Genomic DNA, 51,682 nt, shown 5'->3' with positions numbered 1-51,682 from the left:
CCCCGTACGAAAGTGCGGGGCTTTTTGCTATGCGGAATTTAACTAAAAATTACATTTATCCACGCGCTGCATCACAAAAAACAACGCAAACGCAGGTAACTCGTCAACTTTCCTCTCTTCCTTATCCATTCGTTGCTTAACTCAATATTTCCTATCGATAAAAAATAGCCTTAACCACGCTTATAGCAGGAACTATTGGGAGAAAATAATATGAAGGATACTCTGGGATCTCAATCTGAGAATCATGATCAGCAAGATAAGAAGAAACGTATTTTTGCGATTGTGGGGGCATCTTCGGGAAATCTGGTCGAATGGTTTGACTTCTACGTCTATTCCTTTTGTTCGCTCTATTTTGCTTCTTCATTTTTCCCCAGCGGAAACAGTACAACCCAGTTATTACAAACTGCAGGCGTTTTTGCCGCAGGATTCTTTATGCGCCCTATTGGAGGATGGTTATTTGGTTATATCGCCGATAAACATGGGCGCAAAAACTCAATGATGATCTCGGTCTGCATGATGTGCTGCGGTTCGCTGGTGATCGCCTGTTTGCCAACCTACGCGACGATAGGCAGCTGGGCACCGGTATTATTACTGGTCGCCCGTCTATTCCAGGGGCTTTCTGTTGGTGGGGAATACGGAACAAGCGCAACTTATATGAGTGAAGTTGCGATTAAAGGACGTCGCGGTTTTTATGCTTCATTTCAGTATGTGACCTTGATCGGTGGGCAACTATTAGCACTTCTGGTTCTGGTTATACTGCAGCAGATATTCTCCAATGATGAGCTTAAATCCTGGGCGTGGCGGATCCCATTTGCCTTGGGCGCTGTGCTTGCTGTCGTGGCGTTGTTCCTGCGGCGTTCACTGAACGAAACATCAGATAAACAAACTCGTGAGCATAAAGATGCTGGTACCCTCTCGGGTTTATGGAAGCATAAAAAGGCATTTATGATGGTATTAGGGTTCACGGCGGCAGGTTCCCTGACCTTCTATACCTTCACCACTTATATGCAAAAATATCTGGTGAATACTGCCGGGATGGATACCAAAACAGCGAGTGCCTTAATGACCGTCGCCCTGTTTGTCTTTATGTGTTTGCAGCCTATTATTGGCGGGCTCTCGGATAAAATAGGTCGACGCAGTTCTATGTTGATATTCAGCGGCCTGGCGACTGTTTTCACCATCCCGATTTTGTATATTCTGCAAACCGTTACCAGTCCTTATATCGCCTTCGGACTTATTGTTTTGGCACTGCTGATTGTCAGTTTTTACACATCAATCAGCGGATTATTAAAGGCGGAAATGTTCCCGCCGGAAGTGAGGGCATTGGGTGTCGGATTATCTTATGCGGTTGCAAATGCTGTGTTTGGTGGTTCGGCAGAATATGTCGCCCTGACCTTTAAATCCTGGAATATAGAGGAAGTATTTTTCTGGTATGTCTGCGTAATGTGTTTGATCGCTTTGGTCGTATCGATGAAATTGCACCGCAAAGGAAAGGAAATACAGCTGTAATTCTTACGGAGAGAGTGCAGGGATGCACTTTTAATAATGGATAAGATGGTAAGCGCTGTAGCCAGCAGCTGCGCCTGCTATAAGCATAATGACAGGAAGCCTGAGAGCCAGGAGAATTTTTGCATCACAAAGTGGAATTCCAAATACAAAAAAGCCCGATCACGATGATCAGGCTTTCAGTATAGCCAATTACAGAATCCGGCTGATTAATCTGTCGATACGTATCCGGCGCAGACGGCGGATAAGCTTACGGACTTTCACCGGGTAATTAGGAATACTTTCCAGCTCCATATAATGCGAGACAACCTGCGTGTGCTGGCGTATTTCTTCCAGTTCTTTGTGTCGCGCGATCGCCAGCTCTTTATGCGGATCATGGATCAAAATGGCATTCTCCAAATCCAGACGCCAGGCGCGAGGATTCAGGTTATTACCGGTAATAAGTTGCCAGCGGTCATCCACCCACATTCCCTTCAGGTGATAGCTGTTATCACCGTCTTTCCACAGGCGGACAATCAACTGTCCGCTGTCCACGAAGCGTTGTAAACGGCTCAGGAAACGACGCAGATTAATTTCATACAAATACGGTAAGGCACCGATGATTTTGAATGGCTGATCCTGCGGAATATAAAAATCGTTTGCGGTTTTGTCACCCACGATAATTTCAACCTGCTTACCACGACGCAGCAGATGAATAATATTACGTGCCAGCATGGCAGGCATATTGAAATAAGGCGTACACAGCGTCAGCTTATGTTCCGTACTGGCCATGAGATGATGGATAGTTCGGTTAAGCTCATTTTGTTTGCCCAGACCGACGATAGGGGTCACTGCCAGCTCATCATTCCCTGCGCTGTCTTTGAAATGATAACCGCTGCTGCGCAGATTCTGACGGAACTGACGCGTTTCGTTTTTAATCTCAATGCTTTTCGGGCGATCTTCACGATCAAGACGCTGTACCGCTGCGGCTGTCAGGAGCGACTTCTTCATAAAGTCGATCATGGCATCTGCCAGCGGGGCGTTGGACAGTAACTGATAGCGATCGTAGCGGTATTTTTCATGACGATGCAGATAAACATCATTGAGGCTCGCGCCGCTGTAGATCACCTGATCGTCAATAACAAAGCCTTTGAGATGCAAAACACCTAACGCTTCACGGGTATTGACCGGAACGCCATACACCGGCACGGAAAGCTCAGGATGCTCTTTTGCCATGCGACAATACCAGTCAGCATTGGTGTTTGACGCTGCCGCGCCAATGCGACCACGCTGCGCGCGGTGCCAGTCAACCAGCACACAAATCTCCAGTTCAGGACGTTGCTGCTTGGCGGCATATAGCGCCGACAATACATCACGACCGCCATCATCGTTCTCTAAATAGAGCGCGACCAGATAAATCCGTTGGGTGGCGTTGGCAATGGCTTCGAGCAGCGTCTTACGGAAATCTGCAGGGCAGTAGAGTGTTTTTACAGCATCAACCGTTTGGGGGAGTTTGGGCAGCTGAGCAAGGTGTTGTTGATGTTTATTACGTTTAAATTTTGACAACATCACAGTGCGCTTCTTCTCTCTTCATGTAATGGCTTTAGCGGCACAAGCAGACAGTGGTAACCGCACAATCGGTCGATAATACCATTAGTCCTGCCCCATGTGCGCATCTTTTGCCTGTTCATGGCGCAGGCTCGCGGCTTTCTGCTGCGAAATCCGGGTCTTTTCCAGTGCCAGTGAGAGGTTCACAATGCCGTCCTGGATCTGAATATCGACGTCGAATTCGAGTTTTCTGGCCAGCGTGATCATGCCACGGTTATTGGGCATCGTAATGCCGGTCAGACGTTGCAGGCCGTGCTCTGCCGCGTAATGGATCATCTTATCAAGCAGCCGCCTTCCGAGCCCCAGACCTTTCAGATCCGACCGCACCAGTACCGAGAATTCAGCATCAATATTATCCGGATCCGAGACCGCCCGGGTGACGCCAATAATTTCACTTTCATCATTCACAGTACGAATGGCGACGAACGCCATTTCACGGTCGTAGTCGATCTGTGTCATGTTCGCTAAATCTTCATGGGTGAACTCATTGATCTCACTGAAGTAGCGGTAATACAGGTCTTCCTTAGTGACTTTCAGGATAAATGCTTTAAGCAGCGGCTCATCTTCCGGAAGGATTGGCCGGAACAATGCCGGTGATCCGTCTTTCAGTATAACGCGCTCTTCCAACTCGCGCGGATAAGGGCGAATCGCCAGTCGTGACGGTGCCTCTGCTCCCTGTGCACAAAGCTGCATGGACACATCCAGCAGGCTGAGCTCACTGCCGGAAATCAGCAGAGGATGGATATCCAGCCGTTCGATCTCCGGGCAGTCGATAATCAGGTTCGACACATTCACCAGCAACTGACTCAGCGCCGGTATATCAAGAGGATGCAGGGCATGGCGGCCACGAATTTTTCCACTCTTCAGCGCCTGAACTATCTGATAACGTGCAAGCGTCATGTTCAGCGGCGGCAGGGAAATCGCCGCCTGTCTTTCAGGTCGCCAGTCGGTACCGCCTTCGGCCAGCATGATCAGCGGGCCGAATACCGGATCCTGTTCGACCACCACGCGCAATTCTTGTGAGCCTGGCCGGTTGGCCATGGTTTGCACCAGCAGCCCCAGAATTCTCGCCTGCGGAAACGCCTGTCTGGCACGGTCAAAAATGGCATTCGCCGCCTGCGCGACTTCGCTGGCGGTACGCAGATATAACATCACGCCCTGTACTTCAGAATTATGCGGGATGTCAGGGGATCGTAATTTCAGCGCCACCGGATAACCCACCTGGCTGGCGATATTCACCGCTTCTGCGCTGTCGCTGGCAATCCACGTCGGCAGCACATTCATGCCGTACGCCTGCAAAATCGGGCGTACCTCATGTGTATCCAGCTGTGTCGTGCCTTCCGCCAGTGTGCGGGCGATCAACTGATGCGCCTGATCAGTGTTCTGCTCGAGGTCGGCCGGAAGTGCCGGTGTTTCTTTCAGCTGCTTTTGGTTCCGGCGATATTCCACCATATGCATAAACGCCGTCACCGTTCCTTCCGGTGTCCGGTAAGTCGGGATCCCGGCTTCGGTGAATAACTTGCGGGCTTCCTGCGAGGAAAACTCGCCGCACCAGTTGGTTAGCAGCGTGATGTATTTGCCACGCGAATGCTTATGCACAGCATCGATCAGATGGCTGGCGGTCACCGTACCGTGTGCGACGGCGCTGGGGGCGTGGATCACCAGCAGCGCATCGTAATCAGTGCTGTCCAGCAGGGTGGTCATCACAGCCTGATACAGCTGCGGTGTGGCGTCATCATGCAAATCCAGCGGATTCGAGACGGCAATATTGTCAGGCAGAATGGCACTCAGTTTTTGGCAGGTTTCATCGCTCAGTTTCGCCAGTTTGCCGTTACGCGAAAGCAACTGATCCAGCGCCATCGCGGCAGGAGCGGCACCGTTACTGATGATAAACAAACGCTCACCGCGTAACGGGCGCATATGGCTCAGCGTTTCAACGGCGGAAAACAGCTCGTGCGTATCCTGCACGCGCAGTAAACCGGCGCGCTGAATAGCCGCATCATAGGCGGCGTCGAGGCTAAGCGGGCTGTTGAGTAATTGCTGCGCCTGTCCGCTGCGACCACTTTTGATCACCAGAATCGGTTTATTGCGTGAGGCACTGCGTGAGGCAGAAAGAAAGCGCCGTGCATCGCTGATGTGTTCGAGATAGAGCAAAATAGCGCTGGTTTTACTGTCGCGGGCGAGGAAATCGAGCAGGTCATCGACATCAATATCCAGGCTGTCGCCCAGTGATACGAAATAGGAAAAGCCGACGGCACGCTGTTGCGCCCAGTCCAGAATCGTATTGGCGACCGCAGCCGATTGCGAAATAAACGCCAGCTTACCGGGCAGGATGGGCACCGGCGAAAAACTGGCGTTTAGTTTTTGCCACGGTGCAAGAATGCCCAGGCTGTTGGGTCCGAGCAGGCGCATCGAAAAGCGCTGGGCGCTGGTTTTGAGTTCAACGAATTGTTGTGGCTGTGAGGAAAGCACAATGACCGTCTTGCAGCCACGTTCGCCGAGCTGTTCGAGCAATGCAAGATTGCGGTCAGCGTGGGTACAGAGAATGGCGAGATCGGGCGACATCGGCAGGCTGGCGACATCCCGCCAGGTCAGTACGCCGCACACCGCGCGATAAGCGGGTGTAACCGGCAGCACCGGGCCATTGAATCCGCTGTCGAGCAGATTGCGCATCATCAGATATCCGGCCCGCCCCGGTTTATTGCTCGCGCCAATGACCGCGATAGATTCAGGTCGTAATAAGGCTTCCAGTCCGCGCTGACTCATAACGTCTCCGGTTCATCATGTTCCCATGATTCTAGAGGTTTTCTTCGTTCTTTGCTGTGAGCTGGTGCACCGGATGATGGGGTTTTCCGGCCAGATACTGGGTGCGGAAATGGGTAAAGTGGCGTGAGAGGCCCGCTGAAGCATCGAGATCACCGGCTTTTTCCAGCAGGGCGGCGGCCACTTCCACGGTGCAATGCAGTTCCGGGCGCGAGGCTTCCCGAAGGATATAGCCGGAGCTGGCGCTTACATCGAGAGAGAAAACCGGCAAATTATCCAGATACGGGCTTTTGCGGAACATTTTGCGCGCTTCGTTCCAGGTGCCGTCGAGCATAATGAATAAAGGCGGTTTGCTGCCCGCCGGAACTTCGGTAAACACCTGACGCGGCGGTTCGGCGAAAGAGGCGGGAAACACCACATAAGCCTGACGCTGCGGGTCCGCAATTGCTTCCAGCAGAGCCGGATCGGTTTGCGTGCGTGACCACAAAAACGCCTGCGTATCCGGCAACACGTCCGCGATTAAGCGACCCGTATTGCTCGGTTTCATCGGCTCCGTGTCAAACATCACCAGACAAAAACGGCTGGTGGCCTGATGAATTTCGCGCGTGGCGCAGATGCAGTGGCGTTTGGGCAACAGGCAGGTCTGACAGCGTATCGCCCGTGAACCACGCGCAAGAAAAGGACGGGTGGATCGGGCTAAACGCTGCTCACGCAGGCGAAGGACGGCATTGTCTGACATAGGCATTCCGGTATGCGAAAAACGGCTATTCTAATCGCCCGGTGGTGGCAGGCAAGTGGCTTGTGTTCGGAACAGAAAAAGGCCCGTGCGGTGACGGGCCTTCAGCAGGGCTTTATAGCGGCTTATGCGTTACAATGATTCATTAAGCCAGTTGTTGAACGGTGCTTTAGGCATTGCTCCACTCAACATATCGACCATTTTGCCTTCATTAAATACCATAATGGTCGGAATACTGCGGATACGGAACCGCGCGCTCAGTTCAGGTTCAGCTTCGGTATTAACCTTGATGAAGCGGATTTTACCGGCGCGTTCCTGTGCAACGTCTTCAAAAATCGGTGCAAAGTTAACACAAGGGCCACACCACGGTGCCCAGAAATCGACAACCACCGGCAGATCATCCTGCAGGTATTTGTCCAGCGTGGCGGCAGTCGCGTGAATGACATCGCCTTCAAAAAGTGCATGACCGCAACGGCCGCATTTTGCGCCGTCGTCGATACGATCCTCAGGCAGGCGGTTGGTGGCCTGACATGATGAACAAACCGTATTCATAAAATAGCCTCTACATTGCTTAACGTGAGAATGGTATCAACCACAACCCCGGTTTTATCCTTAAAAGCGGTAAAGAACACGGCTGATATGTTAATTATATGTTGTAAGTATGGGGTCGATACGTCACGTAAACAACGTGGTTTATTCAATGATTACGATAGTTTTTAGCTTTTGGTCCAAAGCCTGTGGCTTAGCTCACAGACATCAGGTAATCTTCGCGCCCTGCGCGTAGGTGGAGAGAAAAATGAACGATTCATTCAGTGGCAAGAACGGCAAAGTCAAAGTGATGTACGTCCGCAGTGACGACGACGGCGATAACCGCAATAACGATAAACGTCCTTCTAACAATAAAGGACGTCCGGGCGATAAACCTCGCCAGGGTTCCCGTCCAGACGATGCCCGCCGCAATGAGCGTCGCAGCAGCGATTCCCGTGGCGATTCCCGCGGACCGGCACCACGCCGTGGTGATGATCGCCCGCGTCGTCCGGCGCGTGACGACGACGGCCCGTACTCTTCGCCGTGGAAAACAGTTTCACGTCCGCCGGCAGATGAATCTGTTCCGGATCACGGCGGTATCAGCGGTAAAAGCTTTATCGATCCTGAACAACTGCGTCGTCAGCGTCAGGAAGAAACCCGTGTGTATGGCGAAAACGCCTGTCAGGCACTGTTTGCCAGCCGTCCGGACGCGATTGTGCGTGCATGGTTTGTGCAGTCCGTGACTCCGCGTTTCCGCGAAGCGCTGCGCTGGATGGCGGCGAACCGCAAAGCCTACCATGTGGTTGAAGATGACGAACTGGCGAAAGCCTCCGGCACCGAACACCACGGCGGCGTGTGCTTCCTGATCAAAAAACGTCAGGGTCTGGATGCAGAAACGTATCTGCAAACGGCTCCGGCGAAAGACTGTGTGCTGGCGCTGGAAAACGTCGGTAACCCGCACAACCTCGGCGGTATCATGCGTTCTTGTGCGCATTTTGGTATCAACGGGATGATGGTTCAGGATCCGGCCCAGCTGGAATCTGGCGCAGCAGTCCGTACCGCTGAAGGCGGCGCAGAACACGTTAAAGCCATCAGCGCGGATAACTTCCTTGAAGTGCTGGAAACCTTCCGTAAAGCGGGATACACCATCGTGACCACGTCGAGCCATAAAGGTACGGCGCTGGGCAAAGCGCAGTTACCGGCCAAAATGGTGCTGGTGCTGGGCGAAGAAAGTGATGGTTTATCTGACAGCGCATGGCAGCAGGGCGACCTGAGCGTGTCTATCGGCGGTACCGGTAAAGTGGAAAGCCTCAACGTTTCCGTGGCATCCGGTATTTTGCTGGCAGAATGGTGGCGTCAGAACCAGGCGTAATCGCCCGGTTTCAGCCATAAAAAACGGACGCATAAGGCGTCCGTTTTGCTTTCTGACATTCAGGGTTTATCTGAATCAGTGCGCACCACCCGCGCCACCGCCACTGGTGAATGGCGGTCGGGCGAACCAGATTAAAATCAGCAACACCAGGAACGCCCCGCCGGATAACCAGAAAATCTCGTTGGCAGAGATAATTAATCCCTGATTGGTGATCTCCCGCGCTATCCATCCTGAAGCCTGCTGGTGGCTCATACCGAGACCTTCGAGCTGCTGATAAGTCTGCGTCGCCGCCGGATTATACGGCGTGATGTTTTCCGTTAACTGGGCGTGATGCAGCGATTCACGGTTCGACCATAACGTGGTGGTGATTGACGTACCAATCGACCCCGCCAGTGTACGGATAAAGTTCGACAGACTCGATGCCGCCGCCATCCGTTCCGGCGGTAATCCCGACAGAATAATGGTGGTCAGCGGCATGAAGAAGCAACCCACCGCGAAGCCCTGAATAAACTGCGGCCAGGCGGATGCGCCAAAATCCATCCCCGGTTCGAACGTATACGCACGCCAGAAGAAGCAGTAGGCATACATGATAAAGCTGAAGGTCACCAGCTTTCGCATATCCAGACGGTGCGCGAAACGCCCGATAATCGGCGACATCAGTACCGGCAAAATACCCACCGGCGCGGACGCCAGACCGGCCCAGGTGGCGGTATACCCGTAAACCTCCTGCAACAGCTGCGGCAGCAACACAATCGCGCCGAAGTAGAGCATGTAGGCCAGGCTGATACACAGCACGCCGATGGTAAAGTTTCGCGATTTAAACAGTGACAAGTCGACGATCGGATGGTCGTCGGTCAGTTCCCAGACCACAAGGAAACAGAGCGCGACCACCGCCACGACCGCCAGCACGATAATTTCCGTCGAGTTAAACCAGTCGAGTTCTTTACCCCGGTCGAGCATCACCTGCAAGGCACCGATACCCAGCACCAGCAGCACTAATCCCACACTGTCGATCGGACGGATCTGCGTGGCGGTTTCGCGTCCCTTCAGCGTTCTGAGCGTCAGGAACACCACGGCCAGACCAATCGGCACGTTAATAAAGAAGATCCATCCCCAGTGATAGTTATCACTGATATACCCGCCGAGGATCGGCCCGCAAATCGGGGCGACGATCACCGTCATCGACCAGAGCGCGAGCGCGGTACTCCGCTTGGCCGGTGGATAGTTATTCAGTAACAGACTTTGTGATAACGGGATCAGCGGACCTGCCACCACGCCCTGCAACACACGGAAGAAGATCAGCATTTCCAGACTGTTGGACATCCCGCACAACCATGAAGCGAGGGCAAACAGTACTGTGGACCACAGGAACAGTTTGACCTCACCGATGCGTTTTGCCAGCCAGCCGGTGATCGGGATCGAGATGGCATTCGCCACCCCGAATGAGGTGATAACCCAGGTACCCTGTGAGTTCGAGGCACCCAGATTCCCGGCGATGGTCGGGATCGCCACGTTGGCGATCGTCGAGTCCAGCACCTGCATAAAGGTGGCCATAGACAAAGCCACCGTCATCCAGGCCAGCGGGGCGCCTACCAGCGGTTTATTTGCCACAGAGGCCTCCGGATGTTTTAGCCTGCATTGGCATGAATAACGTCAGCAATAATGGCGTTAACCGGTGCCAGATCCAGCGTCAGTGCTGAAGTCTGATACAACGGTTCGGTACGGACTTTATCGGCCAGCACCAGGCCATCGCGATTCTGAGTATCAACCGTTACCAGTGTCGATAAACCGATACGCAGCGGATGTTCAGCCACTTCCTGATCGTTAAGTTCGATACGAACCGGCAGACGCTGAACCACTTTGATCCAGTTGCCGGTGGCATTTTGCGCAGGTAACAGCGAGAACGCGCCGCCGGTGCCCATGTCCATACCGACGACTTTGCCGTGGTATTTCACGTCATCGCCATACATATCGCTGACCACGGTTGCCACCTGACCAATACGCATATTCGCCAGCTGGGTTTCTTTAAAGTTGGCATCAACCCAGATGTGATGCGCTGGCACCACGGCCATCAGGGACGTTGTCGGGCTGATCTGCTGGCCGATTTGTACGGCACGGCGTGAAACGAAACCGTCAACAGGGCTGCGCACTTTAGTACGTTGCAGGGCAAGCCATGCGTCACGAACCTGCGCGGCGGCCTGCAGAACTTGCGGCTGTTTATCGACCGGCGTATCCAGAATCATCGCCTGATTGGCGTTGTACTGCTGAACAGCGACATCGTATTGCGCTTTCGCGGTATCGACGGCGTCACGGGCGTGTTGCAGTTCTTCGCGGCCAATGGCATCGACATTACCCAGCACAATGCGGCGCTTAAGGTCAGTCTGTGCCTGTTGCAGTTGGGTCTGACGCAGCGCGATATTGGCCTGATATTGCTTGCCGTTGATGATCAACTGATGCGTCTGACGCACGCTGTTTGCCAGCGCCGTTTTAGAGCGCTCGAAAGCCTGCTCTGCATCGGTCGGATCGAGGGTCACCAGCACGTCGCCTTTTTTCACAAAGTCGGTGCTGTCGAAGTTGACGTCGGTCACGCTGCCCGACACCTGCGCCATAATCTGTACCTGATTACCGGCCACGTAAGCATCGTCGGTAGACTGGAAATGACGTAATACCAGCAGCCAGTAGAACAGGTAGGCGATGGCAATAATAATGAAAATTCCGGTTAACAAGAGCATCGCGACTTTGCGCGTCTTTTTCTTATTTTTCGGAGCTTGCGGCGTTGCCTGAGTGTCGGCATTTGCGCTCATGGTCTTCTCCACACTGAGTCTTTTATTATGATTTTTGGTCCGCGGCAGGGGCCTGATAGCCACCCCCAAGCGCACGGATGAGACTGATTTTTGCCTGCATCAACTGACTGCTGGCAGTGAGTTGCGCCTGCTGTTGTTGCAGGAGTGCTGACTGGCTGGTTAACAGCTCATCCCGTCCGATGACGCCAGCGTTGTATCTTGCATCTGAAACGCGATACACCTCTTCCAGCGATTTAGCGGCAGAAGACGCCTGCTGCAATTGTTCAACGCTGCTTTTCGAGACAGTAATGGCATCCGCAGTTTGCTGGATGGCGTTCAGGATGGTCTGGTTATACGACTCAACAGACTGGTCATATAACGCGGACTCTTCGCCCAGTTTGGAGCGCAGCGCACCGGCGTGGAAAATTGGCAGCGAAATGGCGGGCGCGATATTCCAGGCTTTACTGGCTGCTTCAAAAAGATTCGGGCTGGTGCCGCCGTAGTTGGTGGTTGTCAGACCGCCGAAGGCACTGATGGAAAGGCTTGGATAAAATTCTTTTTTCGCGGCACTGACCCGCAGGGAATAGGACTCCACCAGATCACGTTGTGCAGCGATGTCCGGGCGTTTGCCGAGTAAATCCAGCGTCAGTTCACCTTTCGGTGCCAGCGCGTCAGGCGACGGCAATGCCACGGCGTGCAGCCCGTTCATGGCATCCGGACCACGTCCGGCCAGCGCGGAAAGCTGATGTCTTAGCTGTTCGGTTTGCGCTTTCAGATTGATGATTTGCTGTTTGGCACTGTCGGCCTGAGCCTGGGTTTGTTGCGGAATTTCAACACCGTACACGCCTGCCTGATATTGCGCTTTACGCAAATCAGCCAGATGCTGATTATTGTCCACTTCGTGTTGCAGAACATCCTGCAAGGCAAGATCTGCCTGCAACTGATAATAGGCTGACGCCACCGAACTGGTCAGCGTCAGAGCGGCTTCAGCCTGTTCAGCACGGGCGGAATCCACCTGTGCTTTCGCGGCATTCACCTGATTGCGGTATTTCCCCCACCAGTCAAACTCATAGCTCAGATTCAGCCCGAGGCTGTTGCTGCTGTCGTAAATTGGCGCTTCGGGATAACTGGTCAAAAACGGCGGGATCGTGTTTTTTGCGACACGTTCACGACGCGTTGAACCGTTCAAATCCAGATAAGGGCCATTGGCGGCATCAGCTTCTCCCATCACACTTTGCGCTTCGCGCACGCGGGCGGCTGCCTGACGTAATGATGGCGAGTTTTGCAACGTCGTAGTCATCAGATTATCGAGTTGCGGGTCATTAAGACTGCGCCACCACTGAGGACCGATGGTCAGGGAACTGACTTTTTCCTGCTGCAGATGAAGCTGTTGCGTATCCAGCAGCGACGACTGAGGAGCAATATTATTACTGGAGGCGCAGCCGGCCAACGTCAAAACGGCAAACAGCGGCGTAAGCCTCCAGCGAGCTTGGAGTGACATGTGTGGTTTACCTGAACAGAAATCTAGAATTGTTGTGGTGCTGTCGCATCCATCTGATCAAGGCGAGTTAACAGTTTGCGCGTCAGGGTTTCTAACTGCTTCTGTTCATCTGCGTCTAATGTCGACCAGAGAAAATGCAGGCTCTTATGTTGAGGCGGCAGTAACTTCTGAATAAAGGCTTCACCGTCAGCCGTCAGGTGCAAATGCAGACACCGGCGGTCGTTATCGCTTTCACGGCGTTCGATCCATCCGCGTTTTTCCAACTCATCCGCAATACGGGTGGCGTTGGTACGGGATGAACCTAGCGCAGAGCTTAGCTCCGAAGGCTGAATACTGTGACTTTCCTGCGCATCAAGGGTGAGTAACGCCATAAACAGCGTTTCATTAATTCCTTGTGCTTTCAGCATCTTATTACGGTTTTCAAGCAATTTACTTTGCATGTGCATACACAGGCGGGTCAGCAGAATTTCCTGATAAGGGAAATCTTTTTGCTTTTTAGCCCGGAAATTCAACATGTTTTCAATTGGCGCGAACGAACTGTCCATATGAGAAGCCTCATTAGTTACGAATGACATAGTAACGATGGTAATTAATAATATCAATGTCATGAATCACCAATTCTTTAGCAATTAGTGTTATTCATAACTCCGGTGAATTATTCGATGTTTAATGTATCAGGCAGACTTTGCCCGGGTGTTGCCTTACGGTAAAAATGGTCCTCAGCTTGCCAGCAGCATCACCTTGAACACCAGTCCGTACACTACGGCACCGGTCAGGGTGGCAATAATGATGCTTTTGGTGCGCCAGAAAATCAGTGCGAGCAGAACGAAACCGGCCAGTGACGGCAGCAGCTTTTGTTGATCGCGCAGAATTTCAGGGGTGCCTGAAACCACCAGCAGCGCGCAAATTGACGCGATACCAATGCTGTCGAGCACGCGGGAGAGCGGGCCATTTTTCAGTCCCGATTTCTGCCGCGAACCCAGGCGCAGAGGCAGATACCGGAACAGGTAATTGACGGTGCCGACGAGCAGACAAACCAGAATGACATCAGTGCTCATCTGAGGTTATCTCCGTGGCAGAAGGGGATTGAGGACGTTGCAGCAGGGCGGCAAGGCACCCTGCGCCCAGACCACCGCCTATGGCAGCGGGGATCGACCAGAACAACAGCCCGCCCAGCGCACCGGCCAGCGAGGCGACAAACACTATGCTCTGCTGGCGCTTAAAAGCAGCGAGCAGGAAACTCAGAAACAGCGCCGGTAACATAAATCCCAGCGCGGCTTCGACGGCCGGGAAATTTTCCAGCGGACCATTACCAAACAGTGCACCCACGGCGGTGCCCGATACCCACGACAGCCACGATGACAGCGCAATGCCGCACATCCAGTTTTCACTCCAGCTGCGTTTATCACGGATCAGCCTGGCGGTGGCGGCAGCGAACACTTCGTCCGTCAGGCCGAATGCCCAGAGCGCCGTTTTTTTACCATTGAGCTTTCCCGCCAGGCGATTGCGCAGCGACGGGCCGTACAGCACGTGCCGGACATCCATCGCCATCACGGTCAGGGCGGAAACCCACAACGACATTCCTGCACTGAGCAGCGCGGTGATCACAAACTGGCTGGCGCCAGCGTAGATAAGAATGGAAAACAGCAGACTTTCAGCGGGAGTGAAACCTAGTTTGACCGCGCTGAGCCCGAATGCAAAAGCAATGGGCAGATAACCAATCACGATAGGAAGGCTATCGGTAATACCTTGTGCGAAAGTGGAAACGCGGACGGGGTCAGGTGCTTCGAGATCTGGATTGGTTTGCATGGATATTTGAAACATTGTGAAACCGGATGGTTGCCAGCGAATAATTCATGGCGTAAACATTACCAGACTGTAAGTATTGTTGACACCCTTTGGTTCAAATAAATTTCCCAAATGACTATTCGCAAGCTAATCAGGAGGGGTGATGATTCCCGCCTGATGTAGTTTCGTACGTTATCAGGCCAGTGTGTACTTATGACCCTTCCACCAGACCAGTAAATTCAGTATACACATGACGATGCCTGCTGCTGAGACCCCGTACCAGCCTGCCGCCTGATAGGCTGAAGCCGACACCAGTGAACCTGCCGCACCCCCGATAAAGTACGTCGTCATGTAACCCGCCGTCAGGCGGTTACGCGCTTCCGGCATCGTTTTATAGATAACACTTTGGTTGGTGATGTGTACGCCCTGAACCGAAAGGTCCAAAACGATGATACCGATAATCAGCGAAATCACCGAGTGTTGTCCCAGGGCAATCGCAGCCCATGACAGTAACAGCAGCACCAGCCCGGCGGTCGTGGTCAGATGCGCTTTGCCTTTATCCGCCAGATTCCCTGCACGGGTGGCCGCCAGTGCCCCCGCCGCCCCCACCAGACCAAACAGGCCGATTACCCCTTCGGAATAGTGATACGCCGGGCCAGCCAGCAGGAACGCCATCGACGTCCACAAAATGCTGAAGTTGGCGAAGCAGAACATGCCGATCAGCGCGCGGGTACGTAACACCGGCGTGTGGATGAACAGCGTAAAAATGGATTTCAGCAGTTGCGGATAATTCAGATCCGTTTTTTGCTGATGTTTCGGCAGCTTGCGCCACAGCACCAGCGCCATCACGATCATCAGCGCACTGGCAACCCAGTACACCGTCCGCCAGCCGCCCAGCGACGCCAGCGCACCAGCGACGGTTCGCGCCAGCAGAATACCCAGCAGCAAGCCAGACATAATCAGTCCGACCACTTTACCGCGACGCTCCGGTTCCGCCAGTGTGGCGGCCAGCGGCACCAGAATCTGCGCCACGACCGAGAACAGTCCTGTCAGCGCCGTCCCGACCAGCATGACGGTCAGCGTGGGCGCCATGGCGGTGATCAGCAGTCCGGCGGCGGAAAGCAGCGTCATCAGCACGATTAAACCGCGACGCTCAAACATATCGCCCAGCGGCACGATAAACATCAACCCACAGGCGTAACCGAGCTGCGCCACCGTCACAATAAACCCGGCCTGATTGACGGAAAGATTAAAAGCGCGGGCGATGGTTTCCAGCAACGGTTGCGGATAATAGTTACTGGCGACGGCAAGCCCGGTGGCCACCGCCATCAGAATAATCAGTGCCGGGCTGAGTGGGGAATGTGTGGTCGTTTTTTTCATAATGAGATTTAACAGATCTTATTGAAGAATCAGGGGAAATTCGGATGATGATTATCGTTTTGGTTGAAATATTAAACCAATGAATAGTTTTAATGGCAACTATTTGGTTTTGTAATAGACACAGTGGCAAGGGAGTCGCCAGCAGGAGGGTTTCCTGCTGTCAGATTGTCAGGTCAGCAATTCTTTACGTGCGGCCATCGCCAGAAAATGGCTGCGGTCGCGATATGACGGATGATTTTTAACTTTATTATCAATGCGTTTGATCAGGGTGTCAGGCAGCGAAATATTGATTCGATGCGCTTTCCCTTCGAATTCCGAGAGATCAATATCAATCAAAAACCAGGTATCGAAGTCGGCATATTCGGGATTAGCGGCATACACCAAATGGCCTGCATCAAAAATATCGTCAACAACAAAGCGTTCGCTTTCGATCAAATCTTCTACTGTCATCAGGATGGCTTCGCGAACCATAGGGGCGATTTCTTCACGGGTATCCGCTGCAGAGAAGCATCCGTAATCAAACGCGGTAAATGCAGGTACCACCATACCGTAAGCGGTTTTGTCATCTTTTGGTGTTTCAAGACCGACTGAAAAGAACATATTCAACCTCCAGTTGCAGGATCATATCCCTGCCATTTTTCTAATGGATTTGAGAGTTCCCACAGGTAAATCATTTTTGGGGTGGGGAACGGGAAAGGTTTTGTTGGTGACAGGTGACCACCAAATTTGATGACTTCCTCCCCGGTGACGCTTGAGTTCACAACCCGCTGCAAGCAGCGCTTTAATCAATTCCGTTGATTTCATGGGCTCTCCTTGGTGATGGATGATTATACACACCAATACACACACCAGCAATCACCCACAAAAAAACGGGCGGAGATCTCTCTCCGCCCGCTGGCCTTACTGAGTCTGTGACTGCGTTATTTCGCCGCAGCAGCCGCTTCTTTTACCCAGCCATCAAATTCTTCCTGATGGGCTTTGATCCAGCCGTCGGTCTGTGCAGCGATATCCGCATCTGAATTTTTACCCGCGTGCATCGCGGCGTTCTGCGCATTGATGTCTTTCAGAGGCAGTTTCATGATGGCAAACAGTTTTGCTGCCGCCGGGTTTTTCTCAGCCCAGGCTTTGTTCGCCACGATGTGCATAGTGCTCACCGGGAAACCGTAGTTTTTGCCATTTGGCAGTTTGGTATCGGCGTTTTTATCCCCTGGCACCACGGAGAACGGTACCTGCATCCACAGCACGTCTTTGCCCGGGATCAGCACATTGCTCACCCAGTACGGCGTCCAGGTGTAATAGAAGATCGGTTTACCTTCTTTGTAACGCGTGATGGTGTCAGCGATCATCGCAGAGTAGTTACCCTGATTGTGCGTCACGGTCGGTTCAAGACCATAGGCTTTCAGCTGTTCATTCAGCGCCGCTTCGCAGCCCCAGCCCGGTGTACAACCGGTCAGATCGGCTTTGCCGTCGCCGTTGGTATCAAACAGTTTGGCCAGTTTCGGGTCTTTCAGCTGTTCGATATTAGTGATGTGGTATTTCTCAGCGGTTTTCTTATCGATCAGCCAGCCCTGTGCCGCGCCGGTCACGTAAGTCCCTTCACGGTAAAACACTTTGTCGCCACCGGCGGCTTTGTACATTTCATCATGCAGTGGCGACCAGTTGACGGCGGTGAAAGTGGCATCACCGGCAGCCAGGGTGGTGTAGCCGACGTTGTAATCGACCTCGCGGGTTGGCTGAACGTCATAGCCCAGTTTCTCCAGCGCCTTGCTGACCAGTTCTGTCTGAAAAGACTCTTCGCTGATGGTGCTCTGAACGGGTGTCACGCTGATGCCTTTACCCGGCAGATCGGCGGCGAATGTGGTGGCTGTTGCAAATGTGGTGAGGGCGGCAACTGCCCAGATTCCTGTCTTTTTCATAAATTCCTCGATTTTTATAATGCGTTATTTTGCTGCGGCGGCAGCTTCTTTGATCCAGCCATCGAAGGTCGCCTGATGCGCCTTGATCCAGCCATCAACATGCTGCTGGATATCTTCTGATGAGGATTCACCTTCATGCATCCGCAGGTTCTGCGCATTCACGTCGGCCAGTGGCAGTTTCATGATGGCGAACAGTTTCGCGGCCGCCGGGTTTTTCTCAGCCCAGGCTTTGTTCGCCACGATGTGTTCGTTATTGACCGGGAAACCGTAGTTCTTGCCGTTCGGCAGCGTGGTATCGAGATCTTTCTGCGAACCCGGATTGGCCGAGAACGGCACAGTCAGCCAGACCACGTCTTTGCCCGGTTTCATCTCGTTGCTGACCCAGTACGGCGTCCAGGTGAAGTACAACACCGGCTTACCGGATTTAAACCGGGTGAGGGTGTCAGCGATAATCGCCGAATAGTTGCCCTCGTTTTGCGTCACGGTATTGCTCAGACCGTAGGCTTTGATTTGGGTATTGATCACCTGGCCGCAGACCCAGCCCGGATTACAACCCGCCATATCCGCTTTGCCGTCGCCGTCAGCATCAAAGAGTTTGGCGATCTTCGGATCTTTCAGCTGTGACAAATCGTGGATGTGATATTTGTCGGCGGTTTTTTTATCGATCAGATAACCCTGCGCCGCGCCGCTGATGTAGGTGCCCTGACGGTAGAATTTCTGGTCGCCACCGGCTGTGTTATACATGTCTTTTTGCAGCGGCTCCCAGTTCACCGCCATGTAGGTAGAATCGCCGCTGGCGATGGCGGTATACGCCACGTTGTAATCCACTTCGCCGGTTTGCTGAACGTCATAGCCCAGTTTTTCCAGCGCGCGGTTAACCAGTTCTGTCTGGAAGGCTTCTTCCGCGATGGTACTTTGCAACGGTTTGACGACCACGCCTTTGCCCGGTAAATCGGCAGCGAAAGCAGCGGGAGTTGCCATGGATACTGCGAGGATGAGTGCTTTGATCTGTGTTTTATTCTGAGTTGTGCGCATGGTGAACCCTTATTCTTGCTGTTGAATACGTAAGAGTGGACTGCGTTTTTTTAGCTTTTTGAGAGTTCCCGGCAGCGAGCCGCCGGGAAAAATGCAGTGTGTGAATCAGGCTTTCTTCGTGAAAGGCTTCATCACCAGACCGACAGGACCGCGGGTGAACCAGCGGTGACCGCCTTTACTGCGGCTGTCGCGTCCCATCGACTGGGTGAGACGGTCGAGGATAATGGCGAGAATAACGATACCCGCACCACCGACTGACGCCAGACCCATATCCAGACGACCAATACCGCGCAGTACCATCTGACCCAGACCACCGACGGCGATCATCGAGGCGATAACCACCATCGACAGCGCCAGCATCAGCGTCTGGTTAATACCGGCCATGATGGTCGGCATCGCCAGCGGCAACTGAACTTTAAACAGCAACTGACGCGGGCTGGAACCAAAGGATTTCGCGGCTTCGATCAAGTCTTCCGGCACCTGATTGATACCCAGAATGGTCAGACGCACCACCGGCGGCAGGGCGAAGATAATCGTTACCACTACGCCCGGCACGTTACCGATACCAAACAGCATCACGATCGGCACCAGATAGACGAACGCAGGTGTGGTTTGCATGGCATCAAGCAGCGGCCTGATAATTTTCGCCGCTCTCTGACTGCGCGCCAGCCATATCCCGAGCGGCAGGCCGATCAGGATACAGAAGAACAGCGAGGTCAGAACCAGCGCCAGCGTCACCATCGCCTGTGACCAGGCACCGATCGCACCGATCAGCACCAGCGAAACCAGCGTGGCAGCACCCATGCCGAAACCGGCCATCTGCCAGGCGAGCAGGGCGAAGACCAGGATCGCAATCGGCGCTGGCAGGGATTCCAGACCATGCTGGAAACCGCTCAGGACGAAATCGACCGGAACACGGATCCCCTGAAATACCGGGCGGAAGTTACCGACCAGCCAGTCGATCCCCTCAGTCACCCAGCGGTCGAGCGGGATCAGCGTGCTGTGAAACGGATCGAGAATATTAAAATGCTGATGCTGTTCCGGCGCGACACTCAGCCAGTCGTTGGTCTGGGCGGCGGCATGGTGCGTCGCGTCTGGTGTGCTGGTTGCGGCATCGCTGCTGCCGCCCCACGGATCACTGCTGCCTGCATCGGCTGGCGCGGCATGGGTGGCGGCGTCAGCTTGTGGCGCGACACCGCCACTGGCGTTATCGGCACTCCACGGATCCACGGAAGGATCGAGAGCCTGGGCCTGAGCGGCCTGCGCGTGCTGTGTAATGGTGTTCGTTATGGTTGAAGTGCTCATTCGTTACCCCCTTCTTTGTCCAGAGCCTGAAGCAGCATGGCTTTGGAAATAATGCCGATATAGTTATTGTCCTCATTGACGACCGGCACAGCGCAAGGCGCGGCGGCGACATGGGAAATCAGTTCGCTGAGCGGCATGTCTGCCTGCACGGCTGCCGGAGATTCCAGCAAGGCGCTTTCCAGCGACTGATTGGTTTTGAGCGCGGTTTTCAGGGATTCAATCGACACCACGCCAATGAATTTCTGTCCACGTTCAAGTACATAACCATATTCGCGGTCTTCATCTTCGAGCAGCTTGAGAGCGGCACGTGGACCAAAACCGGGGGTTTTACGAATAAGCGCGGCCACGGCGGCGGGCAATGTCTTTGGCACTGAAGACCTGACTGATATCCACACCACGGAAGAACGTGCGCACATAGTCGTTGGCCGGATTATTAAGAATGTCTTCCGGCGTGCCGACCTGTACCACTTCGCCGCCCTGCATAATGGCGATGCGGTCGCCAATACGCATGGCTTCGTCCAGATCATGAGAAATGAACACAATGGTGCGCTGATGCTGAGCCTGCAGCTTCACCAGTTCATCCTGCATTTCGGTACGAATTAACGGGTCAAGTGCAGAGAAGGCTTCATCCATGAGCAGAATGTCAGGGTTGTTGGCCATAGCACGCGCTAAACCGACACGCTGGCGCATCCCGCCTGACAATTCATCCGGATAAGAGTTGGCATAGTTTTCCAGCCCGACCTGACGCAGCGCGTCAAGCGCTTTGGTATTGCGCTCTTCGACCGGCACACCAGCCAGCTCCATACCAAACGCGGTGTTATTCAACACGGTCAGGTGTGGCATCAGCGCAAAGGACTGAAATACCATACTGATTTTACTGCGGCGCACCTGGCGCAATTTTGCTTCTGAGATTTTGGCGATGTCTTCGCCGTCGATCAGGACTTCGCCACGGGTGGGCTCTATCAGACGATTGAGAAGGCGTACCATGGTGGATTTACCGGAACCGGATAACCCCATGATGACGAAAATCTCGCCTTCTTCAATGGCCAGACTGGCATTCTTAACGCCAAGTGAAAGACCGGTTTTCTCAAAAATCTCTTCTTTACCCTTGCCTGCATCAATCATCTTGAAAGCGCGATCCGGGTTTTCGCCAAATACCTTATAAAGATTCTTTACTTCGATTTTAATTGCCATGCAATGTGCATTCCTTGGATATAAATAGCCGTATCGGCTCGATGTCTAATTTTTGTGTTGGACCGTATAGGATTTTGCCTGTAACGAAATAGTGAACGCGTTATACCCTAACACATCGAAATTCTGAGACAAGTCTCAATGTTTCCGATGAATATTCATGATTGGGTTTCTGGTTACGTATTTATCTGTATTTGCGGTGTTTAATTTCGGTAAATTCAAACTGACAATTAATGACAATTTATCCCGCCAGAGCACTTTGGGTTTTTGCCTAATTTCACGACGGATGCTTTCGCTAAAAATATAAGTAATTTATTGATTTTATGGGATTTGTTGTCTTTTTTATTTGTGTGATTTTAGAACGGAGTTATTGAGGTATTTCCCTGAAGTTAATGCGTTTTATGAGGAGGGGATTTGCAAGGGTAAATAGAGATTTGAGCTTTGCGTGAAAGCCGTGAATTTACCGCTTGTCTGAAAGATGACTACGTAATGAAATAATCACCTGAACAGGCGGGGTATGCGGGAAATTCGCCGGTGATGACACCGGCAGGGAGGGGGAAGTTCTTCACGCAAAACGGCCGAAATTCGGCCTCAGGATACGGATTTTTCTTCGTCTGCTATTTTGCGATACAGACGTCTCGGATGACCGATATTTCCGTACTGCATCTCGACGCCGATAAAGCCAATTTCCACGCAATATTCCAGATAGCGGCGACCGGTCGTTTTGCTGATCCCAACCTCTTCAACCACCTGTTCCACCGACCAGCTGACGTCGGGTTTCGCCGTGAAAACCCGCTGAACCAGTTCGAGCGTATTCGGCTCGATGCCTTTGGCAGAAGGGGCTGCCGGTGTATCGCTGGCGGGCAGATTGAACAACTTATCCAGGGCCCGCTGATCGACCACTTTCACATTACGCAGCGTTTGCACCAGTTGCATAAAGCGCTCGAGTGAACTGCGCAGACGATGGAACGACACCGGCTTGATGATGTAATCGAACGCGCCGCTGCGCATGGCCTGGCTACAGGTTTGCATATCGCTGGCAGCGGTAATGAAAATCACCGAGCAATCGAAGCTTTTCAGCAACGGGCTGTCGATCAGATCGACACCCTGACCATCCGGCAAATAGTTATCGAGTAAGATCAGACGCGGCTGATGCAGGCGCAGCAGAGAACGCGTCTGCTCCAGTGTGGCCGCAATGCCGACGACGCGCAGGTTGAAATTTTGCTCGATAAAATCACGATGCAGACCAGCCAGATGTGGCTCATCTTCCACAATCACGACATCGAGTGCGCTGCTGTTATTCATGGTTCTGTCCTGTTAACGCTTCTGCCGGATACGGGATAAAGACTGAAAATATTGTACCTTGCGGCGTGTTGTCTGAGATTTCGATGCTGCCACCCGCCTGACGGACATAACCGGCCACCAGATACAGGCCGATACCGTGTTCTGCACCCGTGGCGTCCTGCCCGCTGGAGGGCTTGCTGGTGACGCCTTGTTCAAACAGGTGCGGCTTGAGTGCATCTTCCACGCCGCTGCCCTGATCGGCGACTTCAATCAGCAGTTCCCGGTTCCGGTCGGAAATATACAATTCGACCGTGCCGGGGGCGTCAGTGCTTTCAGTGTGGCGTCCACGGCGTTATCCAGCAAATTACCAATCACTGACATCAGTTCGGTTTCACTGATGGCTGCCGGTATGCGGGTGAGCTGACAGGCGGGATCGAAACTCAGCTCGACACCTTTTTCGCGTGCACTGACGTATTTCCCCAGCAGCAGGCCACAAAGTGCTGGCGAGGTAAAGCGTGCTGAGACGAAATCCAGCACGGCCTGCGCGCCTTCCGACTGTGCCTGAATATAGCGCATTGCATCGTCGTAACGCTGCATTTGCAGCAAGCCCGCCAGCGTCGCAGTCCAGTTCAGTTGTTCATGGCGCATAATGCGAAGGTTATCGGCGTAGCGCTTCACCTGACTCAGCTGGCTGCTCAGCGTATTAATGTCATTTTTATCGCGGAAACTGAATACCCAGCCACTTTCTGCACCGGGTTCAAGTTCGATGGGTACGCGGTTGACGATCACCTGTCTCTGATTGAGTACCGTAATCTGATCATGCTGACTGTTGTTTTCACTGACACCACGTTGCGTAAAGAACGTGGGCGGCGTCTGAAGCACCTCCGCCAGCGGTTTACCCAGTAGCTCGTTTTCGGGCTGGCGGATATCCAGTAACTCGCGTGCGGCCCGGTTAATTGAAATCAGTTGCCTTTCGGCGTTGATCGCAAATACGCCCTCATACATGGCTTCCAGCAACGCTTTTTGCTGGCGGACCAGCAGGGTAATATCTTTGGGTTCCAGCCAGAACATCTGTTTTTTAACGTTGCGGGTGAACATCCATGAAAAAATAAACAGCAGTAATAAAAGCAGTAAACCGTATAAACCGGCCTGCGCCAGACGGCGGCCATTAATATTATCGATGTAAGAGGTGAGATAACCGACCGAGACAATGCCGATCACCTGATTACTGGCATCCAGAATCGGGGCTTTGCTGCGCAATGAAACGCCGATGCCGCCCTGACGTACGGAAATAATGGTTTTACCGGCCAGCACACCGGCGTTATCACCGCCAATCATCGGCAGGTCTATGCGCTCCGGGGATTCGGAATGATAAAGATGCAGCTCGCGGGTATCGCCGATAACGATATAACTGGCGTCACTTTTATCGCGTAATGGCTGGATTAGTTTCGCGATGCCGGGGATATCGCGGGCCTGCACCTTTTGCGCCAGCCCCGGCATCAGAGCGATCTCGCTGGCCTGAACCCGTGCACGCTGGCCCAGATCATGATGTAACTGACGGTCAATAATATGAAATAAAATAGCCCCCAGCAGTGCCAGCAACACGCAGGAAAATACCACCAGAGATAAAAAGAGTTTTACCTGAAAAGGTAACCTGAATTTCATACGACCTGCAGCATGGCGAACCTGAGATATACATTCAATAAGCCTATCACGGCGAAATGTGAGTCGTAATCGCAGAGAAGCGGAGTTGTGAACAGAAGATTAAAATAATGATTATTTCACACAGTAATAACAGGGTTAATAGCGGGATTTACTACTAATCTTATAATCCTTATAAATCAGGGTGCATTAACACCATAAACACCATAACAACCTTTATCCCTGCGGTTTTAATTTGAACAACCTCACACCCGGCTGACCGCCTGTTTTCATATGCTCAGACCATCAATAAGAAAAGTCTTCAGAAGAAAGAGGCAATGTCATGAGCACAACCGACGATTCCTACATCGCTGTCAAAGAAACGAAAACCTCCGGCCTCTCGGCCAGACAAAAATGGTGGCACATTCTTGATCACTACAAGATAGGCATTATCCCGCTGCCCTTTTTCCTGCTGGCGGGCGTGCTGATCCTGCTCGATTGCCTGAATGGCAAGTTGCCGAGTGACATCGTGGTGATGGTCGCCACGCTGGCCTTCTTCGGTTTTGCCTGTGGCGAGTTGGGTAAACGCTTACCTGTGGTGGGTAAACTGGGGGCCGCGGCGATTTGTGCCACTTTTATTCCTTCGGCGATGGTGCATTACGGCCTGCTGCCGGATGTTGTTGTTGATTCCACGGTCAAATTCTATAAATCCACCAATATTCTCTACCTTTATATCTGCTGCATTATTGTCGGCAGCATCATGAGCATGAACCGTCAGGTGCTGATCCAGGGCTTTATGCGTATTTTCGTACCGATGCTGTGCGGCGAAGTGGTCGGCATGATTGCCGGTATGGCGATGGGCACTGTTTTAGGTTTACCGCCAATGCAAACCTTCTTCTTCCTGATCCTGCCGATCATGGCTGGCGGTGTCGGGGAAGGTGCGATCCCGCTGTCGATGGGTTACGCGACCATCCTGCATATGGAGCAGGGCGTGGCGCTTGGGCGCATTCTGCCGATTGTTATGCTCGGTGGCCTGACGGCCATTGTGCTGGCGGGCGTGCTGAACCAGCTTGGTAAACGTTATCCGCATCTTACCGGCGAAGGCCAACTGATGCCGTCGAAAAAAGGCCAGATGGGCAGTGGCACCGATGAATTTGAGGGCAATCCGGGCGTCAACGCGCTGGCCTGTGGTGCGCTGCTGGCCATCCTGCTGTACATGGTCGGGATGCTCGGCCAGAAATGGATCGGCCTGCCAGCGCCGGTCGGCATGCTGTTTGCGGCGGTGCTGGTGAAACTGGCGAACGGTGTTTCGCCGACTATTCAGCACGGCTCGATGACGGTGTATAAATTCTTTCGTACGGCGGTAACTTATCCGGTGTTGTTCGCGGTGGGTGTCGCGATCACGCCCTGGCAGGAACTGATCAACGCTTTCACCCTTCAGAACCTGCTGGTGATTGTGACCACAGTGCTGGCGCTGGTCGGCACCGGTTTTTATGTGGGTAAGAAAATTGGCATGCACCCTATCGATGTGGCGATTGTTTCCTGCTGCCAGAGCGGGCAGGGCGGCACGGGCGACGTGGCGATTCTGACCTCCGGCAACCGCATGACGCTGATGCCTTTCGCGCAAATCGCTACCCGTATCGGGGGAGCTATCAACGTTTCTGTCGGCCTGTTTGTTCTGGCGAAGTTCTTCTCATAACACCTTCACCCACCCCTTCAGCCTAAGGGGTGGGTTTTCCTGAGAAAAAATCCCCAGTCCAATTTTGGACTCAATTCAACCTGCTTATTTATTGTCCGGCGGTTATTATTTGCGCACTCAGAGACGAGTCACCCGCCCCGTGAGCAGGTTCCCACGTAAGGAAGAGCACTATTTTTTGACGAAAGAATCCACGCATGTTCCGTATTAAATCGCTTGTTTCTGCCTTACTGCTGCTCGTTACCGGTTTGTTTAGCATCCACTCCTTTGCTTTTGATATGCCTAAAGAATTTGAGTCGATGGACACCTACAAATTTTTCCATAGCGAACTTTTTAATGGAAAAGGGTCCACCGTGACTGCGGTCAATACGGGCAACTCAGACAATATTAAAAGCGCCCTGCTGGCGGAATATCCGCGCTGGAAGGGGACGCATTACCGCTGGGGGGGCACCACCCACAAAGGCGTGGACTGCTCGTCGCTGATGCAGCATCTGTTTAATGATTCCCTGCAAACACGCCTGCCAAGAACCACCTTTCAGCAAATCAGGAACGGCAGAAAAGTGAGTAAAAATAATCTGAAACCGGGAGATTTAGTGTTTTTCAAAACGTCGCCGGGCGATCGTCATGTCGGCGTGTATGTCGGGGATCATCAGTTCATTCATGCCTCGAAAATTGAAGGCGTCACTATTTCATCACTGGATAATCAGTATTGGGTTGATCATTACGAAACCGCACGTCGTTTAGAACTGATGAGCTAAAAAAAAGGCGGATCCTTTCAGGAGATCCGCCCGTTTGTTTTGGATGGTTATTTATCTGACGAAGCCTGCCAAAGATTCAACTGACCATCCGCCACATGCTTATCAATCGCTGTCAGTTCTTCAGCGGTGAAGCGCAGATTATCCAGCGCTTTCACGTTTTCATCCAGTTGCTCAGGGCGGCTGGCACCAATCAGCACCGACGTCACGCGATCGTCTTTCAGCAGCCAGCTCAGCGCCATCTGCGCCATGGTCTGTCCGCGCTGCTGCGCCATCTCATTGAGCAACCGCAGGCTGTTCAGGTTATCTTCTGACAGCATTTGGGCGTTCAGCCCGCGCACCTTATTCCCTTCCACCTGCATGCGCGAGCCGTCAGGGATGCCGTTGAGATACTTGCCGGTCAGCAACCCCTGCGCCAGCGGCGTAAAGGCGATGCAACCTGCGCCATTTTGGTCCAGCGTATCCAGCAAACCACTCTTATCCACCCAGCGGTTCAGCAGATTGTATGACGGCTGATGGATCAGCAGCGGTACTTTCAGCTCACGCAGTAACTCCGCCATGATCTGGGTACGTTCCGGCGAGTAAGAGGAGATCCCGACATACAATGCCTTACCGCTTTGCACCGCATAAGCCAGCGCCGCTGCGGTTTCTTCCATCGGCGTTTCTTCATCCACCCGGTGCGAATAGAAGATATCGACGTAATCCAGCCCCATGCGTTGCAGGCTCTGATCGAGGCTGGCCAGCAGATATTTGCGCGAGCCGCCGGAACCGTACGGTCCTGGCCACATGTCGTAACCGGCTTTGGTGGAGATGATCAGTTCATCGCGATATGGCGCGAAATCCTGCTTCAGCAAACGGCCAAAATTTTCTTCCGCAGAGCCCGGAGGCGGGCCGTAGTTATTCGCCAGATCAAAATGGGTGATGCCTAAATCGAAGGCTTTTTGCAGCAATGCACGCTGGGATTCCAGCGGACTGACATGGCCGAAGCTGTGCCACAGGCCAAGAGAAAGGGCAGGGAGTTGTAAACCGCTCTGACCGCAACGGCGGAATTGCATGGTTTCGTAACGGGAGGATGAGGCTTGATAGGGCGTCATGATGTTTCCTTTTTCTGATCGCGTAGGGTTTTGAAACACTGTTTCTATACTAACGCTGAGAAAAATAACGGCAACATCCGTTTTCCTCCTTCCCCTCTCACGAGGGGAAGGAGCTGTTTAGAAATCCCAGTCCTCGTCTTCGGTGTTGACGGCTTTGCCGATCACATATGACGAACCGGATCCGGAGAAGAAGTCATGGTTTTCGTCGGCGTTTGGCGATAATGCGGAAAGGATCGCCGGATTCACATCCGCCATGCTGGCCGGGAACAGGGCTTCGTAGCCGAGATTCATCAGCGCTTTGTTGGCGTTGTAATGCAGGAATTTCTTCACGTCTTCGCTCCAGCCTACACCGTCGTACAGTTCTTCGGTGTAGCGGATCTCGTTATCGTACAAATCCTGAATCAGATCAAACGCCTGCTCCTTGATCTGACGCTGACGCTCTTCGCTTTCCAGCGCCAGCGCTTTCTGGAATTTATAGCCGATGTAGTAACCGTGAACCGCTTCATCGCGGATGATCAGACGGATCAGATCGGCGGTGTTGGTCAGCTTGGCGCGGCTCGACCAGTACATCGGCAGATAGAAACCGGAATAGAACAGGAACGATTCGAGGAACACGCTGGCGACTTTCTTCATCAGCGGGTCTTCGCCGTCGTAATACGACAAAATGATTGCGGCTTTGTTTTGCAGCGCGACGTTTTCCTCGCTCCAGCGGTAGGCTTCATCCACGTCCACGGTGGCGCACAGCGTCGAGAAAATCGAACTGTAAGAACGCGCATGCACCGCTTCCATAAAGCAGATATTCGAGTAAACCGCTTCTTCGTGCGGTGTCACCGCGTCCTTCATTAGCGTCGGTGCGCCGACCACGTTTTGCACGGTATCCAGCAGCGTCAGGCCAGTAAACACGCGGATCGTCAGCTGTTTCTCTTTTGCGCTGAGCGTCGCCCAGGACGGAATATCGTTCGACAACGGCACCTTTTCCGGCAACCAGAAGTTCGACGTCAGGCGGTTCCACACTTCCAGATCTTTATCGTCCTGGATTTTGTTCCAGTTAATGGCTTTGCTGACCGGCTGTGGCACTAACAATTGTTTTACTGCGCTCATCTTTTAAATCCTTTCAGTCGGTTACAGCGTGCAGGAAACGCAGCCCTGAACTTCGGTGCCTTCCAGCGCCATCTGGCGCAGACGGATGTAATAAATGGTTTTGATGCCTTTGCGCCAGGCGTAAATCTGCGCTTTATTGATGTCGCGCGTGGTGGCGGTATCGCGGAAAAACAGCGTCAGCGACAGCCCCTGATCGACGTGCTGCGTGGCTTCGGCGTAGGTATCAATAATTTTTTCCGGGCCGATTTCATAGGCATCCTGGTAGTAATCCAGATTGTCGTTGGTCATAAACGCCGCCGGATAATACACACGGCCAATTTTGCCCTCTTTGCGGATTTCTACGCGGGACACAATCGGATGAATACTCGACGTCGAATTATTGATGTAGGAAATAGAACCGGTGGGCGGCACCGCCTGTAAATTCTGGTTATACAGGCCATGCTGCATCACGGAGGCTTTCAGCGCCGCCCAGTCTGCGGTGGTCGGAATGGCAATACCGGCATCTGCAAACAGTTCGCGCACGCGCTCTGTTTTCGGCTGCCATTTCGCCGCCAGTGCGTCATCGACATATTTGTCGAAATACGCGCCGCTGGCGTAAGTGGAATCGCTGAAGCCTTTAAACGACTGCTGGCGCTCGATGGCGATCTGGTTCGATGCGCGGATCGCGTGGAAAGCCACGGTGCAGAAATAGATATTGGTGAAATCCAGACCTTCTTCCGAACCGTAGTAAATACGCTCGCGGCACAGGTAACCGTGCAAATTCATCTGGCCGAGGCCGATGGCGTGCGAATCCTGATTCCCCTGATCAATAGATGGCACTGAGCGGATGTGGCTCATGTCAGACACCGCCGTCAGCGCACGAACCGCCATTTCGACAGTATTGCCGAAATCCGGTGAATCCATCGCCGAAGCGATATTCAGCGAACCGAGGTTACAGGAAATGTCTTTGCCAATTTCCTGATAAGACAGGTCTTCGCCGTAGATCGTCGGCGAATTCACCTGCAAAATCTCCGAACACAGGTTGCTCATATTGATGCGACCTTTGATCGGATTGGCGCGGTTAACCGTGTCTTCAAACATCATGTACGGGTAGCCGGATTCGAACTGAATTTCCGCCAGCACCTGGAAGAATTCACGCGCGTTGATTTTGCTTTTATGAATGCGCTTGTCATTCACCATCTCGCGATATTTCTCGCTGATGCTGATTTCAGACATCGGCACGCCGTACACTTTCTCCACGTGATACGGCGAGAACAGGTACATATCTTCATTATTTTTCGCCAGTTCGAACGTGATATCCGGAATAACCACACCCAGCGACAGTGTTTTAATCCGGATTTTTTCGTCGGCGTTTTCGCGTTTGGTATCGAGGAAACGCAGAATATCCGGGTGATGAGCGTTCAGATAGACCGCCCCCGCGCCCTGACGCGCACCGAGCTGGTTGGCGTAAGAGAAGGCATCTTCCAGCATCTTCATGATCGGAATAACGCCGGAAGACTGATTTTCGATGCGCTTAATCGGCGCGCCCACTTCACGAATGTTGGTCAGCATAAACGCCACACCGCCGCCGCGTTTGGAAAGCTGCAGCGCCGAGTTGACCGAGCGCCCGATGGATTCCATGTTGTCTTCAATGCGCAGCAGGAAGCACGACACCAGCTCACCGCGCTGTTTTTTGCCGCAGTTAAGGAACGTCGGCGTGGCAGGCTGGAAACGGCCGGAAATGATCTCATCAACAAAATGGCCAGCGAGCTGGATATCGCCACGAGCCAGCGTCAATGCCACCATGCACACGCGATCTTCATAACGTTCAAGGTAGCGTTTGCCGTCGAAGGTTTTCAGCGTGTAGCTGGTGTAATACTTGAACGCGCCCAGAAACGTCTGGAAGCGGAATTTTTTGGCGTAAGCCTGTTTGAATAACGCTTTAATATCGTCAAAAGCGTACTGATCCAGCACGCTGGCTTCGTAATAGCCTTCTTCCACCAGATAACGCAGTTTCTCCGCCAGATTGTGGAAAAACACCGTGTTCTGATTGACGTGTTGCAGGAAGTATTGGCGCGCGGCCAGGCGGTCTTTATCAAACTGGATCTGGCCGTTAGCATCGAACAGATTCAGCATCGCATTAAGCGCGTGATAGTCCGGGCCGCGGGTGCCGGGGTCGGTGATTGCTAGTTCTGTCGCTGCCAAAATTCTGTTACTCCCTGTCTGACCTTTGCAACGTCTTCCGGCGTTCCCAGCAACTCAAAACGGTACAGGTAAGGCACCTGACATTTTTGGGAAATAATATCGCCGGCAATACAATACGCTGCGCCGAAGTTGGTGTTTCCGGCGGCGATAACGCCGCGGATGAGTGAACGGTTATGTTCGTCGTTCAGAAAACGGATCACTTGTGTCGGCACCGCGCCTTTGGCCGAACCGCCGCCGTAGCTCGGCACCACCAGAATATACGGTAAGTCCACACGCAATTTTTCAGGCTGACGATCTACCGGGATACGGATCGCCGGCAATCCTGTTCTGCCGACGAAACGATGGGTGTTTTCTGAACTGCTGGAAAAATAGACCAACGGATTCATCCGCCAGCCCTCAGAACGCGTTCTGGAGCTGGCGCAGGGCGCTGATTTTGTCCGGACGGAAACCAGACCAGTGATCGTCACCGGCCACAATCACCGGAACCTGCTGATAGCCCATCGCACGAACCTGGCCGAGCGCCTGCTCATCCTGAGTCAAATCCACAACTTCGTAAGCGATGCCTTGTTTATCTAATGCACGGTAGGTCGCGTTGCACTGGACACAGTCTGGTTTACTGTAAATAATAATGCTCATGATTCGTATTTCCATCTTGTAAGAAATCAGAGACAATTTTTGCCTTCCCGTTGTGCGGCTGCTTCAGCCGGGGGAAAGGCGCGAGAGTCGGTGCCATCGTGGCGTCCCGATGAACCGAATACTAGATGTAGTGATTTGGATTTTCAACCACACAATATGTAGATTTTCTAAATTTGCTTATTGCAAAAGCGGCAAAGCCCGCAGGAAGCGGGCTGGCGAGGAAAAACTTTTTTCAGTTCGTTTTTTAAGCGGTCAAATTACTGGCGCATACCCACCGCGAGGCGGTTAAACGCATTCATCAGACCGATGGCGAAGGTCAGTTCCGAGATTTCCACGTCGCTGAATTGCGCTTTCAGCGGCTCAAAGGCGTTGTCCGGTGCGCCGGTAGCGGCAACGAATGTCAGTGATTCGGCCCACGCCAGTGCGGCACGTTCACGCTCAGAATACACGTGGCTGACCTGCCAGCCCGCCAGCTGATCCAGTTTGGTCTGCGCGACTTCCATTTTACGCAACGCTTTGGAATGCATATCCAGGCAATAGGCGCAGCCGTTAATTTGTGACACACGCAGGAACGCCAGCTCGATAATCACGTTATCCAGCGGACCGTTTTCCAGTGCGCCGAGCGCGGCTTTCATCGGTTCCATCACCGAAGAAGACAGGGAATAGTAAGGCAGGCGAAGTGCAGTCATGATGATTTCCTCTGGGCGTTTCGGGCTAAACAGCGACGCAGGGTGCGTCTCAATGACCGCTACTTTACGCTGCATATGGTCTATACTACAGGGCCATAAAATGTCTCTTTAAGCAGGTCATGAATGAACCGCTTCGACCTTGCCTTTCATCTCGATCCCCGACACAAAGCACCGCTTTACCGGCAGATTTATCAGCGGGTGAAACAGGCGATCATGGCAGGACAGCTTAAACGCGGCAGCCGTGTGCCGTCGGTGCGGGCGCTGGCCAGCGAACTCGGCGTGGCACGCGCCACGGTTGAAAATGCCTATGGCTTGCTGATGGCGGAAGGCTTTCTGCAAAGCCGCGCACAGGCCGGAACGGTAGTCAGCGCGCCGGAAAGTTTATCCGCCCCCGCACCCTCGCCGGTCAGAGAAGATGCCGGGCGTAAACCCGTCAACCCGATGTTACCTTCCGTTTCTTCCCTGCCTTTCCAGCTCGGGCTTCCGGCACTGGATGCGTTCCCGCGTGCGATCTGGTCGCGCATTGTTTCACGGCAAATTCGTCACACCAGCATGAATGATTTAGGCCATCCGCCGCTGGCAGGGACGGACGTTTTACGCCACGCCGTCGCCCGTTATCTGCAACTTTCCCGCGGATTTACCTGCCGTCCTGAACAGATATTTATTTGCGGCGGCTATGCGCCGGTGCTGGATTTGATCATCGGCAGCCTGCTGCAACCGGGCGACGGCGTCTGGCTGGAAGACCCGGGTTATCCGGTCACGCAGGCATTTTTCCGTGCCGCCGGCGCCACGCCGATGGCGGTGAATGTTGATGATGAAGGCATGAATGTTCCGCAGGCGGTGGCGCAGTTTGCGAACGCACGATTTGCCGTGGTGACGCCAGCTCATCAAAGTCCGACCGGTGTGACCATGAGTTTAGCGCGGCGTATGGCCTTGCTGGATTGGGCAGCGCAGCAACAGGCGTGGATTATCGAAGATGATTACGACAGCGAGTTCCGCTATCACGGCCAGCCTTTGCCTTCGCTGAAAAGCCTCGATACGCAGGGAAGGGTGATTTACGCGGGAACATTCAGCAAAGTGATGTTTCCGGCGCTTCGCTGTGGATATGTCGTGGTGCCGGACAGCCTGGTGGAAAAAATCGAAGCGTATTGCCCGCTGCGAATTTGCGGAACGCCGCCTCTGGTGCAAAGCAGTATCGCGGAATTTATCGAGCAGGGGCATTTCTACCGGCATCTGAAACGGATGCGTCAGCTTTATGCTGAGCGGCGCGGCTATCTGGAAAAGGCGCTGACGGCGGCGTTTCCGGCGGACATATTACGTGTGAGCCAGCAGGTCGGCGGGATCCAGCTTTGCACCACACTGAATGCCACACTGGACGATGCGCTGATCGCCACAAATGCCCGTGAACAGGGGCTGGCAGTGCAGGCGCTGTCCGACTGGCAGGTTGAGCGCCACGTGAGGGGCGAGGCTTTACGTCCGAACGGCCTGCTGATGGGATTTGTGAATATCAGTTCGCAGCAACAGGCGGACGGGCTGGTGCAGCGGCTGGCGGCAGTGCTTGAAAACAGCCGCTGATCAGTGCGGCATTCGCCGCTATCAGCAGGTACTGGAGCTGGAAAACGGCTCGGATGATGGCGATGAATATGACTATTCTCCGGCGCGCGATGAGTGGCTGCTCACGTCTGGCAACCTGATGGCCGGAGTCAGCTATCAGCATCAGCCGTGGCAAAGTACCGCGACCATTTCTCTGACAATGCCGCTGCCGCGTACGCTGGAAGATCGCGCAATGCGAACACTCAACAGTGAAATCCCCGTGATCATCAACGTGACGCTGGCAAAGAACAGCCGCCGGATTGAGATCGAAATAGCGCTGGCAAACCACGCTGAAGATCACCGCCTGCGGGTGCTGATCCCCACGCCATTTGCCAGCCAGACGGTGGTGGCTGACAATCAGTTTGGTTGTATCACCCGTCCGGTAAGGGATCCGGCGATGGAAAACTGGCAAGCAGAAGGCTGGAAAGAAGCGCCGGTGCCTGTGTGGCAACTGATGAATTTCGCGGCGTTACAGGACGGTCATCAGGGGCTGGCGCTGTTTACCGAAGGGTTACGCGAGTTTGAAGTGGTGGGGGAGCGGCACGATACCTTTGCGCTGACACTGTTCCGTGCCGTTGGTGTTTTGGGTAAGGAAAATCTGTTGCTGCGTCCGGGACGTCCTTCCGGCATTAAAATGCCGACACCCGATTCCCAGATGCCCGGCAAACAGGTTTATCGTTTTGCACTGTTTGGTTTCAGCGGCGACCACATTCAGGCCAGCGTGATGCAACATGCGCGTGATTACCTGACGCCGGTGCGTACTTACAACAAAATCCCGTATGACGCGATGAAGTTAAACCTGACGAATAACAAGACGCCATCCCGCTTCAGTCTGATGCAGAAATGCATTTCGGGTTCGGTGCTCAGTGCGCTGAAAAAAGCCGAAGATGAAGAGGCGCTGATTGTGCGGGTTTATAACCCGTCGGAAACGCAAAGTCTGCAAGACAGCCTGCAGGTGAACGCTGTCGTCACCGGATGGCAGGAAGTGCGCATGGATGAAATAGCGGTGAACACCGAAAATGGTTGCGGGAAAATGGGCGAATTTAAACCCTGCCAGGCGAAATCTTTCCGTATTCGTTTTTAATACGAAAAAATTGAAGAAGGAAACAGGGACGTTTCCTTCTTCTCAATATAATTTAATGCTGAATTATTCATAATCTAAATAATTGTATTTATTTTCTTTTTTATTATATTAAATCTTCCTGTCTGGAGGGTGATATATGCAATATGAAATGCCGGGTGAATTTAAGAAAATAAAAGAAGGTGGGCTCAGGCGCCTGACCTTAGGAGAAATACAACTTTCAATAACGCTATTTAGTTATAGTATTCGATACCATGAAGTCTGGATCCATCGCGATAGTTATCTTCCTTTTGGTATGCAAAATAATTCCACTGCCATGACACCCAATGGTGAAATGTGGTTTGAGAAAACTGTTTATAGTCATGACTTTTCAATGGCTGGAACAATCTTGCAGCATATGTTTCTTCACGAAATGATGCATGTCTATCAGCATCAACAGGGAATGTTTGTCAGGACCAGAGGTTTATTTTCCTGGGCAGTTAATTATCAATATCGTCTGAATAAAGAAAAACTCAGCGATTACTCGATGGAGCAGCAGGCAAGTATTGTTTCTGATTATTGGTTGTTAAAGTATTATGGCTTCTTTGGAACAGGTGTTGAAATCAACTATCAGGACTATGATCCAGCTAAAGATGAAATGGAATTAAAGGAACAATATAAAAAAATATTAAAAGGATTTTTGTCATGAAAATTATGATGACTTTTACCTTATGTTTTTTTCTTAATGGATGTTGGATGGGGGATAGATTTCCGTATACACAAGAAGGTGCGGCAGATATTTACGGTAATACAATTTGCATTTACTCTACTTATGGGGATGTATTGCAATATTACAATCTGACCTTTTCGGAAGATAAGTATAAAACACGTTTACTGGATTCAGGTTTTGAACCGATCCATCTTGAATATCCTGATTTATGTTTAAAAGCACCCTTAAAAAAGGGCTACCGATATTCTCTTCTATACAAGCTTAACAACGAAACCTTTCGGCTGGAATTCAATATTGACCTGAACGGTAACGTAACTTTTGGAGGTTATTAAATGTCATTACCCGCTTATCTATTTTTATACGATGAAAATGGTGTTCAGGTTAAGGGTGAATGTCTGGCTGCAGGCAGGGAAGGGGCGATAGAGATCATGAGCAGTAGTCATGCCGTGAATCAGGGGGTGGATGCCCACACCGGGAGCCTGACGGGATCCAGAATGCATAGCCCGTACATTTTGCATAAACAAACAGATAAAACATCACCTTACCTGGCTGTTGCCGTTTGTGAAGGCAGAAGGCTTAAGCGCGCTGAAATCAGGTTTTACGATATAAACAGCGCCGGGATGGAGTACGAAATTTATAGAGTGGTTATGGAAGGTGTGGTGGTGATGTCTGCCGCAACTTCACATGCATATATCCCCGGCTCGCCAACGCCGAATATGCTTGAGATTATCGGATTGAGATTTAAAAGCATTCAGTGGCATTCCATCGCTGGAAACATCCAGTACAGCGATTCATGGGAGAAAGAACATGAAGCTTCAAAAGAGAACCAATAGAAAACGGAGCCCGAAGGCTCGTCGTCTTTTCTTAGCAATCGCGCGGCAATGAGGGAGCCACGCGGATGTTTCAGGTTTTTAAGCCATATTCCCGACACAGGAGTGAAACATCGCAAATTGCCTTTTACGTTAGCGGCGTCCCAAAAGAACACCGATAACAATACCGATTGCAGCACCTGCACCGACGCCATACCACGGATTATCTTTCACATAATCATTGGCAGTGGCCGCCGCATCGCGTGCCTGCTGACTTAATTTTTCGCTGTTGAAACGCGCACGGGTTTCACGCAATACACCCTGTGCTTTGCTGCGGATTTTATCCAATTCATCCTTGGATTTATCACCTGCAGACTGAAGCACTTCATCCAGCGTGTCCGCCAGCAGGGTTACGTCCTGATCGATATTTTTTTCTACTTTATCTGTTCTCTTAAACATTCCGTCTCTCCTTGTGTGACTGTTGTATTAAGCATAGACCATAATGTTGTACCGGATGGTTCTTTAAGGACAAATGTCTATGATTTTGGACCTTTTCAGGCCATGGCACTGTGTCAGAAGTCAGGCGGGACGAGGGCTGGCGTGATGCGGCTCAGATTTCTCTGCAAAACAAAATCCGCGTTACAGCCGATAACATTTTTAGCCCGTTTTGAAGGCCAAACCTGTTTATACTGTTTATTCCACTCTCAGTGATCTCATTTTCGGGTCCGCCCATGTCTTTAAGTACATTGCGTTCTAACGCTCTGCTCAACAAACGCATTTTGTCGTTCATGCTGTTCACTTTCGTTGTTTATCTGACCATTGGTTTGCCGCTCGCGGTGTTGCCGGGCTTTGTGCATAACACGCTGGGATATAACTCGGTGCTGGCGGGGCTGGTGATCAGTGTTCAGTATTTCTCGACGCTCATCAGCCGGCCGCACGCTGGGCGATATGCCGATCTCCTTGGCCCGAAACGGGTGGTCATTTTTGGCCTTATTTGCTGCGGGATCAGCGGTATTTTTTACGCGATGGCGTTTTGGTTTTCGGCGTTTCCGCTGGCGAGTCTGCTGATGCTCTGTGTTGGCCGCATCTTTCTGGGTGTCGGTGAAAGCTTCGGCAGCACCGGAACCACGCTGTGGGGAATTGGTGCGGTAGGCGCGAAACATACCGCACGCGTGATTTCCTGGAATGGTGTGGCGACTTACGGCGCAATGGCCGTCGGTGCGCCGCTCGGCGTGTTACTCAACCATGCTTACGGGCTGATGGGGGTGGCGGTACTGATTATCGTCGCTGCCGCGTTTGCCGCCATACTGGCCAGCATGAAAGCCGCGATTTCCGTCACCGCCGGTAAGCGGATTGCATTCAAAGCGGTGGTCGGGCGCATCTGGCTGTATGGCCTCGGGCTGGGATTCGGCACCATCGGGTTCGGCGTTATCGCCACCTTTATTACCCTTTACTACGCTGATAAAGGCTGGAGCGGGGCGGCATTCACGCTCACCTTATTCAGCCTCGGATTTGTCGGCGCGCGCCTCGTCTTCGGCAACATGATTAACCGGTTCGGCGGCCTGCGGGTCTCACTGGTGTCCTTTGTGTTTGAAGTCGCAGGGTTACTGATGATCTGGCTGGGACACGATCCGTTGTCGGTGCAACTGGGCGCCTTTCTTACCGGTTCCGGCTTCTCGCTGATTTTCCCTGCGCTGGGTGTGGAAGCGGTAAAACAGGTACCGCCACAAAATCAGGGCACGGCGCTGGGGCTGTATTCCGCCTTTCTGGATCTCGGGCTCGGTATTACCGGACCGGTAGCCGGGCTGATTATTTCGCATTTTGGGACGCCGTCTATTTATCTTGCGGCGGCATTTATGGTGGTGATTGCCTGGCTGCTGACCCTCAGATTATGGGTAAATACTTCGCGGCAATCTCCTGCTGATTAACCCTTCAAATTTCAGGGTTAAGGCATTTAGATAAATCCTAAATACGCCGAAATCGGGGATAAACGCATTGTCTGGCAGAGTTATTGCGGTAAGGTCGCCTTGCGGTTAAAGAAGCGAGGAGCAACCATGTATTTACGGCCAGATGAAGTGGCACGTGTTTTAGAAACCTCAGGGTTTGAACGTGATTTTATTGATGATAAAGCTTACGGTTACCGCCGGGGCGAGCATTATGTGTATGTAAACCGGGAAGCGCGGTTTGGCCGGACTGCCCTGGTAATACACCCGGCGCTGAAAGAGCGCAGTGAGCGTTTTGCTGAACCCACAGCATCGTTTCGCAGCAGTGAAGCCTACAAGAATTTCCCGCTGGATGTCTCCAGCGACAATGAAACTTACTATGGCATTTGCCATGGTTTCAGTTCACGCCAGATCCTGGCGAGCTATCTGGACAACGTGTTCAGATAATCCGGCGACGGAACAGAAACAGACAGCGCTGATTTCACCAGCGCTGTTTCCTCAGGTTTTTATCTCATTTCAGCGGCAACAAAATATCGGTTTGCTGCGCATGCTCCGGTAATTCCTGATCAAGATGCAGGTAGCGGAAATAAACCGGAAAATCCCGTAATTCCTCTCCGCTGTGCGGCAACCATTCGCGATAAAGATAATAAACACTGTCACTTATCCGGTCATACGCTCCGACGTGTCGAACCACCGCGCAACGTCCACCCGGCAGCGTTTTGCCGATCACTCCCTGCGGATTTTCCGGCACGGTGCCATTAGCCTGCGGGTTAAGTTCGCCGCAGACATCGAAGCGGAATTCCTCGCCCGGCGTGACCAGCGGATCGTTATACGGAATACCGTAAGTGCCGCGCTGTGTGTAATCCGAAAGCCCGGAAGCTTTGCGCCATTCGATAAACGTTGCGACCGTATTGCTCACCCGCATCGGATCCCCGAGATGTTCCAGCACCGCGACCTGCATGGGTTCCACTTCAATGATTTTGACTTCCATATTTTCCAGCCTCTGCTGATTTTCCCTGCCGGGAAATTGAAAATGCACATGCCAGTCGACCCAGACAGGATTTTTGCGAAACTCGCTGGGGCTCAGGCCAAAAGTGTTCCTGAAGGCACGGGAAAACGACTCCGGATTTTCAAATCCGGCATCCAGCGCGATACCAATCACCTTCTCGTGCGGGTTTTGTACCAGCCGGAACGAGGCGCGTTTCAGGCGCATCAGCGTGATGTAGCGGCTGACGCTGACCCCACAGAACTGGCTGAACTGCCGATGAAAGTGAAAACGTGAGAAACAGGCGACTTCACTTAGTTGCTCCACGGTCATCGGACTGTCCAGATGCTGTTCTATATAGGTAAATACCTGCTGAAAACGTCGCTGATAAAGCTGGCTTTTGTCGTGATTCATTTCCTCTCCTTCATGGCGTTTACTTTGCCCGCCGTGTGAGGGGTTGTCCTGACTGAGATTGCTTTTTCAATGCAGCAGAAAAGAAAATGGCCCGGGTAAGGGCCATTTCTGAGGCGAACCGGAACGTTAAACCAGATGGATTTGGTTATAGGTTTCGTTGTAGTCGCGGCGAAACTGCGCCAGCTCGAAGGGTTCGATATCCAGTTCGGCAAAATAGAACAGCGCCAGCTCGGCGTGTTCGCTGCTTAACTGTGGCGGCAGATGCGCGCGTACTAAAATGTTTCGCCAGCGGACGATATTCTCTTCCGAGGGATCTTTAATAAACGTCTGATAAATAAAAACAACATAAGCAGCTTTGCGGATTTCTTCAGCATAGCCACCGCTGATTGAGCGGATAAACATCTGGCTCTGACGTTTGCCCATTTCCAGCAACATGGAATCGATATAAACCGGCTTTATTTTCAACAGACTGGCGAGAGAATCATTCGCTTTACGGGTATCTGCTGTCATAAACCAATAACCCACAATAAAAACCACAACAATTGCAGCAAGCATAATCCATATCATTCTGGACTCTGGCCTCCGGCCTTTTCTGGCGTGATGTGAAAGGTGCATGCAACACCCGATGCTGCGAGTTTATCTGCTAATCAGGGTAAATACGTGAAGGAGTGACAAAGAATTTTCGCTTCGTGAAGGTGCTGAGCCTTCACGAAGCGGGGTTTGGCCCTAATGAGCCGGTGTTTGCTGGCACAGATACTGATAAATTTGCTGAGTATCTTTATCCGAGCACAGACGCGTACCGATATTGAGTGTTGCCGCGCTACCGGCGGCCACGCCAAAGCGAACCATGTCGAGTAAATCAGCCCCTTCGGCCAGTTTGAGGGTCATCGCGCCGACCATGCTGTCACCTGCGCCAACGGTACTCATTTTTTTCACCGGCGGCGGGACAACCTGGAATGAGCTGTTCGCGTCCACGGCCAGCGCACCCTGCGGCCCCAGTGAAACGACCACGCGTTCAGCACCACCGTCACGGATAATTTGCTGAGCTGCAGCCAGAACATCCCCCGGATTTTCCAGAGAATGCCCGACCAGCGCGGCCAGTTCATTCTGGTTCGGTTTTACCAGCGCCAGCCCGCCGAGCTTCAGACCCGCAGCCAGTGCATCACCCGAACTGTCAAGAATGCAGCGTAAACCGGCTTTCTGCGCTTTCCTGATTAACTCTGTCAGTGCCGTAATGTGCGTGCCCGGTGGCAAACTGCCGCTGATGACCAGTATTGAGCCGGCTGGGATCTTTTCGATTTTCGCGCTAAGGCCCGCAAATTCAGCCTCCGTAAGTCGCGCGCCCGGCATCACGAAACGATACTGTTCACCGGTATTTTCGGTGTGAACGTGCAGGTTCTGGCGGGTCCAGTCCTGGGTTTCCAGCGTGTCTGTGGTGATCCCCTCGTCGTGCAGCAACTGAACCAGATGTGCACCTGTCGGGCCTCCCGTCGGAAATAATGCGGTAGCCTGGCCGCCCAGATAAACAATGGCACGCGCTACATTAATACCGCCGCCGCCGGGTTCGAACACGGGGGCCGTACAACGCAATTTACCTTCCGGGTAAATCTTAGGGGTGAGAGTGGCACTGTCGAGCGAAGGTGCCAGTGTGAGTGTGACTATTTTGGTCATTATCGTTCCCTCAATTTTCCAAAAACTGAATTCAGGTTAGCATCCTGACCTGTTTTTGCAGCACCTGATTGGCGATTTAACGCGCGAGATCAAACTCCCTTGCGGTTCAACATAATGTCACTGTAAGGTCACTCCATGTTCATTGAATCAGTATAAAAACGCATGAACTTTTAAGGAGTGAAAGATGGCCAGAAACATTGAGATCAAAGCCAGGGTAGATGATTTCTCTGCGCTGTATGAAAAAATCGCGCTGCTTTCTGATGGATTGCCGGACATCATTGAGCAGGACGACACTTTTTTCGTGTGTCCGCACGGACGCCTGAAATTGCGCACATTAGCGCCCGATCGCGGCGAGCTGATTTTCTATCAGCGTCCTGACAAGGCGGGACCGAAAACCAGCTTCTACACACTTTCAGAAACGCATGATCCTGGCAGTCTGCGCGAAACCCTGACGCTGGCCTATGGCGCTGCCGGACGGGTCATCAAACAGAGGACTCTTTTTATGATCGGACAAACCCGTCTGCATCTCGACAGGGTAAAAGGGCTGGGCGATTATCTGGAATTCGAGGTTGTGCTTGCGGATGATGAAACGCCTGAGCAGGGCATTGTCATTGCAGAAGACTTACTGGAAAGGTTGGGGATTGACCGCCAGGAACTGGTGGATCAGGCGTATGTGGATTTGCTGAATGCGAAAGGCAAACACCTTCACGAGTAAATTTATAATCACCGCCTTCATATCAGGAAGGCGGCAATAGGTTGAAAGTTACTTCGTTTCTTCCAGCGAATACGGCAGCGGCTGAATGCTCAACTGGCTGGTCGCGTCATCGCGCACCCGCAGACTGGCATCGGCTTCCAGATCGTTATTCAGCACGGCCTGAACCCAAAGCGTGCCGTCGCTGAGCTGAACGGCTGCCAGAACGGTGCCGGTCCGGCGCCAGTTTTCACCCAGTTGCAGTTCGAGATCGTCCGCCGGGGCAGGCACTTTGCTCGCTTTGCCTGCCAGCCAGTACAATGCACGTTTGTTCGCACCGCGGTATTTTGCTCGCGCCACCATTTCCTGCCCGGCGTAGCAGCCTTTGGTAAAGCTGATGCCATCGAGCGCATGAATATTGGTGGCCTGCGGGATAAACTGCACGGCGTTGGCGGTATCAATCACCGGGAATCCGGCTTCGATATCCAGCGCCAGCCATTGCTGGCTGTCGTTGCGTTGTGCCTGTTCACCCAGTTCTTCCACCACCTGACGGGCTTTTTCCGGGCTGGTGACAATCAGATAACGTTCGGCTGGCAGGGAGAAATGCAGCAGTGTGGTTTCATCTTGTTGTACGACCTGCTGTTCAGCCGTTGGCAAGGTTGAAAAAAGCCCGGTCAGAGCAGCACTGGCCTGAAAACCTGCCACACCGAGTAACACCACATCATCATCGGCAGTGAACGTCACTTTAGAAAATACGGCGTACTTTTTGATTTCTGTAAGCTGTGTGTCGCGCAAATTGCGGCGTTCAATAAACGCCATACCATCGCCACGCTTGAACAGGCGCAAATTACTCCACATTTTCCCTTTCGCATCACAGTGCGCACAGAGAATATGCTGATCGGCGGCCAGCGCATCGACATCCGCAGTGACCTGGCCTTGCAGGTATTTCACGGTGTCTGCGCCGGTCATGGTCACCAGTGCCCAGTCTTCCAGTGAAATCAATGTCAGCGGAAGGTGCGAAGACGCTGAAGGTTTTTGCGGTGGAAAGGGAAATTCGTTAGCCATTTTCTAATCCCGGTCAATGAAATGTGACTGATGCCCCATGGTAAAAGAGCCCATCCGCTTTGAAAACAGTTATTGGTGCCTTTTCCAGGACGCCTTCCAGAGAATGTAAGACAAACGACAGGTTTGCATCAGGTTTTCCAGCACATCACAGAGATTGACAAAACAGGGCACTGAAAAGTTACGCCCCTGCGCAACGGGCTGTTAGAATCGCTTTCTATATAAAAGAATTCTCATTCTGTATCCTAAAAAAGAGTCTTGTTATGGAAAGCAAAAACCAACTGGATATTAATAATCGTTCCCGCGTTCACTGGGCCTGCCGTCGTGGCATGCGCGAGCTGGATATCTCCATCATGCCGTTCTTCGAATATGAATATGATTCGCTGAGCGAGACCGATAAAGAAGTATTTGTCCGCTTGCTGACCTGTGATGATCCGGATCTGTTCAACTGGCTGATGAATCACGGCGAACCGAAAGACACCGAATTGCAGCGTATGGTCGCCCTTATTCAGACTCGAAACAAAGCCCGTGGCCCTGTGGCGATGTGATCTCAGGGTGTCCTGGCGCAGTCAGCTTATTTCACTGGGATGTTACGGTGCAGTGATGTTGCTGATTTTGCTGGCACCCTGGCCTGCGGGTTACTGGCCGGTATGGATGACGTTGCTTTTGCTGGTGTTGTTTGAATGCATCCGCAGCCAGCGGCGTATTACAGCACGCACAGGTGAAATGATCCTGCTCGAGGATGACCGTCTTTTATGGCGCGGCCATGAATGGCAGATTAAACAGCCGGTATGGATGATAAGCCACGGCGTACTGCTCTCGCTTCGTCGCGAAAAACGTAAAGGCGGGCTGGCGCAGGCGATGCGCAGTTCAAGGCAGCGGTTATGGCTGGCGTCGGACAGCATGAGTCTGGAAGAGTGGCGGCGGTTGCGACAGATATTGCTCAGTGGCACTCCGCGTAGCCCGGTAAAACCGGGCTGAGAGGGGCATGTCCATGGAAGGCTGACGCCGTGTTCTTATGCTGCGTTAAAGCAGGGCGTCCATTTCCAGCAGGATCTGTTCGCACCATTGTTGCAGGCGCTCTTCGGTGAGATCGAACTGGTTCACATCATCCAGAGCCAGCCCGACGAAATGCTTGCCGTCCGCACTCAGCGGTTTCGGGCTGGTAAACTCAAAGCCTTCTGTCGGCCAGAAACCAATGAAATGCACGCCAAGGGGAACCAGCTGATGATAAAGCATGCCGAGCGCGTCAAGGAACCATTCGCCGTAGCCGAGTTGGTCGCCCATGCCGTACATGGCGACGATTTTGCCGCGTAGTTTCAGCGTTGGGAGTTGATTCCAGACCGCTTCCCAGTCTTCCTGGATTTCGCCAAAATCCCATGTCGGGATGCCCAGGATCAGGATGTTGTAATCTTCCATTCTGTCGGGATCAACATCTTTTATGTTATGCAAATCAACCAGTTCTTCGCCCAAAATATCGCGGATTTTTTCCGCTGCCATTTCGGTGTAACAGGTGCTGGAACCGTAGAAAAGTCCGATCTTCATACTTGCTGCCATAACGTTATCAGAATACGAATGGCAGCCAGTGTAGCAGATTTGGGCGCATGAAAGGCATAATGGCCGTCGTGAGTAAGAGGAGTCGGGATGCCAAAACAAGATAATGCGAATCCTCAGGATGTTACGCCTGAGCCGGTGACACCAGCGGTTAATGAGGCCGATCAGAGCCTGACTGAGCAGTTTCTGGATATGCTCTGGATCGAGCGCAATCTCGCGGAAAATACGCTGTCATCCTACCGTCAGGATCTGAAATCATTGCTGGGCTGGCTGCATCATAACAATACCGATCTCCTGCATGTCAGCGCCGAAGATTTACAGTTGTTCCTCTCCGAGCGCATTGAGGGCGGATACAAAGCCACCAGCTCAGCACGGTTGCTTAGCGCGATGCGTCGCCTCTTTCAGTACATGAACCGTGAGTCCGTGCGTCAGGATGACCCGACCGCGCTGTTGTCTTCGCCTAAATTACCGCAACGCCTGCCGAAAGATCTCAGTGAGGCGCAGGTAGACGCATTGCTGGCGTCACCGAGTGTCGATGTGCCTCTTGAACTGCGTGATAAAGCCATGCTGGAGCTGCTTTACGCCACCGGTTTGCGTGTTTCGGAACTGGTCGGGCTGACGCTCAGTGATCTGAGCCTGCGCCAGGGTGTAGTGCGGGTCATCGGTAAAGGCAACAAAGAGCGGCTTGTGCCGATGGGCGAAGAAGCCGTGTACTGGATCGAAAATTATTTCGAACACGGCAGGCCGTGGCTGCTGAACGGACAATCGCTGGATGTCGTGTTCCCCAGCAACCGGGCGCAGCAAATGACACGCCAGACGTTCTGGCATCGCATCAAACACTATGCGATTCTTGCGGGCATTGATGCGGAGCGGTTGTCTCCCCACGTTCTGCGCCACGCTTTCGCCACCCACTTATTGAATCACGGTGCGGATCTGCGCGTCGTGCAAATGTTGTTAGGTCACAGTGACTTATCGACCACACAAATCTATACCCATGTAGCGACTGAACGACTCAAACTGCTACATCAACAACATCATCCCCGTGCATAACAGGCCGGAGAAAAAGGACGACATGATGAAAAAAGGTTTAATGCTGCTGACACTTCTGGCTGCGTGTATGAGCTCCGCGGTCCATGCTGATGAAGCAGCAATCAAAGCCACGCTGGGCAAACTGGGCATGAGCCATGCCGACATCCAGCCTTCGCCGGTAACCGGCCTGAGTGCGGTTTCTACCGACAGCGGCACCCTTTACATTACCGACGACGGCAAACACGTTTTGCAAGGCCCGCTGTATGATGTCAGCGGCAGCCATCCGGTTAACGTCACCAACAAAGCGCTGGTGAAGAAGATGGATGCGTTACAAAACGAGATGATCATTTATAAAGCCAAAAACGAAAAGCATGTGATCACGGTGTTTACCGATATCACCTGCGGCTATTGCCACAAGCTGCACCAGCAGATACAGGACTATAACGATCTTGGCATAACCATCCGTTATCTGGCCTTCCCGCGTCAGGGGCTGAATTCCAAAACCGAGAAAGACATGCAATCTATCTGGTGTACAGGCAACCGCAAAACCAACTTTGATGCGGCAATGCGCGGCGATGACATCACGCCAGCAACCTGTAAAACCAGTGATATTGCGAAGCAATTTGAGCTGGGCGTTCAGTTCGGCGTAACAGGCACTCCGGCCATCGTGCTGGCAGACGGAACTTTGATCCCTGGTTATCAGCCGCCGAAAGAAATGGCTGCCATGCTCGACCAGCAGGATCCTTCACATAAAACCGGTGGTTGATTTTTCGTGACCTTGCAGACTCAACTTCGCCGTCGTGAGGCGGCGACTGGCGTGGATCTTCCCGCCGAACTCTCCCCGCTGTTACGCCGGCTGTATCTCGCCCGCGGTGTGACACAAAGCCAGGAGCTGGAGCGCGGCGTGCGCGGTATGCTGCCTTATCAGCAGCTTGATGGCATTGATACTGCCGTTGCCTTGCTGCAAAAAGCGCTGGCTGAGCGTCTGCGCATAATTATCGTTGGCGACTTCGATGCCGATGGCGCGACCAGTACGGCGCTGACGTTGCTTTCCTTGCGCAGCATGGGCTGCGGTAATCTGGATTATCTGGTGCCGAACCGTTTTGAAGACGGTTATGGTCTCAGCCCGGAAGTGGTTGAACAGGCGGCGTCGCGCGGTGCAGAGTTGATCCTCACCGTCGATAACGGCATTTCTTCTCACGCGGGCGTGACGCTCGCCCATGAAAAAGGCATTCAGGTGCTGATCACCGATCACCACTTGCCGGGCGAAATATTGCCGGATGCCGAAGCGATCATTAACCCGAATCTGGTCGGTTGCGAGTTTCCGTCCAAATCGCTGGCGGGTGTCGGTGTGGCGTTTTATCTGATGCTGGCGCTGCGCAGTGCATTACGCGAAAGTGGCTGGTTTGAACAAAACGGTCTGGCGATCCCCAATCTCGCGGAGCATCTGGATCTGGTGGCGCTCGGCACGGTAGCGGACGTCGTGCCGCTTGATACCAACAACCGCATCATGGTGTATCAGGGGCTGAACCGCATTCGTGCCGGAAAATGCCGTGCGGGGATCCGCGCGTTGCTGGAAGTGGCCGGGCGAGAAGCCCGTACGCTGTGCGCCAGTGATTTAGGTTTTGCGCTTGGACCACGGCTGAATGCCGCCGGACGTCTTGATGATATGTCGGTTGGCGTGGCGCTGTTACTCAGTGAAGACATCGGTCAGGCGCGTGCGCTGGCAAGCGATCTGGATGCGCTGAACCAGACCCGCCGTGAGATAGAGCAGGGCATGCAGGTCGAAGCGCTGGCGCTGTGTGACAAGCTGGAAAGCAGTACCGACGCGCTGCCGTTCGGGCTGGCGATGTATCATCCTGAGTGGCATCAGGGGGTGGTCGGCATTCTGGCATCACGTCTGAAAGAGCGTTTTAATCGCCCGGTGATTGCGTTCGCACCGGCGGGTGAAGGCATTCTGAAAGGGTCCGGTCGTTCGATTGCCGGATTGCATATGCGCGATGCGCTGGAACGTCTCGATACGCTTAATCCCGGTCTGATGATGAAATTCGGCGGACACGCGATGGCAGCCGGTTTGTCGCTGGAAGAGAGCAAGTTCGACGAATTTCGTGATCGTTTCGCTGCACTGGTCGGTGAATGGCTGGACCCTTCGCATCTGGAAGGTGTGGTCTGGTCGGATGGCGAGCTGTCGGCCCGTGAACTGACGATTGATACGGCTGAAATGCTGCGCGACGGCGGCCCGTGGGGACAGGCGTTCCCGGAACCGACCTTTGACGGCAGGTTCCGTATCCTGCAACAGAAACTGCTGAAAGAGCGTCATCTCAAGCTGATGATTGAACCCGTCGGCGGCGGTCCGTTGCTCGATGGTATTGCTTTTAATATCGATCCGACTTTCTGGCCGGACAGCAGCATCCGCGAAGTGCAACTGGCCTACCGGCTGGATATCAATGAATTTCGGGGAAATCGCAGCGTTCAGTTGATTATCGAACATTTATGGCCGAAATAAGCGATTTACGCCGGTAATAAACCCTGCAAAAAAACGGCTCCTTGCTATAAAAAGACCGCTAATTCCGTTAGAATCTGCGGTTCGAATGGCATTGGGCCAACTCCGAATCTAACGTAAGACGCGAAAAATCATGTTTGAAATTAATCCGGTTAAAAACCGCATTCAGGACCTGTCCGAGCGGACAGTCGTTCTTCGGGGGTATCTTTGACTATGATGCCAAGAAAGAACGCCTCGAAGAAGTAAACGCCGAGCTGGAACAGCCGGACGTCTGGAACGAGCCAGAACGCGCGCAGGCGCTGGGCAAAGAACGTTCCTCACTGGAAGCTATTGTTGAAACCATCGATGAGTTGTTGCAGGGCGCGGAAGATGTGACCGGCCTGCTGGAACTGGCGGTAGAAGCCGACGATGAAGACACTTTCAATGAAACGGTTGCCGAACTCGACGTACTGACCGCCAAACTGGAACAGCTTGAATTCCGCCGCATGTTCTCCGGTGAATACGACAGCGCGAGCTGCTATCTCGATATCCAGGCTGGTTCCGGTGGTACGGAAGCACAGGACTGGGCGAGCATGTTGCTGCGTATGTATTTGCGTTGGGCAGAAGCCAAAGGTTTCAAAACTGAAGTTATTGAAGAATCTGACGGTGAAGTCGCTGGCCTGAAATCCGCGACTATCAAGATCATCGGTGATTATGCGTTTGGCTGGCTGCGTACGGAAACCGGCGTTCATCGCCTGGTGCGTAAAAGCCCGTTTGATTCCGGCGGCCGCCGCCATACCTCGTTCAGTTCCGCGTTTGTGTATCCGGAAGTGGATGACGACATCGAAATCGAAATTAACCCTGCCGACCTGCGTATCGACGTATACCGTGCGTCCGGTGCGGGTGGTCAGCACGTCAACAAAACGGAATCTGCGGTACGTATTACCCACCTTCCGACCAACATTGTGACCCAGTGTCAGAACGACCGCTCCCAGCATAAAAACAAAGATCAGGCCATGAAGCAGATGCGTGCGAAGCTTTATGAGTATGAGATGCAAAAGAAAAATGCGGACAAGCAGCAGCTGGAAGACACCAAGTCTGACATCGGCTGGGGCAGCCAGATTCGTTCTTACGTGCTGGATGATTCCCGTATTAAAGATTTACGCACGGGCGTCGAAACGCGAAATACGCAGGCCGTACTGGATGGCGACCTGGATAAATTCATTGAGGCAAGTTTGAAAGCCGGGTTATGAGGAACCAAAATGTCTGAGCAACAACCAGCAGCGCAAAGCGCAGAAAACGTACCAGATCTTAACAACGAGCTGAAATCTCGTCGTGAGAAGCTGGCTTTACTGCGCGAATCCGGTATCGCTTTCCCTAACGATTTCCGTCGTGACAGCATCTCTGATGAATTGCATGCGAAATATGGCGAAAAGACCAACGAAGAACTGGAAGCATTAAACATCGAAGTCACCGTGGGTGGCCGTATGATGACCCGCCGTATTATGGGCAAGGCATCTTTCGTGACCCTGCAGGATGTCGGTGGCCGTATCCAGCTTTACGTTGCGCGTGATGACCTCGCAGAAGGCATCTACAACGAGCAATTCAAGAAATGGGATCTGGGCGATATCCTGGGTGCGACCGGTAAACTGTTCAAAACCAAGACCGGCGAACTGTCGATCCATTGTTCTGAACTGCGTCTGCTGACCAAAGCACTGCGTCCGTTGCCGGACAAATTCCACGGCTTGCAGGATCAGGAAGCGCGTTACCGTCAGCGTTATCTTGACCTGATCGCTAACGAAGATTCCCGTAAGACCTTCAAAATCCGTTCTCAGATCATGTCTGGTATCCGCAGCTTTATGGTGGAAAACGGCTTCATGGAAGTCGAAACCCCGATGATGCAGGTGATCCCTGGCGGCGCGGCAGCGCGTCCGTTCATCACTCACCACAATGCGCTCGATATCGACATGTACCTGCGTATCGCGCCGGAGCTGTATCTGAAGCGTCTGGTTGTCGGTGGCTTCGATCGCGTGTTCGAAATCAACCGTAACTTCCGTAACGAAGGCGTTTCTCCGCGTCACAACCCAGAGTTCACCATGATGGAACTCTACATGGCGTACGCGGATTACAAAGACCTGATTGTTCTGACCGAGACTCTGTTCCGCACCCTGACTGAATCTGTTCTGGGCAGCAGCGTTGTGCAGTACGGCGACCAGACTTTCGATTTCGGCAAGCCATTCGCCAAGCTGACCATGCGTGAAGCGATCTGCAAATACCGTCCGGAAACTAACGTGGCTGATCTCGACGATCTGGCAAAAGCGACCGCTATCGCAGAATCACTCGGTATCAAAATCGAGAAGAGCTGGGGTCTGGGCCGTATCGTGACCGAGATCTTCGAAGAAACCGCCGAAGCACAGCTGATCCAGCCAACCTTCATTACCGAGTACCCGGCAGAGGTTTCTCCGCTGGCGCGCCGTAATGACGTGAACCCTGAAATCACTGACCGTTTCGAGTTCTTCATCGGTGGCCGTGAAATCGGTAATGGTTTCTCTGAGCTGAACGACGCAGAAGACCAGGCACAGCGCTTTGCTGATCAGGTTTCTGCGAAAGATGCAGGCGACGACGAAGCGATGTTCTACGACGAAGACTACGTGACAGCGCTGGAACATGGCCTGCCACCGACTGCGGGTCTGGGTATTGGTATCGACCGTATGGTTATGCTGTTCACCAACAGCCACACCATCCGCGACGTTATCCTGTTCCCGGCAATGCGTCCGCAGACACAGAAATAAGTTTTCCTCAGAAACACCAGAAGGGCGCTCCGGCGCCCTTTTTCATGCCACAGATCACGGCATATGCTAACTGCTTAAAACTCCAGCGCTTATCCGCAATCACGTCTTGCTCCGCCGTCGTAACCGGTTATAATGCCAGTCGCACACCGATGCGGGTGTAGTTCAATGGTAGAACGAGAGCTTCCCAAGCTCTATACGAGGGTTCGATTCCCTTCACCCGCTCCAAAAGCTTCTTCCTCAAATCTGTTCAATACCCCAAAAAATTCACTACCCAATCCCGATTATTCGTATTTCCTGTACGTCGTTTCTGCATGTCTAAATTTTGAACTCAAAAGTTTAAAAATGATGCAAATCAGCTCCCTCCCCTGCGAAGGGGAGGGTTGGGGTGGGGTATTA

Annotated in this window: 48 protein-coding genes, 1 tRNA gene and 2 pseudogenes; 20 read left to right on the top strand and 31 right to left on the bottom strand. The window is 52.8% G+C overall.

What is annotated here, in order from left to right; translation table 11 throughout:
• Window positions 1-210 precede the first annotated feature (210 nt).
• The gene (locus UC14_RS15965) at window positions 211-1,509 is read left to right on the top strand and encodes an MFS family transporter (RefSeq protein WP_013574070.1); all 1,299 of its coding nucleotides are present in this window, start codon (window positions 211-213) and stop codon (window positions 1,507-1,509) included.
• A 189-nt stretch (window positions 1,510-1,698) separates the two neighbouring features.
• Here the strand turns inward: UC14_RS15965 and pssA are convergent, their stop codons facing one another.
• From pssA to trxC, 4 genes are all read right to left on the bottom strand, one after another.
• Window positions 1,699-3,054, bottom strand: a complete 1,356-nt coding sequence (pssA, locus tag UC14_RS15960; RefSeq protein WP_165497409.1) for a CDP-diacylglycerol--serine O-phosphatidyltransferase — start codon at window positions 3,052-3,054, stop codon at window positions 1,699-1,701.
• Window positions 3,055-3,138: 84 nt separating this feature from the next.
• Window positions 3,139-5,859 (bottom strand): bifunctional acetate--CoA ligase family protein/GNAT family N-acetyltransferase, encoded by a 2,721-nt coding sequence (locus UC14_RS15955; protein ID WP_112198038.1) that lies wholly within the window; start codon window positions 5,857-5,859, stop codon window positions 3,139-3,141.
• A 31-nt stretch (window positions 5,860-5,890) separates the two neighbouring features.
• Entirely contained in the window at window positions 5,891-6,595 is a 705-nt protein-coding gene (locus tag UC14_RS15950; protein ID WP_013574073.1) for a tRNA-uridine aminocarboxypropyltransferase, read from the bottom strand.
• Window positions 6,596-6,724: 129 nt separating this feature from the next.
• Window positions 6,725-7,144 carry a thioredoxin TrxC gene (trxC, locus tag UC14_RS15945; protein WP_013574074.1) on the bottom strand — a complete coding sequence of 140 codons (420 nt, stop codon included), beginning with the start codon at window positions 7,142-7,144 and terminating at the stop codon, window positions 6,725-6,727.
• Between the two features lie 244 nt (window positions 7,145-7,388).
• Between trxC and UC14_RS15940 the strand changes: the two genes are divergently transcribed.
• Window positions 7,389-8,492: a tRNA/rRNA methyltransferase gene (locus tag UC14_RS15940; protein WP_013574075.1), complete on the top strand. Its 1,104-nt coding sequence runs from the start codon at window positions 7,389-7,391 to the stop codon at window positions 8,490-8,492.
• Between the two features lie 75 nt (window positions 8,493-8,567).
• On the opposite strand, the gene emrB is transcribed toward UC14_RS15940, so the two are convergent.
• The 15 genes and pseudogenes from emrB to UC14_RS15865 all read right to left on the bottom strand — a co-directional run bounded on the left by emrB (window position 8,568) and on the right by UC14_RS15865 (window position 24,340).
• Window positions 8,568-10,103, bottom strand: a complete 1,536-nt coding sequence (gene emrB / locus UC14_RS15935) for a multidrug efflux MFS transporter permease subunit EmrB (protein ID WP_015689403.1) — start codon at window positions 10,101-10,103, stop codon at window positions 8,568-8,570.
• A gap of 17 nt (window positions 10,104-10,120) precedes the next feature.
• Complete coding sequence (gene emrA, locus UC14_RS15930) at window positions 10,121-11,296, bottom strand: multidrug efflux MFS transporter periplasmic adaptor subunit EmrA (protein ID WP_013574077.1); 1,176 nt, start codon at window positions 11,294-11,296, stop codon at window positions 10,121-10,123.
• Between the two features lie 25 nt (window positions 11,297-11,321).
• On the bottom strand, window positions 11,322-12,776 hold the full coding sequence (locus tag UC14_RS15925) for an efflux transporter outer membrane subunit (protein ID WP_112198037.1): 1,455 nt from the start codon (window positions 12,774-12,776) through the stop codon (window positions 11,322-11,324).
• A 23-nt stretch (window positions 12,777-12,799) separates the two neighbouring features.
• The gene (gene mprA / locus UC14_RS15920; protein WP_013574079.1) at window positions 12,800-13,321 is read right to left on the bottom strand and encodes a transcriptional repressor MprA; all 522 of its coding nucleotides are present in this window, start codon (window positions 13,319-13,321) and stop codon (window positions 12,800-12,802) included.
• A gap of 174 nt (window positions 13,322-13,495) precedes the next feature.
• The gene (gene ygaH, locus UC14_RS15915) at window positions 13,496-13,834 is read right to left on the bottom strand and encodes an L-valine transporter subunit YgaH (RefSeq protein ID WP_013574080.1); all 339 of its coding nucleotides are present in this window, start codon (window positions 13,832-13,834) and stop codon (window positions 13,496-13,498) included.
• The gene (locus UC14_RS15910; RefSeq protein ID WP_013574081.1) at window positions 13,824-14,585 is read right to left on the bottom strand and encodes an AzlC family ABC transporter permease; all 762 of its coding nucleotides are present in this window, start codon (window positions 14,583-14,585) and stop codon (window positions 13,824-13,826) included. The genes ygaH and UC14_RS15910 overlap by 11 nt, the downstream gene beginning before the upstream one ends.
• 174 nt (window positions 14,586-14,759) lie before the next feature.
• Complete coding sequence (locus tag UC14_RS15905; protein ID WP_013574082.1) at window positions 14,760-15,944, bottom strand: MFS transporter; 1,185 nt, start codon at window positions 15,942-15,944, stop codon at window positions 14,760-14,762.
• A gap of 168 nt (window positions 15,945-16,112) precedes the next feature.
• Complete coding sequence (locus UC14_RS15900) at window positions 16,113-16,544, bottom strand: type II toxin-antitoxin system HicB family antitoxin (protein ID WP_013574083.1); 432 nt, start codon at window positions 16,542-16,544, stop codon at window positions 16,113-16,115.
• A gap of 21 nt (window positions 16,545-16,565) precedes the next feature.
• Window positions 16,566-16,748, bottom strand: a complete 183-nt coding sequence (locus UC14_RS15895; protein ID WP_013574084.1) for a type II toxin-antitoxin system HicA family toxin — start codon at window positions 16,746-16,748, stop codon at window positions 16,566-16,568.
• Window positions 16,749-16,864: 116 nt separating this feature from the next.
• Entirely contained in the window at window positions 16,865-17,860 is a 996-nt protein-coding gene (gene proX, locus UC14_RS15890; RefSeq protein WP_013574085.1) for a glycine betaine/L-proline ABC transporter substrate-binding protein ProX, read from the bottom strand.
• A 24-nt stretch (window positions 17,861-17,884) separates the two neighbouring features.
• On the bottom strand, window positions 17,885-18,895 hold the full coding sequence (proX, locus tag UC14_RS15885; protein ID WP_112152327.1) for a glycine betaine/L-proline ABC transporter substrate-binding protein ProX: 1,011 nt from the start codon (window positions 18,893-18,895) through the stop codon (window positions 17,885-17,887).
• 105 nt (window positions 18,896-19,000) lie between these two features.
• Window positions 19,001-20,200: a glycine betaine/L-proline ABC transporter permease ProW gene (gene proW, locus UC14_RS15880; protein WP_013574087.1), complete on the bottom strand. Its 1,200-nt coding sequence runs from the start codon at window positions 20,198-20,200 to the stop codon at window positions 19,001-19,003.
• Window positions 20,197-21,394 (bottom strand): annotated as a pseudogene (proV, locus tag UC14_RS15875) (glycine betaine/L-proline ABC transporter ATP-binding protein ProV). Before proV ends, proW begins: the two are co-directional and overlap by 4 nt.
• Window positions 21,395-21,982: 588 nt before the next feature.
• Window positions 21,983-22,696: a response regulator gene (locus UC14_RS15870; protein ID WP_112152328.1), complete on the bottom strand. Its 714-nt coding sequence runs from the start codon at window positions 22,694-22,696 to the stop codon at window positions 21,983-21,985.
• Window positions 22,689-24,340: pseudogene (locus tag UC14_RS15865) on the bottom strand (ATP-binding protein). The gene UC14_RS15870 and the pseudogene UC14_RS15865 overlap by 8 nt, the downstream one beginning before the upstream one ends.
• A gap of 319 nt (window positions 24,341-24,659) precedes the next feature.
• On the opposite strand from UC14_RS15865, the gene UC14_RS15860 reads away from it, so the two are divergent.
• Window positions 24,660-26,015 (top strand): 2-hydroxycarboxylate transporter family protein, encoded by a 1,356-nt coding sequence (locus UC14_RS15860; RefSeq protein WP_013574091.1) that lies wholly within the window; start codon window positions 24,660-24,662, stop codon window positions 26,013-26,015.
• 194 nt (window positions 26,016-26,209) lie between these two features.
• A complete protein-coding gene (locus tag UC14_RS15855; RefSeq protein ID WP_013574092.1) occupies window positions 26,210-26,770 on the top strand; it encodes a C40 family peptidase in 561 nt (186 codons plus the stop codon).
• A gap of 47 nt (window positions 26,771-26,817) precedes the next feature.
• Here the strand turns inward: UC14_RS15855 and mgrA are convergent, their stop codons facing one another.
• The 6 genes from mgrA to UC14_RS15825 all read right to left on the bottom strand — a co-directional run bounded on the left by mgrA (window position 26,818) and on the right by UC14_RS15825 (window position 32,471).
• Window positions 26,818-27,861, bottom strand: a complete 1,044-nt coding sequence (mgrA, locus tag UC14_RS15850; protein ID WP_013574093.1) for an L-glyceraldehyde 3-phosphate reductase — start codon at window positions 27,859-27,861, stop codon at window positions 26,818-26,820.
• A 117-nt stretch (window positions 27,862-27,978) separates the two neighbouring features.
• Complete coding sequence (gene nrdF, locus UC14_RS15845; RefSeq protein ID WP_013574094.1) at window positions 27,979-28,962, bottom strand: class 1b ribonucleoside-diphosphate reductase subunit beta; 984 nt, start codon at window positions 28,960-28,962, stop codon at window positions 27,979-27,981.
• 21 nt (window positions 28,963-28,983) lie between these two features.
• A complete protein-coding gene (nrdE, locus tag UC14_RS15840) occupies window positions 28,984-31,146 on the bottom strand; it encodes a class 1b ribonucleoside-diphosphate reductase subunit alpha (protein WP_112198036.1) in 2,163 nt (720 codons plus the stop codon).
• A complete protein-coding gene (gene nrdI / locus UC14_RS15835) occupies window positions 31,128-31,532 on the bottom strand; it encodes a class Ib ribonucleoside-diphosphate reductase assembly flavoprotein NrdI (RefSeq protein WP_013574096.1) in 405 nt (134 codons plus the stop codon). Before nrdI ends, nrdE begins: the two co-directional genes overlap by 19 nt.
• A gap of 10 nt (window positions 31,533-31,542) precedes the next feature.
• A complete protein-coding gene (nrdH, locus tag UC14_RS15830) occupies window positions 31,543-31,782 on the bottom strand; it encodes a glutaredoxin-like protein NrdH (RefSeq protein ID WP_013574097.1) in 240 nt (79 codons plus the stop codon).
• A gap of 257 nt (window positions 31,783-32,039) precedes the next feature.
• The gene (locus UC14_RS15825; RefSeq protein ID WP_013574098.1) at window positions 32,040-32,471 is read right to left on the bottom strand and encodes a carboxymuconolactone decarboxylase family protein; all 432 of its coding nucleotides are present in this window, start codon (window positions 32,469-32,471) and stop codon (window positions 32,040-32,042) included.
• A gap of 123 nt (window positions 32,472-32,594) precedes the next feature.
• Between UC14_RS15825 and UC14_RS15820 the strand changes: the two genes are divergently transcribed.
• From UC14_RS15820 to UC14_RS15800, 5 genes are all read left to right on the top strand, one after another.
• Entirely contained in the window at window positions 32,595-34,046 is a 1,452-nt protein-coding gene (locus tag UC14_RS15820) for a PLP-dependent aminotransferase family protein (RefSeq protein WP_112198035.1), read from the top strand.
• Window positions 34,030-35,148, top strand: a complete 1,119-nt coding sequence (locus UC14_RS15815; RefSeq protein ID WP_232829696.1) for a glycoside hydrolase family 38 C-terminal domain-containing protein — start codon at window positions 34,030-34,032, stop codon at window positions 35,146-35,148. The genes UC14_RS15820 and UC14_RS15815 overlap by 17 nt, the downstream gene beginning before the upstream one ends.
• A 136-nt stretch (window positions 35,149-35,284) precedes the next feature.
• Window positions 35,285-35,833 (top strand): type IV secretion protein Rhs, encoded by a 549-nt coding sequence (locus UC14_RS15810; RefSeq protein ID WP_232829695.1) that lies wholly within the window; start codon window positions 35,285-35,287, stop codon window positions 35,831-35,833.
• The gene (locus UC14_RS15805) at window positions 35,830-36,186 is read left to right on the top strand and encodes a putative T6SS immunity periplasmic lipoprotein (protein ID WP_112198034.1); all 357 of its coding nucleotides are present in this window, start codon (window positions 35,830-35,832) and stop codon (window positions 36,184-36,186) included. The genes UC14_RS15810 and UC14_RS15805 overlap by 4 nt, the downstream gene beginning before the upstream one ends.
• Window positions 36,187-36,687, top strand: coding sequence for a type VI secretion system tube protein Hcp (locus UC14_RS15800; RefSeq protein ID WP_112198033.1), 501 nt, complete (start codon window positions 36,187-36,189; stop codon window positions 36,685-36,687).
• A 129-nt stretch (window positions 36,688-36,816) separates the two neighbouring features.
• On the opposite strand, the gene UC14_RS15795 is transcribed toward UC14_RS15800, so the two are convergent.
• Window positions 36,817-37,122, bottom strand: a complete 306-nt coding sequence (locus tag UC14_RS15795; protein WP_013574100.1) for a YqjD family protein — start codon at window positions 37,120-37,122, stop codon at window positions 36,817-36,819.
• A gap of 272 nt (window positions 37,123-37,394) precedes the next feature.
• Here UC14_RS15795 and UC14_RS15790 point away from each other — a divergent pair, with 272 nt between their 5' ends.
• The gene (locus UC14_RS15790; protein WP_013574101.1) at window positions 37,395-38,591 is read left to right on the top strand and encodes an MFS transporter; all 1,197 of its coding nucleotides are present in this window, start codon (window positions 37,395-37,397) and stop codon (window positions 38,589-38,591) included.
• A 126-nt stretch (window positions 38,592-38,717) separates the two neighbouring features.
• Window positions 38,718-39,053 carry a DUF2002 family protein gene (locus UC14_RS15785; protein ID WP_013574102.1) on the top strand — a complete coding sequence of 112 codons (336 nt, stop codon included), beginning with the start codon at window positions 38,718-38,720 and terminating at the stop codon, window positions 39,051-39,053.
• A gap of 64 nt (window positions 39,054-39,117) precedes the next feature.
• Here the strand turns inward: UC14_RS15785 and UC14_RS15780 are convergent, their stop codons facing one another.
• From UC14_RS15780 to pfkB, 3 genes are all read right to left on the bottom strand, one after another.
• Window positions 39,118-40,005, bottom strand: a complete 888-nt coding sequence (locus tag UC14_RS15780; protein WP_013574103.1) for a GyrI-like domain-containing protein — start codon at window positions 40,003-40,005, stop codon at window positions 39,118-39,120.
• A 126-nt stretch (window positions 40,006-40,131) separates the two neighbouring features.
• The gene (locus tag UC14_RS15775; RefSeq protein WP_013574104.1) at window positions 40,132-40,572 is read right to left on the bottom strand and encodes a DUF1198 domain-containing protein; all 441 of its coding nucleotides are present in this window, start codon (window positions 40,570-40,572) and stop codon (window positions 40,132-40,134) included.
• Window positions 40,573-40,731: 159 nt separating this feature from the next.
• Window positions 40,732-41,676, bottom strand: coding sequence for a 6-phosphofructokinase II (gene pfkB / locus UC14_RS15770; RefSeq protein WP_037035220.1), 945 nt, complete (start codon window positions 41,674-41,676; stop codon window positions 40,732-40,734).
• Between the two features lie 184 nt (window positions 41,677-41,860).
• On the opposite strand from pfkB, the gene UC14_RS15765 reads away from it, so the two are divergent.
• Window positions 41,861-42,391 carry a class IV adenylate cyclase gene (locus UC14_RS15765; RefSeq protein WP_112198032.1) on the top strand — a complete coding sequence of 177 codons (531 nt, stop codon included), beginning with the start codon at window positions 41,861-41,863 and terminating at the stop codon, window positions 42,389-42,391.
• 48 nt (window positions 42,392-42,439) lie between these two features.
• On the opposite strand, the gene ygfZ is transcribed toward UC14_RS15765, so the two are convergent.
• Window positions 42,440-43,432 (bottom strand): tRNA-modifying protein YgfZ, encoded by a 993-nt coding sequence (gene ygfZ, locus UC14_RS15760; protein WP_013574107.1) that lies wholly within the window; start codon window positions 43,430-43,432, stop codon window positions 42,440-42,442.
• A gap of 278 nt (window positions 43,433-43,710) precedes the next feature.
• Between ygfZ and sdhE the strand changes: the two genes are divergently transcribed.
• Both sdhE and UC14_RS15750 read left to right on the top strand, forming a co-directional pair.
• A complete protein-coding gene (gene sdhE / locus UC14_RS15755; protein ID WP_037035260.1) occupies window positions 43,711-43,977 on the top strand; it encodes an FAD assembly factor SdhE in 267 nt (88 codons plus the stop codon).
• A complete protein-coding gene (locus UC14_RS15750) occupies window positions 43,958-44,410 on the top strand; it encodes a protein YgfX (protein WP_112198031.1) in 453 nt (150 codons plus the stop codon). The genes sdhE and UC14_RS15750 overlap by 20 nt, the downstream gene beginning before the upstream one ends.
• A gap of 45 nt (window positions 44,411-44,455) precedes the next feature.
• Here the strand turns inward: UC14_RS15750 and fldB are convergent, their stop codons facing one another.
• On the bottom strand, window positions 44,456-44,974 hold the full coding sequence (gene fldB, locus UC14_RS15745) for a flavodoxin FldB (protein ID WP_013574110.1): 519 nt from the start codon (window positions 44,972-44,974) through the stop codon (window positions 44,456-44,458).
• Between the two features lie 99 nt (window positions 44,975-45,073).
• On the opposite strand from fldB, the gene xerD reads away from it, so the two are divergent.
• The 6 genes from xerD to UC14_RS15715 all read left to right on the top strand — a co-directional run bounded on the left by xerD (window position 45,074) and on the right by UC14_RS15715 (window position 51,511).
• A complete protein-coding gene (gene xerD, locus UC14_RS15740) occupies window positions 45,074-46,033 on the top strand; it encodes a site-specific tyrosine recombinase XerD (protein WP_013574111.1) in 960 nt (319 codons plus the stop codon).
• A gap of 25 nt (window positions 46,034-46,058) precedes the next feature.
• Window positions 46,059-46,778 carry a bifunctional protein-disulfide isomerase/oxidoreductase DsbC gene (gene dsbC / locus UC14_RS15735; RefSeq protein WP_013574112.1) on the top strand — a complete coding sequence of 240 codons (720 nt, stop codon included), beginning with the start codon at window positions 46,059-46,061 and terminating at the stop codon, window positions 46,776-46,778.
• A 6-nt stretch (window positions 46,779-46,784) separates the two neighbouring features.
• Complete coding sequence (recJ, locus tag UC14_RS15730) at window positions 46,785-48,518, top strand: single-stranded-DNA-specific exonuclease RecJ (protein WP_013574113.1); 1,734 nt, start codon at window positions 46,785-46,787, stop codon at window positions 48,516-48,518.
• Window positions 48,519-48,648: 130 nt separating this feature from the next.
• Window positions 48,649-49,747 (top strand): peptide chain release factor 2 gene (gene prfB / locus UC14_RS15725; RefSeq protein WP_013574114.1). Its coding sequence is split into 2 segments (ribosomal slippage): window positions 48,649-48,723 and window positions 48,725-49,747, totalling 1,098 coding nucleotides; the frame shifts between segments, so codons are not numbered across the junction.
• 9 nt (window positions 49,748-49,756) lie between these two features.
• A complete protein-coding gene (lysS, locus tag UC14_RS15720; protein ID WP_013574115.1) occupies window positions 49,757-51,286 on the top strand; it encodes a lysine--tRNA ligase in 1,530 nt (509 codons plus the stop codon).
• Window positions 51,287-51,437: 151 nt separating this feature from the next.
• Window positions 51,438-51,511, top strand: a tRNA-Gly gene (locus UC14_RS15715).
• Window positions 51,512-51,682: the final 171 nt, after the last annotated feature.

It is taken from the genome of Rahnella sp. NRRL B-41462 (assembly GCF_003263525.1).
GTDB lineage: Bacteria > Pseudomonadota > Gammaproteobacteria > Enterobacterales > Enterobacteriaceae > Rahnella > Rahnella aceris.
The sequence above is the reverse complement of the archived record's forward strand: the minus strand, read 5'-3'. Positions and strand labels throughout refer to the sequence as shown.

What these genes read in the sequence shown, in the direction of transcription:
- UC14_RS15965 (WP_013574070.1), top strand. Translation starts at nt 211, where the DNA reads ATGAAGGATACTCTGGGATCTCAATCTGAGAATCATGATCAGCAAGAT.
- pssA (WP_165497409.1), bottom strand. Translation starts at nt 3,054, where the DNA reads ATGTTGTCAAAATTTAAACGTAATAAACATCAACAACACCTTGCTCAG.
- UC14_RS15955 (WP_112198038.1), bottom strand. Translation starts at nt 5,859, where the DNA reads ATGAGTCAGCGCGGACTGGAAGCCTTATTACGACCTGAATCTATCGCG.
- UC14_RS15950 (WP_013574073.1), bottom strand. Translation starts at nt 6,595, where the DNA reads ATGTCAGACAATGCCGTCCTTCGCCTGCGTGAGCAGCGTTTAGCCCGA.
- trxC (WP_013574074.1), bottom strand. Translation starts at nt 7,144, where the DNA reads ATGAATACGGTTTGTTCATCATGTCAGGCCACCAACCGCCTGCCTGAG.
- UC14_RS15940 (WP_013574075.1), top strand. Translation starts at nt 7,389, where the DNA reads ATGAACGATTCATTCAGTGGCAAGAACGGCAAAGTCAAAGTGATGTAC.
- emrA (WP_013574077.1), bottom strand. Translation starts at nt 11,296, where the DNA reads ATGAGCGCAAATGCCGACACTCAGGCAACGCCGCAAGCTCCGAAAAAT.
- UC14_RS15925 (WP_112198037.1), bottom strand. Translation starts at nt 12,776, where the DNA reads ATGTCACTCCAAGCTCGCTGGAGGCTTACGCCGCTGTTTGCCGTTTTG.
- mprA (WP_013574079.1), bottom strand. Translation starts at nt 13,321, where the DNA reads ATGGACAGTTCGTTCGCGCCAATTGAAAACATGTTGAATTTCCGGGCT.
- ygaH (WP_013574080.1), bottom strand. Translation starts at nt 13,834, where the DNA reads ATGAGCACTGATGTCATTCTGGTTTGTCTGCTCGTCGGCACCGTCAAT.
- UC14_RS15910 (WP_013574081.1), bottom strand. Translation starts at nt 14,585, where the DNA reads ATGCAAACCAATCCAGATCTCGAAGCACCTGACCCCGTCCGCGTTTCC.
- UC14_RS15905 (WP_013574082.1), bottom strand. Translation starts at nt 15,944, where the DNA reads ATGAAAAAAACGACCACACATTCCCCACTCAGCCCGGCACTGATTATT.
- UC14_RS15900 (WP_013574083.1), bottom strand. Translation starts at nt 16,544, where the DNA reads ATGTTCTTTTCAGTCGGTCTTGAAACACCAAAAGATGACAAAACCGCT.
- UC14_RS15895 (WP_013574084.1), bottom strand. Translation starts at nt 16,748, where the DNA reads ATGAAATCAACGGAATTGATTAAAGCGCTGCTTGCAGCGGGTTGTGAA.
- proX (WP_013574085.1), bottom strand. Translation starts at nt 17,860, where the DNA reads ATGAAAAAGACAGGAATCTGGGCAGTTGCCGCCCTCACCACATTTGCA.
- proX (WP_112152327.1), bottom strand. Translation starts at nt 18,895, where the DNA reads ATGCGCACAACTCAGAATAAAACACAGATCAAAGCACTCATCCTCGCA.
- proW (WP_013574087.1), bottom strand. Translation starts at nt 20,200, where the DNA reads ATGAGCACTTCAACCATAACGAACACCATTACACAGCACGCGCAGGCC.
- UC14_RS15870 (WP_112152328.1), bottom strand. Translation starts at nt 22,696, where the DNA reads ATGAATAACAGCAGCGCACTCGATGTCGTGATTGTGGAAGATGAGCCA.
- UC14_RS15860 (WP_013574091.1), top strand. Translation starts at nt 24,660, where the DNA reads ATGAGCACAACCGACGATTCCTACATCGCTGTCAAAGAAACGAAAACC.
- UC14_RS15855 (WP_013574092.1), top strand. Translation starts at nt 26,210, where the DNA reads ATGTTCCGTATTAAATCGCTTGTTTCTGCCTTACTGCTGCTCGTTACC.
- mgrA (WP_013574093.1), bottom strand. Translation starts at nt 27,861, where the DNA reads ATGACGCCCTATCAAGCCTCATCCTCCCGTTACGAAACCATGCAATTC.
- nrdF (WP_013574094.1), bottom strand. Translation starts at nt 28,962, where the DNA reads ATGAGCGCAGTAAAACAATTGTTAGTGCCACAGCCGGTCAGCAAAGCC.
- nrdI (WP_013574096.1), bottom strand. Translation starts at nt 31,532, where the DNA reads ATGAATCCGTTGGTCTATTTTTCCAGCAGTTCAGAAAACACCCATCGT.
- nrdH (WP_013574097.1), bottom strand. Translation starts at nt 31,782, where the DNA reads ATGAGCATTATTATTTACAGTAAACCAGACTGTGTCCAGTGCAACGCG.
- UC14_RS15825 (WP_013574098.1), bottom strand. Translation starts at nt 32,471, where the DNA reads ATGACTGCACTTCGCCTGCCTTACTATTCCCTGTCTTCTTCGGTGATG.
- UC14_RS15820 (WP_112198035.1), top strand. Translation starts at nt 32,595, where the DNA reads ATGAACCGCTTCGACCTTGCCTTTCATCTCGATCCCCGACACAAAGCA.
- UC14_RS15810 (WP_232829695.1), top strand. Translation starts at nt 35,285, where the DNA reads ATGCAATATGAAATGCCGGGTGAATTTAAGAAAATAAAAGAAGGTGGG.
- UC14_RS15805 (WP_112198034.1), top strand. Translation starts at nt 35,830, where the DNA reads ATGAAAATTATGATGACTTTTACCTTATGTTTTTTTCTTAATGGATGT.
- UC14_RS15800 (WP_112198033.1), top strand. Translation starts at nt 36,187, where the DNA reads ATGTCATTACCCGCTTATCTATTTTTATACGATGAAAATGGTGTTCAG.
- UC14_RS15795 (WP_013574100.1), bottom strand. Translation starts at nt 37,122, where the DNA reads ATGTTTAAGAGAACAGATAAAGTAGAAAAAAATATCGATCAGGACGTA.
- UC14_RS15790 (WP_013574101.1), top strand. Translation starts at nt 37,395, where the DNA reads ATGTCTTTAAGTACATTGCGTTCTAACGCTCTGCTCAACAAACGCATT.
- UC14_RS15785 (WP_013574102.1), top strand. Translation starts at nt 38,718, where the DNA reads ATGTATTTACGGCCAGATGAAGTGGCACGTGTTTTAGAAACCTCAGGG.
- UC14_RS15780 (WP_013574103.1), bottom strand. Translation starts at nt 40,005, where the DNA reads ATGAATCACGACAAAAGCCAGCTTTATCAGCGACGTTTTCAGCAGGTA.
- UC14_RS15775 (WP_013574104.1), bottom strand. Translation starts at nt 40,572, where the DNA reads ATGATATGGATTATGCTTGCTGCAATTGTTGTGGTTTTTATTGTGGGT.
- pfkB (WP_037035220.1), bottom strand. Translation starts at nt 41,676, where the DNA reads ATGACCAAAATAGTCACACTCACACTGGCACCTTCGCTCGACAGTGCC.
- UC14_RS15765 (WP_112198032.1), top strand. Translation starts at nt 41,861, where the DNA reads ATGGCCAGAAACATTGAGATCAAAGCCAGGGTAGATGATTTCTCTGCG.
- ygfZ (WP_013574107.1), bottom strand. Translation starts at nt 43,432, where the DNA reads ATGGCTAACGAATTTCCCTTTCCACCGCAAAAACCTTCAGCGTCTTCG.
- fldB (WP_013574110.1), bottom strand. Translation starts at nt 44,974, where the DNA reads ATGAAGATCGGACTTTTCTACGGTTCCAGCACCTGTTACACCGAAATG.
- xerD (WP_013574111.1), top strand. Translation starts at nt 45,074, where the DNA reads ATGCCAAAACAAGATAATGCGAATCCTCAGGATGTTACGCCTGAGCCG.
- dsbC (WP_013574112.1), top strand. Translation starts at nt 46,059, where the DNA reads ATGAAAAAAGGTTTAATGCTGCTGACACTTCTGGCTGCGTGTATGAGC.
- lysS (WP_013574115.1), top strand. Translation starts at nt 49,757, where the DNA reads ATGTCTGAGCAACAACCAGCAGCGCAAAGCGCAGAAAACGTACCAGAT.